The organism is Roseomonas sp. CECT 9278 (assembly GCF_918698155.1).
GTDB lineage: Bacteria > Pseudomonadota > Alphaproteobacteria > Acetobacterales > Acetobacteraceae > Neoroseomonas.
On the sequence record NZ_CAKKLX010000018.1, the window covers coordinates 1 to 56,865 of the forward strand.

The following is a 56,865-nucleotide window of genomic DNA, read 5'->3' on the forward strand; positions in this document are numbered from 1 at the left end:
CCCCCCCCGAGTCCTCCACACTGCTGATCGTCGGCAGCGTCAGAGGTGTATAAGGGACAGGGCCTGCACGGGCGGTGGCGTCGGGTCGGCGGGCGGCACCGGCCGCGGCGCCTCGGCGACCGGCGCGGGTGCCTCGCGGGGCGGCGGCATCGGGTCGGTCGGGGGTGCCGGCATGGGCTCGGCCACCTGCGCGGGGGCGGGCGCGGCCTCGGGCGGCGCGGGTGGTTCCGGCGCGGCGGGCGGCAGGATGCCGGCCTCGGTCGGCGGGCCCGCATCCGGCGCCGCGATCGCGGGCGGGGGTGGTGGTGGTGGCGGCGGCGGGGCGGCGGCCACCGGGGGCGGCGGGGGGGATGGCGGCTCCGGCGGTGCGGGCGGCTCGGCCACCGCGCCGCCGGGGTCCACCGCATCGGCGAAGACCATCGCAACCGCGCCTTCGGTGGGCGGCTCCGGCTGGGGCTCCAGGATCGGCCAGAGCAGCAGCGCCGCGACCACCGCGCCATGGAACGCCACCGAGGCCAGCATGCCGGCGGCGAGCCACCGCGCATCGGCAGGCGCGGTGCGCGGCGGGATGCGCGGCGGCGCCTTCACAGCACCGGCACGCCCGTGTGCTTCGCCTTGCCCTCGGGTTCGACATGGATGGTGATGATGGCGGTGTCGAGTTCCGCCTTCAGCGCGGCCTCGATGCGGTCGCAGATCTCATGCGACTGCGCGACGGTCATCGCACCCGGCACGACCAGGTGGAATTCCAGGAAGGTGAAGCGCCCGGCGTGGCGGGAGCGCAGGTCATGCGCCTCGATCGCGCCCTCGGCCTGTTCGGCGACGATGCGGCGGATGCGGTCGAGCGTCGCGGCGGGCACCGCCTCGTCCATCAGCCCGCCCACCGATTCGCGCAGCAGCCGGAAGCCCGAGAACAGGATATTGCCCGCCGTCAGCGCGGCCAGCAGCGGGTCGAACCACAGGATGCCCGTCGCGGCCACCAGCCCTACGCCCATGATGACGCCGGCCGAGGTCACCACATCCGACCACAAATGCCGCGCATCGGCGACCAGCGCCGGCGACCGCAGCGCGCGGCCGTGCTTCATCAGGTGCATCGCCCAGGCGGCATTGGCGCCCGATGCCAGGGCCGAGATCGCGAGGCCGAGCGCGGGCTGGTCGGGCGCCCGCGGCGCCGCCAGCGCCCGCCAGGATTCGTTCAGGATCAGCAGCGCCGCGACCACGATCAGCACGCCTTCCAGCACGGCCGAGAAGTATTCGGCCTTGGCATGGCCGTAGGGATGGTTGGCATCGGCGGGCAGCGCGGAGAACCGGACCGCCACCAGCGCGGCCGTCGCGGCGGCGACGTTCACCACGCTCTCCAGCGCATCGGCCAGCAGCGCGACCGACCCGGTGAGCCACCAGGCCGCCGCCTTCAGCGCCAGTACCGCGATGGCCACCACGACGCTGCCGATGGCGAGCGTCGCGGCGTGGCCGAGCCTGCCTTCCACCATGGCGGGGGTTTACCCGCCCCTGCCTAGACCGAGAAGTACTTCGCGCGTGGGTGGTGCAGCACGATCGCCGAGGTCGATTGTTCCGGATGAAGCTGCCATTCGTCGCTGATGGTCACGCCGATGCGTTCCGCATCCAGCAGGCGCAGCAGCGGTTCCTGGTCCTCCAGCTTCGGGCAGGCGGGGTAGCCGAAGGAATAGCGCCCGCCGCGGTAGCCCTGCGACAGCATCTTCTCGATGTCGCGTTCATCCTGCGACGCGAAGCCCCATTCGGCGCGGATGCGCTTGTGGGTGTATTCGGCCATCGCCTCGGCCATCTCGACCGACAGGCCGTGCAGGTACAGGTAGTCCTGGTAGCGGTTCTCCTCGAACCAGTCGCGCGCCAGGTCCGACGCCTTCTGGCCGACGGTGACCACCTGCAGGCCGATCACGTCGCGCTCGGCATCGTCGATGTCGCGCACGAAGTCGGCGATGCATTCGCCATCGGCCTTGGGCTGGCGCGGCATGTTGAAGCGCGCCACCTCGGTCGTGCCGTCCTGTTCGAACAGCACCAGGTCGTTGCCCTGGCCGGCGCACTTCCAGTAGCCGTAGATCGCCTGCGGCTTCAGGATCTTCTGCTCATCCGTCAGCGTCAGCATGCGCTTGAGCACCGGGCGCAGTTCCTGCTTGGCCCAGCCGAGGAAATCATCCAGCGACCGGCCGGCTTTCCGGAAGCCCCACTGGAACTGGTACAGGCTGCGCTCGTTGATGAAGGGCACCAGGGCGCGCGGGTCGGCTTCCATCACGCGTGCACCCCAGAAGGGCGGGTTGGGTGCTGCGCTCTCGGCCGCCACGCGGCGGCGGCGGTCCTGCGCATAGGACAGGTCCACCGGCGCGAAGCCGCGCGGGTCGGCCTGGCCCAGCACGCGCTTCTCGTTCTTCGACTTGCCGGCGCGCTTCGATTGCACGGCACCGAGGTAGCCGTCGAAGTCGTTGCCCATCACCTTGTCCATCAGGTGCAGCCCGTCGAAGGCGTCGCGCGCATAGACCACGCGCCCGCAGGCGTATGCCTTCACGCAATCCTCCTCGACATAGTTGCGCGTCAGCGCCGCGCCGCCCAGCAGCACCGGCACGTCGATCCCCTGGCGGGACATCTCCTCCAGGTTCTCGCGCATCACCACGGTGGATTTCACCAGCAGGCCGGACATGCCGATGGCATGCGCCTTGTGCGACACCGCGGCCTCGACGATCTGCGCCAGCGGCACCTTGATGCCGAGGTTGATGACCTTGTAGCCGTTGTTGGTCAGGATGATGTCGACCAGGTTCTTGCCGATGTCGTGCACATCGCCCTTCACCGTGCCGAGCACGATGATGCCCTTCTCCTGGCCCTCGACCTTTTCCATGTGCGGTTCGAGATACGCCACCGCCGCCTTCATGGTTTCCGCGGATTGCAGCACGAAGGGCAGCTGCATCTTGCCGGCGCCGAACAATTCGCCGACCACCTTCATGCCGTCCAGCAGCACGTCGTTGATGATCGCCAGCGGCGCGATGCCCTTGGCCAGCGCATCGGCGAGTTCATCATCCAGCCCCTTGCGGTCACCGTCGACGATGCGGTCCTTCAGGCGCCCCTCGACCGTCTCGGCCTTCACCTTCGCCACGTTGTCGGCGGCCTTCCGGCCGGCGAAGATCTCCAGCACCTTCTGCAGCGGGTCGTAGCCCTCGCTGCGGCGGTCGAAGATCAGGTCCTCGACGACCTTCACCTCCTCGGCCGGGATCTTGTGCAGCGGCTTGATCTTGGAGACATGCACGATCGCCCCGGTCATGCCGGCCTTCACGGCATGGTCCAGGAACACGCTGTTCAGCACATGCCGCGCCGCCGGGTTCAGGCCGAAGGAAATGTTCGACAGCCCCAGGATGATCTGGATGTCCGGGAATTCCTCCCGGATCATGCGGATGCCCTCCAGCGTCCACAGCCCCAGCTTGCGGTCATCCTCGTTGCCGGTGGCGATGGTGAAGGTCAGCGGGTCGATCATCAGGTCGGATTGCGGCAGGCCGTGCTTCACGCAGGCGAAATCCACCAGGCGGCGGGCGATCCGCAGCTTGTCCTCGGCGGTCTTGGCCATGCCCACTTCGTCGATGGTCAGCGCGATCACCGCGGCGCCGAACTTCTTCGCCAGGATCATGCGGTCGCGCGCGGCACCCTCGCCTTCCTCGAAGTTGATCGAGTTGATGATCGGCTTGCCGCCATGCAGCTTCAGCGCCTGCTCGATCACCGGCGTCTCGGTGGAATCGATCACCAGCGGGCTGTTCACGGACGCGGTGAAGCGGGTGATGACCTCGCTCATCTCGAACATCTCGTCGCGGCCGACGAAGGCGGTGCAGATATCGAGGCTGTTGGACCCTTCCCCCACCTGCTCGCGCCCGATGGCCAGGCAGCTGTCCCAGTCATTGGCTTCCTGCGCCACGCGCCAGGCCTTGGAACCATTGGCGTTGCAGCGTTCGCCGATGGAGAAATACGCGTTCTCCTGCCGCAGCGACGTGGCCGAATACAGCGACGCGACCGACGGCACCCAATGGTACTTCCGGCGCACCGGCAGCGGGCGCGCCGAAGCGCCACCCAGCCGGCGCAGCATCGCATCCAGCGCTTCGATATGCGGCGTGGACGTCCCGCAGCACCCGCCGATCAGGTTGAAGCCGTCCTCGGTGACGAAGCGCTCCATCCAGGTCGCCATCTCGGCCGCGCCCAGCGGGTAGTGGGTCTTGCCATCCACCAGCTCCGGCAGGCCGGCATTGGGCTGCACGCTCAGCAGGCCGGGCCAGTTCTGCGACAGCCAGCGGATATGCTCGGCCATCTCCTGCGGCCCCGTCGCGCAGTTCAGTCCGATCAGCGGCACGTCCAGCGCATGCACCACCGCGGCGGCGGCGGCGATGTCGGGGCCGACCAGCAGCGTGCCGGTGGTCTCGACCGTCACCTGCACGAAGATCGGGATGTCGGACTTCGCCTGCGCGCGCGCGATCTTCGCCGCATTCACCGCGGCCTTGATGTACAGCGTGTCCTGGTTGGTCTCGGTCAGCAGCGCATCGGCACCGCCGGCGATCAGCCCGCGGCATTGTTCCACCAGCGCGGCTTCCAGCTCATCGTATTTGATGTGACCCAGGCTCGGCAGCTTGGTGCCCGGGCCGATATCGCCGATCACCCAGCGGTGGCGGCCATCGGCGAAGCCCTCGCCGGCCTCGCGCGCCAGCTCCACCGCCAGCTTGTTGATCTCGAAGGCGCGCTCGCCCAGCTGGAATTCCTCCAGCGTGATCGGGCTGCCGCCGAAGGTATTGGTCAGCACCATGTCGGCGCCGGCCTCGAAGTAGCTGCGATGGATGTCGCGCACGATGTCGGGGCGCGAGAGGTTCAGCACCTCGGTGCAGTTCTCCTTGTCCCAGTAGTCCTTCATCACATCGAGCGTCATCGACTGCACGCGCGCACCGAACCCGCCATCGCACAGCAGGACCTGGTCGCGAAGGGCGTCGAGCAGATGGGGGCGGGTCATCGGGGCGGTCTCTCTACGAAGTCGCGACAACAACGGGGCGGGTCTTGCGCTCGGCGACCCAGACGCGCACGGGCAACGCGGCCTCGATGGTGGCGGAGCGCGCCGGCACGCAGCCGGTCGCGCCCAGCCACCCGGCGATGGCGGCATCGTCGAAGCCCGGCCAGCGATGCGCGAAGGCACCGCCAAGCAGTTCGGCGCGCGCATGCGGCGCCAGGTCGATCAGCACCAGCGCGCCGCCGGGCCTGAGCACGCGCGCCGCCTCGGCCAGCGCGGCGGCGGGGTCCTCGGCGTAGTGCAGCACCATCTGCAGCGTCACCGCATCGAAGGCGCCATCGGCGATCGGCAGGCGATACATGTCGGCCTGGCGCACCGCGATGTGCGACAGGCCGCGTTCGGCCAGCCGCGTGCGCGCCAGCGCCAGCATATCGCGCGAGGCATCGACGCCGACCCCTTCGTCGATGCGCGACGCCAGGCGCTCCAGCAGCCCGCCGGTGCCGCAGCCGATGTCCAGCAGGCGACCGATGCGCGCCGGCAGGGCGGCGTCGATCGCGGCCTCGATGGCGGCGGCGGGCAGGCCCAGCGCGCCGACCTCGTCCCAGTCGGCGCCGTGGCGGCGGAAGGAATCGGATGCGGCGCGGGCGCGCTCGGCCGCCAGCCGGGCGGCGGCGCGCCGGTCGGCGGCCAGCAGCGGGTCGTCCTCCGGCAGGCGGGCCAGGACCTGGCGCGCCAGGTCGGCATCCTGCGCCAGCTGGAACCAGGCATTGGCCCCTTCGGGCGTGCGCACCAGCAACCCGGCCTCGACCAGAAGCTTCAGGTGGCGCGACAGCCGCGGCTGGGACTGGCCCAGGATGGCGACCAGGTCGGAGACGCACCAGGCCCCCCGCGCGCACAGCGCCAGCAGGCGCAGGCGGGTCGGCTCGGCCACGGCGCGCAATTCGGTGAGCAGGGCATCCATCGCGCGCTGGACATAGTCATAAAGATATCCTTATGTCCAGCAAATGATCGCCTCGCCCCAGGATCCGCGCCTGCCCTTGACGATGCTGGCCGGTCCAGCAGCGCTGGACGGGTACCTGGCGCAGGGTGGGGCCGCCGCGCTGGTCACCGATGCCGCCGCCCCGCCACCCGGCTTCGTCGCCGCCCAGACCATCGCCCGGCGCCCCCTGCATCGCGCGCTGTGCGGTTGCTGCGGCGGCCGCAGCGAAGCGGCGATCGCGCTGGACCGCCTGTTCCAGGCCCGCGCGCGCGGCCATGCGCCGTGGTTCGGGCGCGTCGCGGTGCTGGTCGCCTCCCCTGCCCTGCGACGCGACCTGGAGGCAGCGATCAGCGCGGATGCGCTGACCATGGCGCGCTTCCGCGCGGCCTGATCGCGCCTGCCACGCGGACGGCGACGCCCGGCGGCCGGCTGCAGACCGGCATGGCGGGGCCGGCCGCCCTCGGCGCCGGTCGCGGCCCGTTCAGGGCGGCAGGCTGCGTTCGCCCTCGCCCAGCGCGCGCTGCATGGTCACCACATCCACCCAGCGCCCGAACTTCATGCCCGCCGCCTTCAGCACGCCCACCTGGCGGAAGCCGAGCGAGATATGCAGCCCGATCGACCCGACATTCTCGGAATCGCCGATCACCGCGATCATCTGGCGCAGGCCCTTGGCTTCGGCGCGCGCGATCAGCTCCGCCACCAGCGCCTTGCCGACGCCCTGGCCGCGGATGTCGTCGCGCACATAGACCGAATCCTCGGCGCTGTAGCGATAGGCGGAGCGATCGCGGAACGGCGCGAAATAGCCGTAGCCGAGCACCAGCCCCGTCGCGTCCTCGGCCACCAGCCACGCGCAGCCCGCGCCCTGCACCTTCGCCATGCGGGCGGCCATGTCGGGCTGGTCGGGCGGTTCTTCCTCGAAGGTGCCGGTGCCATGCAGCACGTGGTGGGCGTAGATGGCGGTGATGGCCGGCAGGTCCGCCGGCCCGGCGTCGCGCACGCGCAGGGTCATGCCGGCAGCCCCGCCGCGTCGGCCACACGCTCGGCCAGGGCCAGCAGCGCGCGGTCGCGACCGGGGCCGGCCACCAGGGACAGGCCGACCGGCGCGCCGCCGACCCGCCCGGCCGGGATCGTCACCTCCGGCAGCCCGCACAGGCCAGCGATCGCTGTCACCCCCATCGTCCTCTCCCGCACCCCGTTCTGCTCCGCCTGGGTCGCCGCCAGCAGCGGCGCCGGCCCGGGCGAGGTCGGATACGCCATCACCGCCCCGCCGCCCAGCAGCCCCCACAGGCGCGCCTGCGCGGCGCGGCGGAAGGCACGGCCGGCGGCCGCCTTGGCCGGGTCCATCGCCTTCGCTGCGGCGAAGCGTTCCTTCACGCCGGGACCGAAGGCCGGCTGCGTCGCCTCGATCCAGGGGCCCAGGCTGGCCCAGGCTTCCACCGCCTGCGCGCAGCGGAAGGATTCGTAGAAGGTGTCGAGCCCCTCGGGCGCCACCTGCACCGGCAGCGCCGCGCCCAGCACGGATTCGACCGCGCCGAAGGCATCCGCCAGTGCCGTGGCGGTGGCGGGATCGGCATTGACCCAGGGTTCCTGCACCTTCAGCAGCGGGCCGAGCTCATCCGGATGGCCCGGCGGCAGCAGTACCTCCCCGGCGCGGCGCAGCAGGCTGGCGCGCGCGGCGAACCAGCCCGCGGTGTCATAGGCCGGCCCCAGCGGGCAGGCGCCGGTCAGGCTGACCGCCCCCCAGGACGGCCGGATGCCATAGAGGCCGCAATAGGATGCCGGGATACGCACCGACCCGCCGGTATCCGATCCCATGGCGATGTCGCACAGCCCCGCCGCCACCGCCGCCGCCGACCCGCAGGACGACCCGCCGGGGAAGCGATCCGGCGCCGCCGGATTGACCGGCGTGCCGTGCCAGACATTCTCGCCGGTCAGCCCATAGGCCAGTTCGACGGTCTTGGTCTTGCCGACCAGCCGCGCCCCGGCATCGAGCAGCGCCATCACGACCGCGGCATCCTGCGTGGCCGGCGCATGGGTGCGCGCCCAATCCGGATTGCCATAGCCGGTGATGTCGCCGGCGGTGTCGTACAGGTCCTTCACCGCGAAGGTCAGTCCGGCGAGCGGGCCATCGGGCGCACCGGCGCGCGTGGTCCGCGGTCCCGGCACGAAGGCGCCCACCCGATCCTCGGTCATGCACGTCCCTCCGCTGGCCGGATGCGGCATCCGGACCGGACGCCCGCGCCGCGCATCATCGCGCCATGGGCAGCGAACAGGGGCTGCCCGGGGCGCTGCGCGAAACTGGCGCAGCCGCGGCGGCCTGACAACATGCCATGCCGCCGCGCCATGTCACAGCGTCGCCAGCGCCACCGCCAGGCGGCAGCCGCGCTCGTATTCCGGCAGGTCGACATATTCCTTGATCGTATGGATCTCGTACTGCCCGGCACCGATCGTGACCGACGGCACGCCGTGCTTGCCGGCGATCCAGTTGGCATCCAGCCCGCCATTCGAGAACACCAGCACCGGTTCCATGCCGAGCGATTCGACGGCGCGCTTGGCGTGCGACACGACCGGCCCGTCCTCCGCCAGGCGGAAGGGCGGGTAGGACGGCGTGTGCGTGAAGGTCACCTCGGCCATCGCGCCATCCGACGCCTTCACCGCCTGTTGCGCAGTCTCGAAGGCGGTGCGGAAGCCCTCGGTGATGGCGGCGGCGAAGGCGGCCTCGGGGCTGCGCGCCTCGCCCACCAACACGGCCAGGTCGGTCACCACGTTGGTGGCGTCGCCCGCCGGCTGGCCGGGCTTGCCGCCGAAGATGCCGACATTGCTGGTGCCATGGCCGTCATTCTTGACCACCTTGCCGAACCAGCCGGCCTTGTGCGCCTCGGCCATCGCGATGGACCCGACCAGCGTGGCGGAGATGCCCTTCTCCGGCGCCACGCCGGCATGGGAGGCGCGGCCCTTGATCTCGGCGCGCCAATTCTCCTGGCCGACCGCGCCGATGATGAGCTCGTTCGCCAGCCGCCCATCGACATTGAAGCCGAGTTCCGCGCCAAGCAGGTCGGCGGCGACCAGTTCGCGCGCGCCATGCAGGCCGCTTTCCTCGCGCACCGTGAACAGCAGCGTGATCGGCGGGTGCGGCAGGTCGTGGCGCAGCAGTGTCTCGGCCAGGGTGACCAGCAGCGCGCAGCCGGTGCGGTTGTCCCCGCCCAAAGCCGTGGTGCCGTCGGAGACGATGCGGTCGCCCTCGCGCCGCGGCTTGGCACCGGCGCACAGCGGCACGGTATCGAGGTGCGTCGAGAACAGCAGGCGCTTGCCGGGCCTGGTGCCGGGCAGGTCGACGATCAGGTTGCCGGTCTCGGTCGGCAGCGGGATGCGCTGGTTCGCGGTGTCGAAGCGGATGGCGGAGGCCGGCACGCCGATCGCCTTGAGGTCCTCCACGATGGCCTCGCCGATCGCCTTCTCGTGGCCGGTGACGCCCTCGATGGCGAGGTAGCGCATCAGGCGGTCGGTCGCCGCGGCAGCGTCGAGCAGGCTGGCCGGGGCATTCGGCTGGGACATGGTGGTTTCCTCCTGGGCGGTGGCGCGGCGGTGCGTCCGCGCCATCCTAGCGCGCCGCCGCGCACCCGTCCGCAGCAGGGCGTCCTGCGGGTTTGCCGCGCATCCTGCGCGGCGCCCCGGCTGCCTCGTGGGGGGCGCGGGTTCACGCGCCGCGGACCAGGCGATCCGCGGCGCGTGCCCCGGGCGTTCAGCGCGCGCGCAGCAGTTCCGGCACGCGCAGCAGGATCAGTTCGTTGTCGTCGGCGCGCGTCAAATGCCGCCCGGCGCTGAAGGGCAGGTTGTTGTCGTTGCCGACGATGATGTGGTCGGCATCGACCATCGCCACGTTCTCGATGGTGAAGAAGGGGAAGGTGAAGCGATCGCGCGGCGCATTCGCCGGCAGGTCGCCGCGCAGCCGCGCGACGCCGGCCGGATCGCGGATCGCCATCAGGTCGATATGCGCGATCTTGCGGACATAGCCTTCCGCATCCACCGCGCCGAGGTCGACCAGGTAGATCCGCTTGAAGCGCGCGGGCAGCGGGAAGCAGGGGCGCTCGGCGGTGCTCTGCGTGCCCTGGGCGCAGGCCAGGCCGGGGTCGCCCTCGCCATTGTCGCGCTCGATCACCAGGGCGCGGCGGTCGTCGATCATGTTGAAGTCGCCGATCGCGGTGGCACCGGCTTCCAGGCGGTAGCGCATGGTGCGACCAGTCCAGGCGGCGCGCGCGGTGTCGAGTTCCAGGATGCGCAGGAACGGACCCTCGGGCTGGTCGGACCCAGGCGCGAACAGCGGCTGTTCCAGCAGCGCATACAGGCGCGACCCGTCGGGCGACTGGGCCATGCCCTCATACCCGCCGGACCGCCGCACGCGATACGGCACGCCCTGGGTCGGGCTGGCCGGCACCGCCTGCGCCGGATGATCGGGCGAGCGCAGCGGCTGGCCGTCCAGCATCGTCTCGACCACCCGCAGCACGCGGCCCTGGGCATCGACATGGATCAGGTAGGGGCCGAATTCCTCGCCGATCCAGAAGGTGCCGTCGGCCATCGGCTGGATCGATTCCAGGTCGAAATCCTGGCCGGTCAGGAGGCGCGTCGGCGAGGGGTCGGTGGTGATGTGGAAGGGCACCACGCGGTTGGGGTCGGACAGGAAGATGGTCTGCAGCACCGCCACCTGGCCGGTCGCGAAGTCCGGCCGCACCTTGTGGAACATCAGCAGCGCATCGTGGCTGTTGCGGCGGTTGCCGAAGCCGTTGTCGGTCAGCACCCAATAGGCGCCGGCCTCCCCGCGCACCGGCGCGATGCCCGAGAAGCCCTGCACCGGCTGCCCGCGGAAGGGCAGCGACAGGCCGGTCGGGCGGCGGCCATGCATCGCACCCGTGTCGCCTGGCGTGCTGCCGACCTGGTCGTTGCGCGCATTGCCCGCGCCGGTGAAGCGGCCGGAGACGGCGAAGCCAGGCGGCGCGCCCTCGGGCGGGGCGATGAAGGTCGCCGCCGGCAGGATGGCGTGGCCGGCGAGCGTCGCCTCAAGCCGCTGGTCGGCCAGCGCCGGGCCGGCGGCGATCAGGGCGGTGGCAAGGAGAAGTCGGCGCATGGAACCCCCGTGGTTGGTCATCGGGGGGCGGACCTAGCGCGCGTGGATTGCAGCGGCGTGACGGGCCGGTTGCAGTCAGGGGAACTCGCGCCCGCGGCCTGCAGGCTGCCGACGACCGGGCGGCGGCGGATGGCCGGGCGAAGCTTCGCGCAGGAAGGGGCCAGGCATGGCCACGCCCTGGTTCATCGTCGCAGGCCGCCGGACGAAGCGTGTGCCGGACGGCGCCGGCCAGCCGGCCCGTCCGCCTTCTCCGCGGCCTGCTAACGCCGGAAGTCGGCCAGGCTGCGCTTCGGCCGTCCCGCCGCATCCCAGTTCGCGCCATCCAGCCAGGCCAGCATGGCATCGCGCCGCGCCGGCCATTCCTCCGCCAGGATCGAGAACCAGGCCGTGCTGCGCACCCGCCCCTTCATCACCAGAAGGTCGCGCAGCGTGCCTTCATAGGTGAAGCCCAGCCGGTCCGCCGCACGGCGCGATGGCATGTTCAGCGCATTGCACTTCCACGTCATGCGCCGGTAGCCGAGTTCGTCCATGGCATGGCGCAGCAGCAGGAACATCGATTCCGTCGCCGCGCGGGTGCGCTGCATGCGCGGCGAGAACCAGATGTTGCCGATCTCGATATGCGCGTGGGCGGGGTGGATCTCCATCAGCGTCAGCCAGCCATCCGCGGTGCCGGTGGCATGCGGGCGGATCGCCCAGGCCATCGGGTCGTGCATCGCGGCGAAGCCAGCGACATGGGCGCGCATGGCGGCCTCGGTCGCGAAGGGCCCGGCGCCCAGGTAGGCCCAGGAGGCCTCGGCCGCCTGGGACTGCGCGGCGCGGAACAACTCCGGCGCATGGCGCACATGCAGCGGTTCCAGGTCCACCGAGGCACCGCGATGGGGCACGCGCGCCGGCAGCGGCCGCGGGGTGGGATCCACGAGCGGGCCGACGGGCGGGTCGGTGGCGGGGTCGAAGGGCACGCCCTCGGGCAGGTCTGTCATGCCGGCAGGGAAGCGCGGGGCCGTGGCACGCGCAAGCCGCCCCGCGCTTTCGTGTTGCACCGCACCGGATGACGGACCAAAACCCTGCCGCCATGAACGACGCCATCCTGCCCGCCGCCCCTGCCATCCCCGCCGCCTATTTCGGGGAGCGCGTGACCTGGGTGCACCACTGGACCGAACGCCTGTTCTCCTTCCGCTGCACGCGCGACACCGGCTTCCGCTTCCGCGCCGGCGAATTCGCCATGATCGGGCTGATGGCGAACGGCAAGCCGCTGGTGCGGGCCTATTCCATGGCGTCCCCGACCTGGGACGAGGAGCTCGAATTCCTGTCGATCAAGGTGCAGGACGGGCCGCTCACGTCGCGGCTGCAGCATGTCGCGGTGGGCGATACGGTGCTGGTTGGGCGCAAGCCGACCGGCACGCTGGTGACCGACAACCTGCTGCCCGGCCGAACGCTGTGGCTGCTGGCGACCGGCACGGGCCTCGCACCCTTCCTGTCGCTGGCGCGCGAACCCGATGTCTATGACCGCTTCGACAAGGTCGTGGTCGCGCATACCGTGCGCGAGGAACGCGAACTCGCGCATCGCGCGCTGTTCGAACACGACCTGCCCGCGCATGAATTCCTGGGCGAGATCGTCGCGGGCAAGCTGGCCTACTACCCCTCCGTCACGCGCGAGCCCTTCCGCACCCAGGGCCGCATCACCACGCTGATCGAGACCGGGCGCATCTTCGCGGATCTGGGCGTGCCGGCGTTCGACCCCGCGCATGACCGCGTGATGCTCTGCGGGTCGGAGGCGATGAACCGCGACTGCAAGGCGCTGCTGGAATCGCGGGGCTTCGCGGAAGGCTCGAACAACGCCCCCGGCACCTATGTGGTCGAGAAGGCCTTCGTGACGAAGTAACCGCCCATCGGCGCGCTGCATACGGGCCATCGCGCGGCCGGCGCGCGATCGCCATTGCGCCGCCCAGCGCTGTCGGATATCCGCAATGGTGGTGCAACACGCCGGGTCCGCTGAAGAATGACGCCGGTACTTCGGGAGGCTCGCATGAGCGACGACAAGGCGCCGGTTCCGGCGCGCCGTGGATTCCTCAAGGCCGCCGCTGTGGGCGGCGTTGGCGCGGCGGTCCTCGCCACGCCCAATGTCAGCCGCGCGCAGACCGTGACCTGGCGCTTCCAGTCCACCTGGCCGCAGCGCGACATCTTCCATGAATTCGCCGGCGACTTCGTCACGCGCGTCAACGCCATGGCGGGTGGGCGGCTGCGGATGGAACTGCTGGCCGCGGGTGCGGTGGTCGGCGCGTTCCAGCTGATCGACGCGGTCTCCGCCGGCACGCTCGATGGCGGGCATGGCGTCTCGGCCTATTGGTTCGGCAAGAACAAGGCGTTCAGCCTGTTCGGCACGCCGCCGGCCTGGTTCTACGATGCCAATTCGTATCTCGCGTGGTTCTACTACGGCGGCGGCGAGGCGCTGTACAACGAACTCATCGGCCAGATCCTGCGCGTCAACGTGGTGGGCTTCCAGACCGGCCCGATGCCGACGCAGCCGCTGGGCTGGTTCAAGAACCCGATCACCAATGCGGACCAGATGCGCGGCCTGAAGTACCGCACCGTCGGCCTCGCGACCGACCTGTTCAGCGCCATGGGCGCCGCCGTCACGGCGCTGCCGGGCGGCGAGATCGTGCCCGCGCTGGAACGCGGCGTGATCGACGGCGCCGAGTTCAACAACCCGTCCTCGGACCGCGTGCTCGGCTTCCCGGACGTGGCCAAGAACTACATGATCCAGTCCTACCACCAGAACACCGAGACCTTCGAGGTGCTGTTCAACAAGGGCAAGTACGACGCCCTGCCGGCCGAGCTGAAGGCGATCATCCGCCATTCGGCGGAAGCCGCCTCGGCCGACATGTCGTGGAAGCAGCAGCTGCGCTACCCCAACGACCTGCAGGCGATGGCCGCGACCCAGGGCGTCAACGTGCAGGTCACGCCGCGCCCGGTGCTCGATGCCCAGCTGCGCGCCTGGGACGGCGTGATCCGCAACCTGGAATCGGACGCCTTCTTCAAGAAGGTGACCGACAGCCAGCGCGACTGGTGCCGCCGCGTCTCCGCCTTCTACCTGCGCTACCAGGCGTCCCCGGCGCTGGCCTACAACCACTTCTTCGCGCGCAGCTAGACCCGCGGCACCGGCGACGCGACGCCCGCCCCGCGACGAACGGGGCGGGCGTTCGCACGAAATTGGGGAGGCCCAGGCAATGGGCGTGCAGTCACTCCTGCTCGGGATCGACCGGCTCAGTGCCTTCGTGGGCAAGGCCTTCGCCTGGTGCATCATCCTGCTGACCGGCGTGGTCGTCTATGAAGTGACCATGCGCTACGTGTTCCGCGCGCCGACCTCCTGGGCCTACGACGTCTCCTACATGCTGTACGGCACGCTGTTCATGATGGCGGGCGCCTATGCGCTGTCGCGCAACGGGCATGTGCGCGGCGACTTCCTGTACCGCGGCTTCCGACCGGCGAACCAGGCGCGGCTCGACCTGCTGCTGTACGTGCTGTTCTTCTTCCCGGCGATCTTCGCCTTCATGATCTCGGGCTGGGATTTCGCCTACATCTCGTTCCGGCAGAACGAACACAGCGCCTTCAGCCCGGCGGGGCCGGTGATCTGGCCCTTCAAGTTCCTGATCCCGGTCACCGGCGTGCTGCTGCTGCTCCAGGGTGTGGCGGAGGTGATCCGCTGCATCCGCTGCATCCGCACCGGCGAATGGCCCGAGCGCCTGTCGGATGTCGAGGAGCTGGAGAACCAGATCCTCGCCGCCGCGGCCGAGCGCGACCCCGAGGAACTGGCGCGCGAGATGGCCACGACCGGCCACATCCCCGGCGAACGCGCCGGCGACGAGGCGAGCGGACGCTGATGATGCCGCATGCCAGCCAGGCCAGCCCGCAGCGCGCCTCCGCGGGCGGAAGGCGCGACCGCGCCCGCACCACCATCGGCACCCCGCGCGGCGGCGCAGGGCGCGAAAGCCAAGCGGCCGCAGGCCGCGCCCGGCGCATGAGGGCAGGAAACCGATGACCGACGGCGCGCTGGGGCTGCTGCAGCTCTTTCTGTTCCTGTTCTTCATCATGCTGGGCTTCCCCATCGCCTTCACGCTGATGGCGATGGGCCTGTTCTTCGGCTACCTCGGCATGCAGGAACGCATCTTCGACCTGCTGGTGCAGCGCACCTACTCGGTCATGGCGAACGACGTGCTGATCAGCGTGCCGCTGTTCGTGCTGATGGGCTACATCATCGAACGCGCCAATATCCTGGACCGGCTGTTCCGATCCCTGCAGATGGCGTCGGGCAATATCCCCGGCTCGCTGGCCGTCGCGACACTTGCCACCTGCGCGCTGTTCGCCACCGCCACCGGCATCGTCGGCGCCGTGGTCACGCTGATGGGCCTGCTGGCCTTTCCCGCCATGCTGCGCGCGGGCTACGACGTGAAGCTGGCATCGGGCGTGGTGGCGGCGGGCGGGTGCCTGGGCATCCTGATCCCGCCCTCCATCATGCTGATCCTGTTCGGCGCGACGGCGGGGGTGAGCGTGGTGCAGCTGTACGCCGCGGCGTTCATCCCGGGCGTGATGCTGGCGTCGCTGTACATCCTCTATGCGATCGGCATCGCCATCGTGAAGCCCTCGGTCGCACCGCGCCTGCCGCCGGAGGAAGTCAACGTCCCGTTCAGCCGCATCCTGCTGTCGCTGGCGACCTCCTTCATCCCGCTGGCGGCGCTGATCGGCATGGTGCTGGGGGCGATCATGATGGGCCTCGCGACACCTTCCGAGGCGGCGGCGATGGGCTCGCTCGGCTCCATCCTGCTCGCCATCATCTACCGGTCCTTCACCTGGGCGAAGCTGAAGGAGAGCGTGTATCTGACCGCCCGCACCTCGGCGATGGTGTGCTGGTTGTTCGTGGGCTCGGCGATCTTCTCCTCGGTGTTCGGCTACCTCGGCGGGCAGGACCTGGTCGAGCAGTTCTTCAAGTCGCTGCCGCTCAACACGCTGACGTTCATGCTGTTGGCGCAGGGGCTGATCTTCGTGCTCGGCTGGCCGCTGGAATGGACCGAGATCATCGTCATCTTCGTGCCGATCTTCCTGCCGCTGCTGGATGATTTCGGCGTGAACCCGCTGTTCTTCGGGGTGATGGTGGCGTTGAACCTGCAGACCAGCTTCCTGTCGCCGCCGGTGGCGATGGCAGCCTTCTACCTGAAGGGCGTGGCGCCCAAGCATGTCCGGCTGGAGGACATCTTCCGCGGCTGCATGCCCTTCATCTACATCGTCGTCTTCACCATGGCCTGCGTGTACGTCTTCCCCGGGATCGTCACCTGGCTGCCGTCCTACCTGTACGATGTGCCGCAGACCGGCGGATCGGGCGCGGATGTGCTGCAGGCCCCCTCCGGCGGCTTCCAGGTCGACGAGGAACCGCAACTGCCCTCGTTGAACTGAGCATGGACCAGCACGCGCGCGCGGCGCTCGCGGCCGCGATCGTCGAGGCCTTCGAGACCGGCCTGCCGATCACGCCGATCCCGCCCGGCCTCGGCCCCGCCGATGCCGACACCGGGGAGGCGATCGCCGAGCTGGCGCTGGACATGCTGGGCGCCGCCCCCTGCGGCCTGCGGCTGGTGCTCCAGCCCGATGGCGGCGCGCGCATCGGCCCGATGCTGGACTCCCGGCTGCTGCGCGACGATGCCAGCCTGCCCGTCGCGGCGCTGCGCCACGCGCGCATCAGCGCCGCCGCGGTCGGCGTGCTGGGCGAGGCGCTGGACCCCGCGGCCGCAACGCCGCCGGTGCTCGCCGGTGTGCACGCCGCCCTCGACATCGCGACCAGCCGCTTCCGCGACGGCGCGGGTGGTGTCGGGGAGGAGGCCGCCGATCTCGGCGGGCTTGGATACGTGGTCATCGGGCGCCGGGGCGCGCTGCCGGCGGGCGCCATCACGGCGTCCTGCGCGGTGGAACCGAAGCGGCCGCGCGGGGTGCCGGTGGACCTCGCGGCGGCCTTCGCGGCGGCCGCGGGCGCGGCGCGCGGCCTGGGCGGGCTGCCGGCCGGCGGGCTGCTGGTGGTGGCCGGTCTGACCCCGCCTGCCCTACCGTCGGGCGGGCAGGACTGGACGGCGCGCCTCAGGGGCTTCGGCCGCGCGCGCGTGCGGCTGGCAGAGGCACCGGCGCCTGCGCCTGCGTAGCGGTATTTCCGCGCGCCCAGGCTCGCGGCAAGGCGGTGTGGGCGCGCGCAGCGTCACGCGAACCGACGCCGCCCGCCGATCGTGCGCTGCCTCGCGCCGGCCCGGTCAGCCCTGCGCGTAGGCGCGCACGAAGGCGGCGATCCCCGCGCCGGCCCACAGCGCCAGCGCCGCGGCCCCGATCCGCTCGGCATGCCACATCAGCCGCCGCTGCCAGATGCGGCGTGCTGTCTCCTGCAGGCGCGCGGCATCGGCCTGCGCCACGATCTCCGGATTGCGGGCGGCGAAGATGCACCAGAATTCGGTGCGCCGCACGTCGCGCACCGAACTCCGCCACGCCAGCACGAGCAGCCCGCAGCACAGGAAGCCGGTCATCGCGGCGCCGCTGCGCAGCGCCAGCGCCATGTCGAAGGACAGCGCGATCATCACCGTCGCGATCGCCAGCGAGAAGAAGCCGCAGGCCCGGCGGATCGACAGGTCTATGCAGAGCGGGATCTCGTGCATCGCGCGCCCGGAGGTTGACCCCGCCATTCTGCGCCGGATGCGGCGGCGCCCGCCAAGGGTTTCGTCGGTCGCCGCCCAGCCTGCGTGTCGGAACCGGCCCTGTGGGCGCTGCTCGGGCCGCCTGCGCGCGCCTCATTGCCCGATCAGGTCAGTCCCATCGGATCGGGATCTGCTTCAACCTGCCGGCCCGCGCGTGGCCAGGCCGTGCAGCGCGGCGCTCAGCGCAGCCCGGCCAGCAGCAGCAGCGCCGCGGCGCCGGCCCAGACCGCCATGGCGGTGGGCAGCGACAGGCCGATCCGCTCGGCGATCGCGGCCGGCACCGCGGCGGCCAGCAGCGTCGCGGTCGAGACGATCAGCGAGGCGCCGTAGAACACGATCTCCCGCGTGGCGGGCAGCATTTCCGGCATCCAGACCGGGTGCAGGTGCCAGACCACCGGCAGCATCGGGCTGACCAGGCCGTTCAGCAGGCAGATCGCCACGGTCACGACGAACAGGTTCTGCGGCGTCACGGTGTCGGCCCCGGCGGGGTGATGCTGGGTGCCAGGCCCGCGCCCAGCATCGCCAGGCCGAAGACGGTGCGCGCGGCGAACAGCCAGAAGGCTGCGACCAGCGGCAGGAAGGGCGCGGTGACGTAGGACGGCACCATCCGTCGCGCCAGCCACACCGCCCATCCGGTCAGCAGCACGAAGCCGCGCCAGATGTAGTTGGTGCTGTCGGGCGCCATGAAGGCCTGCATCATGAAGCGCCCCAGGCAGCCCCAGGCGGTCAGCGCGAGGATGTAGGTCACCACCCAGAAGGCGAGGTGCCCGAAGACGAAATCCGGCTGCATGGCGTCCGTGCGAGATGATACCGGCGGCACGCGCGCCTGGCAGGTGCCGGGCGCCGCCGGCTGGCTGGCGATGGCCGGGCAAACCGGAATCTGCCGGACCGCCCCGCGGGAAACCTTGTCGTCCTGCGCGGGCGATCGAAGCTGTCATCCGCCCGCAGGCAGGGGCGGCCGCGTCTCCCGCGACCGCCCCGTCCGTGGTCCGCGCCCGACGGGGCGCGGCTGACTTATTCCACCGCCGCCTTCTGGTCGGCCAGGCGCACGCCGCCGCGCGGCACGCGGATGTCCTCGATGAAGTCCTGCATCGCCTTGGACGGCGCCGGCGTGACCATCGACAGCACCCAGATGGTGATGAAGGACAGCGGCACGCCGATGATGCCGCCGGAGATGTTGTTGATCGCCCACAACCGCCCGACCAGGCGGCCGCGCAGCGCCACCGTGTCGGTCGGCAGCCCGGTGCCGAAGATATTGCCGAACCAGGCGAGCGCCCCGTCCTGCACCGACGCCGCATTGGCCACCATGGCCGCCGCCTGCGCCTTGATCTCCGGCGACATGGGCAGGTTCGCCACCTGCCGCGCGGCGGCAAGGATGGCGTCCTTGTTGCCGAACAGCTGCACGAAGTCCCAGCCGTAGAACTCGGTGTGGATCAGGTAGCCGAAGGTGGCGGCATAGCCCACCGCCATGCCCGCGCAGGCCGCGATGTTCGTGGTGCGCTTGTACCACACGCCCATCACCAGCGCGGCGAACAGCCCCGCCGCGGCGATGGAGAAGGCCCAGGCCACCAGGAACAGGATGTCCGCGCCCATGTTGCCCGCCGTCCAGGCCGCGATGAGCGCCACGAAGATCAGCAGCACGCGGGAGATCACCAGCCGCCGCGCCGTGGGCGCCTTGGGGTCGATCATCTTGTAGTACACGTCGTGCGACAGCGCGTTGGCCAGCGCCAGCAGCAACCCGTCCGCGGTGGACAGCGCCGCCGCCAGGCCGCCCGCCGCGACCAGCCCCGCGATCACATAGGGCAGCCCCGCGATCTCGGGCGTGGCGAGCACCACCACGTCCGGATGGATGCGGAATTCGCCCCATTGCAGGATGCCGTCGCGGTTGACGTCGACGATGTTCACCCAGGGCGTGCCGTAGGGGCTGATGATCTGCCAGTTCTTCACCCAGTCGGGCAGGGCCGCGATCGGCTGGCCGATCAGCGTCTGGTAGATCTCGAGCTTGCCGAAGGCGGCATAGGCCGGTGCCGTGAAGTACAGCAGGAAGATGAAGAACAGCGACCAGGCCACCGACTGCCGTGCCTCACGCACCGACGGCGTGGTGAAGTAGCGCATCAGGATATGCGGCAGCGCGGCGGTGCCGACCATCAGGCAGAACACCAGGGCGAAGAAGTTCACCATGGCGGCCATCGAGAACTGGCCGTTCGCCCCCACGAAGGGTGCGGTGTAGAAGCCCGTGACCCCGGGTGGCGGTGTCTGCCCCGCCGCGCGGAACGCGGCCTCGAAGCCCTCGATGCGTTCGAGCGCGATGCCGTACATCAGCTGCGGCACCGGCACGCCGGTCACCTTCACCGACATCAGGATGGCCGGCAGCAGGTAAGCGATGATCAGGATGATGTACTGCGCCACCTGGGTCCAGGTGACCGCGCGCATCCCGCCCAGCATCGAGCACACCAGGATGCCCGCCAGGCCGAGGAACACCGCCATGGCGAAGGACACATCGAGGAAGCGCTGGGTGATGATGCCCACGCCCACGATCTGCGCCACCACGTACACGAAGGACGCGGTGATCAGCACCACGACGCCGAGCGAGCGCGCCAGGTTGCCGCCGTACCGCGCGCCCAGGAAGTCCGGCACCGTGTACTGGCCGAATTTTCGCAGGTACGGCGCCAGCAGGATCGCCACCAGCATGTAGCCGCCGGTCCAGCCCAGGATGAAGGCCAGCCCGCCATAGCCAAGCGCATAGAGCGACCCGGCCATGCCGATGAAGGACGCGGCCGACATCCAGTCCGACCCGGTCGCCATGCCGTTGTACAGCGCGGGCACGCGCCGCCCGGCCACGTAGTATTCGGCCACCACCGCCGTGCGGCTGATGATGCCGATATACGCGTAGACGCCGATGGTCAGGAAGACGAACAGGTAGCCGATGATCCGGTCCGGCACGCCCATCTGTTCAAGGATGGCGAGCAGCACGACGAAGACCGCGAAACCGCCCGTATACCCGGCATAGATCTTGCCGAGCTGGGCGATGAACGGATCCTTTTCCTTGGCGGAGGCGCTCATGGGATCAATCCTCCTGCACGCCGAATTCTTCGTCGATCTGGTTCTGCCGGCGGGCGAACCAGAACAGGCCGACCACGAAGATGATCAGGCTGCCCTGCGCCGCCATGTAGTAGGACAGCGGGAAGCCGAGGATGCGGACGCCAAACAGCTGCGTCGCGAAGAAATGGACCGCGAACCCGAAGATGAACCACACCGCCAGCAGCAGCAGCATCAGCCCTGATGTCTTGGACCAATAGGCCCGCGCCGTCGCCGGATCGATCGCGGCGGTCTGCGCACTCACCGGCTCATTGCCGGATTCGACCAAAGGCATCCGTCTCTCCCCCCATGGCCGTCGGACCTTCGTCCTCACGGCATCGCCGCGACTCGGCTGGACCGGCATTCTTGCCGACATCTCACGCCATCGTCACCTGCTAAGGCGCTACCATGCGCTTCCGACGCGGCGCAACATCCTTTCCCTTCACCGGCGGAGCGCGATCATTTTCCCCTTCAGCCTGCTGCGCCCGCGCAAGTCCGTGAATCCCGCCGATTTCGGCAGCTTCCTGCAGCGCCAGGCGGTCTTCGTCGCGCAGAAGACCGTGATCGACTATTGCCGCGTCAAGTCCGGCCGGCAGGAGAAGCGGCTGTTCGACGACCCCGACTTCCAGGCCGCCCTGCGCCATTGCCGCTGGCAGACCTACCTGGCGGCGCTGGCCGACGTGTTCCTGCTGGGCGAAGCCTGGCTGCGGCCCCATGCCCCGGGCGGCGCGGGCGACCTCGCGGCGCGGATCGTCGCGCTGCACGCGGCCGCGCTGGCCACCGAGGCGCCGCCGGCGGCCGAGGCCGCGGATGCCGCGCAGGCGCTGCGGGCCTTCCCCGGGCAGCTCGCCGCGCGCCAGCAGGCCGCGCCGGCCCCCATCAACACGGTGCCGCTGCTCGCCCAGGCGCCGCTTTTCGCGACGCTGCCGATCCACCCCGACCAGCGGGTCGGCGAGGCACCCTCGATCCGCGGCGCGCTGCGCTTCCACATGGTGGCGACCGAACAGGAGATGGAGCGCCGCTTCGATGCGCCGGGGCTCGCGGCGCAACTGCTTGCCGATCACTCTCCTTAACGACGCGAGAACCCATGGCGCACTACAACCCGCGCGGGTAGCCATCGCAGCAGGGGTCCAGCGTGTCGACACTCCGATCCACCACGACGCTGTCCGGCGACAGCGCGCCCGTGCCGCTGTACCTGACCGATGAGACGGCACGGCCCGCATCCGGGGAGACTCTGCTCGCCGCCGCCCCGGCCACGACCGCCGCCCCGGCCCCGGCCCCGCCCCCTGCCCCGGCGGCCGCGGCGGCCGATGTCGTGATCGACGCGGTGGTGTTCATCGACCCCACGGCGGCGCCTGGCGGCGACGGCTCGGCGGACCAGCCCTTCACCAGCTGGGCCGAGGTCACCTTCGAACCCGGCACCGTCTACCTCCAGCGCGGCGGCACCACGGCGCAGGGCTTCGCGGTCACCGTCGATGCCAGTGCGCAGGCGCCGATCCTCATCGGCAGCTACGGCGAGGGACAGGCGCGCATCGAGGGCGGCGTCGCGATCGACGGTGCGGCGCATGTCGCGATCGACAATGTCGACCTGCGCGGCGGTCAGGCCTTCGGCATCGCGGTGATGGGCGATGCGGAACACGTCACCATCAGCAACAGCACCATCCACCACGGCCTGGGCGGCATCTACGTCGAGGGCGATGCGATGGCGGCGCTGACCGTCATCGGCAATACCATCCACGACAACGACACCATGGGCGTGTGGATCAACGGCGCCCTGGCCGAGGCGGACCGGCCCGCGGTGATCGCCGGCAACACGGTCTATCGCCAGGGGGAATCCGGCATCCTGGTGCATGGCAGCCACGTGCTGGTGGACGCCAACCTGGTGGTCAACAACGGCATCGCCGGGCTGACCGGCACCTCGGGCATCCACGTCATCGCCATGTCGGCCGAGGACGGCACCGGCCGCGACATCGTCATCAGCAACAACACCGTGGCCTATCAGCGCGAAGCCGATGGCTTCGACGGCCACGGCATCCAGCTCGACACCTTCGCCACCGGCAACCAGGTCATCGGCAACCGGGTCTTCGGCAATGACGGCCCCGGGATCACGCTCTACAGCGCCAGCGGCAACGTCGTCGCCGGCAACCTGCTCGAGGGCAATGCCGTCGATCCCTCCGGCACGCGGCTCGGCTTCGCCGCCAAGGCCGAGATCTTCATCGGCAATTCCGGCGTCGCCCCAGGCTTCTCGACCGACAACCTGGTGACCGACAACGTGGTGACCGCGACCACGCGCGACACCATCGCGATCACGCTGACAGCCGGCGCCGAGGCCGGCGGCAATGCGGTCGGCGGCAATACCATCCATCTCAGCGAGGGCACCGCCGGCTTCGCCTGGAGCAGCCTGCGCACGCAGGACGCCGACCTGTGGAACGCGCTCGCCGAGGGCGGCGGCGAGGACCTGCTGACCGGCACGCCGGCGGGCATCGCCATCGCGCTCGACCCCGCCATGCTCCTGACCGGCCATGTCGCCAATTCCACCTGGTTCGAGACGGTGGCGGTCACCGGCCCGCGCCGCCTGCTCGCGACCGCCGATCGCCCCGACATCACCGGCGGCACCTTCGACGACCGGCTGGCCGGCGATGCCGCGGCCAACCGCATCACAGGCGCGGGCGGGCACGACCTGCTGTCCGGCGGCGCCGGCGCCGACACCATCTCCGGCGGCGCCGGCGGCGACATCCTGGGCGGCGGCCTGGGCAACGACGTGCTGCGCGCCGGCGCGGATGGCGACCTGGTCTCCGGCGGCGCGGGCGCCGACAACCTGCTGGGCGAGGGCGGCGACGACCAGCTCGCCGGCGGCGATGGCGCCGACCGGCTGACCGGCGGCACCGGCAACGACATCCTGTCGGGCGGCACGGGGGCGGATGTCTTCGTCTTCGGCCCCGGCAGCGGCGGCGACCTCGTGCTCGACTTCGCGGCGGGCGTGGATCGGCTGGACCTGCGCGGCTTCGGCTTCGCGGACAGCGGCGGCCTGGCCATCCTGCAGGGGGACGGGGCAACGCTGGTCGCGCTCGGCGGCGACGACCTGGTGGTGCTGCTGGGCGTCGACGCCGCGGCGCTGGCGCAGCGCGACATCCTGATCTGACCCGCCAGTGGCCGGCGACGTGCCGGCCGTCCATACTGCCCGCGAGGCAAACCCCGCGGGTGGCATGCGCCGAACACCTCCTGGACCGATGCCGTCGCCCGCGGCCGCGCTGACCGGCGGCATCGCGGCCGCCATGGCGCCCGCACCGCCCGCCTTCGCCCCCGATGCGCCGCTCGCGGCGGTGCTTGCCGCCATGGCCACGTCCGGCGCCTCCGCCGCGCTCGCCATCGACGGATCGGGCCGCCCGGTCGGCATCCTGACCGAGCAGGACGTCACCCGCCGCGTCGCCTTCCGCCTGCCGGCCGACGCGCCGCTCGCCGCCGCCATGACCGCGCCGGTCGCCACCTGCGCCCAGGATGACGGGTTGTGGCGGGCGGTCGCGCTGCTGCGGCCGGGCCGGCTGCGCCACCTGCCGGTGATCGGCGCGGACGGGCGATGCATCGGCATCCTCCACCGCGACGAGACCCTGGCCGCGGTGTCCGGCCGGCTGCTGCTTCACCTCGATGCGCTGGCCGGCGACCACGCCGCGGTGAAGCGCGCCCAGGCGGGGGTGGCCTCCGCGCTGCGCGACGAAGGCGTGCCGGCGCGCGACGTGGTGGGGCTGGTCAGCGGCATCAACATCGACCTGCATCGCCGGGTGCTCGGCCGCGTGCTGGCCGACCACGGCACGCCGCCGGTCCCGTTCACGCTGCTGGTCATGGGCAGCGCCGGGCGCGGCGAGAGCCTGCTGCGCCCCGACCAGGACAACGGCTTCATCCTCGACGACTACCCCGATGCCCGGCACGGGCAGGTCGACGCCTGGTTCCGCCCGGTCGCGGAAGCCTTCAATGCCGGGCTCGACGCCGCCGGCTTCCCGCTGTGTCCCGGCGGGATCATGGCGCGCAACCCGCTGTGGCGGAAAACCCTGCCGCAATGGCAGCGGCAATTCGACCACTGGGCGATGCGGCGCGCCGGCGCGGCGCTGCTGTTCTCCGACATCGCCTTCGACTTCCGCGCCATTGCCGGGGACGCCGCGCCGGCCGCCGCCCTGCGGGCGCACCTGTCGCGCCTGCTGGCGGGCAGCCCTGCCCTGCTGGCAGCCATGGCCGCGCAGAACCAGGGGCTGACGGTCGGGCTCACGCTGTGGGGCGGCTTCACCGACGACGAACCCGGCCCCGGCACGCGCACCGACTTCAAGCTGCATGGGCTGATGCCGCTGGTCGCGGCGGCGCGGCTGATGGCGCTGCGCGACGGCATCGCCGCGACCGGCACGGTGGATCGCCTGGCCGCGCTGGCGCAGCACGGCACGCTGGCCGCGCGCGAAGCCGCGGCGCTGACCGAGGCCTTCGCCCTGCTGCTCGACACCGTGCTGCGGCAGCAACTGGCCGACCACGCCGCCGGTGCCGAGCCCGGCAACCTGGTGGACACCGCCGCGCTGCCCAAGCCCGACCGCACGGCCTTGCGCGATGCGCTGAAGGCGGTGCGGTCCTTCGCGCGCGGGTCGTTCGGGTCGTTCACCGGCCAGCTCTGGTAGTCAGAAATTCTCCGCCGACTGCGCGATCTGCGGCAGCATCCGGGTGCGGCGCAGCAGGTCGGGCAGGTCCGCGACACCGCGCGCGCCGGCACGCGCGACCAGCTGCGCCCACAGCGCGGCGGTTGCCTCGGCATCGCCCAGCGCCTGGTGGCGGCCCTCGATGACGATCCCCGCGCGCCCGCACAGCCCATCGAGCGAATGGTCCGGCTCCTGCGGGTCGAGCCAGCGCGACACCACCATGCTGCACAGCATCGGGTTCGGCACCGCCGGCGCGCCGCGGTGTTCCTCCATGAACAGCAGCGTGCGGTCGAAGGCGGCGTTGTGCGCCACCAGCACGGCATCCCCGGCGAAATCCAGGAAGGCGGCGATCGCCGCGGCGGGGCCCGGTGCGCCGCGCACCGCCTGGTCCGTGATGCCGTGATAGGCGATGCCGGCCGGCGGGATCGGCCGCCCCGGATCGACCAGCGTGGTGAAGCGGCCGACCGGCTCGGCATTGCGCAGCCGCACCGCGCCGATCGACAGCAGGCCATCGCCGTTGGTCGGCTTCAATCCAGTCGATTCCAGGTCGATCACGACATAGGCCAACGAGGCCAGCGGCCCGCCCGGCAGCGCGGCATGGAAATGCGCCCGCGCGCGCACGAAGTCGCGGGCCGAGGGCTTCAACCCCTTCGCGACGGCGGCGGCGGCGCGGCGGAGGATCCCGCTCATGCCACGCAGCCTGCCATGCGGCGCGGCGCCACGTCACGCACCCAGCGGCGCGGCGGTCGCCTCGCGCCGCCCGTCGCGCTTCAGCCATTGCCCGCGCGCCGCCAGGTCGCGCAGCTTCACCCACATCATCGCCGCCATCAGCGCATCCGCGAAGGCGTCATGCTGGCCAAGGTCGGGAATGCCCAGTTCGCGCCGGATGGACGCGAAGCGCAGATCCACCGTCGTGCCCGGCGGCGCCTTGCCATACTTGCGGTCGTAGTAGAGCGAGGAGACCTCGATGCGCCGGTTCGGCAGCCGGGCGCCGATCTGGTGCAGCGCATAGCGGTCGATCATGCGCACGTCGAAGTCGATGTAGTAGCCGACCAGCGGGCGCGGGCCGATGAAGCGCAGCAATTCCGGCAGCACCTCGGCCATCGGGCGGCCGCGGGCCACGTCGCGCCGGCGCAGCCCATGCACCTTGATCGACCCGGCCTCGGGCATGCGTTCGGGCTTCACCACCGCTTCGAAGCGCCGGCTGGCAGCGATGCGGTTGCCGATGACCGGGACGGCGGCGATGGCGACAATCTCGTCCACCCAGGGGTCGAGGCCGGTTGTCTCGCAATCGAGCGACACCGCCTCGTCCTCGGGCGGATCGTCCAGCAGGAACAGGAAATCCGGATCGGCCAGCGCGGCGCGCCAGAGACGACGGCGGAGCCACGCGATCATCGCTAGAAGACGCTCGTCTTGTAGCGCGTGGCGATGACCTCGCGGAACACGCGCACCACGCGCAGGCTGTCGCGCAATATGTCGCGGTCGGCGGCGGTCAGGCGGGAGGGGCGGACCAGCGCCTCCTCCTCCACGCTGGCGCGGCGCACCGCCTCGATCTGCGTCGCGATGCGATAGGCCATGAACACGCGCAGCGCGCCCAGCAGGTCGCGGCCGAGTTCCTCCTGCAGCGCGCCGGCGCCGACCAGCGCGGCGATGCGCGCGGCGGTGGGCGTGGCGGCGATCCCGCGATCCAGCGCCATGGTGCGGATGCCGTGCACGATCGGGAAGATTCCGGCCTTCTTGATGTCGATCGCGTCCTCGCCCACCCCCACGCTGGTCATCAGCGTGCTGAGCACGCCCAGCGACGGTGTCGCGAAGCTGTCGATCAGATGCGCGAAATGCGCCATCCGCGCAGCCTCCCCGCGCATCATGCGCAGCAGCGCGGCCTTGGTGTCGTCCAGCAAGGCGGTGCGCCCGGTCAGCGCCACGGCATCGAGGAAGATGGCGATGTTCATCGCCGCCTCGGGCGTGCGGGCATCGACCCAGCGGCGCAGCTGGCGCTCCATGCCAGCGGCGGTCTGCGACCACAGCGGGTTGCGCACCATCACGTTGCCCGGGCAGGGCGGGAAGCCGAAGGCATCGAGCGCGCCGGAGAAGGCCTCGCGGAACGCCGCGATATCGGCGTCCGGCACCTCGGCGGCCAGCAGCAGGCCGTTGTCCTGGTCGGTGCGCACGGTCTGCTCGGCGCGGCCCTCGCTGCCCATCAGCATCAGGCAGCCCTCGGCGCGGATGCTGGCGGGCGCCACCAGGTCGAACAGCCGCACGAACAGGCGGCGATTGAGGTCGGAGGTGATCTCGGCGATCACCTCGACCTTCACGCCCTGGCGGTGCAGGCGTTCGACCTGGTCCTGGATGGCGCGCGCGGGCTCGGCCAGTTCCGCCACGTCGCGCGCGGCATCGATGCGGCGGGGGATCAGCTGCGAATTGCCGGCGAAGCGGCCGAGCAGGTCGATATCCTCGAGGAAGCCCACGAAGCCATCGCCATCGCGCACCGCAAGGCGCCGCTTGTTGTGGCGCGTCATGGCCAGCAGCGCATCCAGCAGCAGGTCGTCGGCGGCGACCGCGACGATCCCGAAATTGGCCAGCGCGCCGACCGGCGTGGACAGAGGCAGCGCCTTCAGCACAGCCGCCTTCGCCAGGTTCATGCCGGTGACGACGCCGATCCGGGCACCGTCGCGCACGAACAGCGCATTCACATCCGCCGCGGCCATCAGCGCGCCGGCCTGCTCGATGCTGGCGCCGGCGTCGATGAATTCGGCGCGGTGGCGCATGGCATCGCGCACGCGCGCGCGCAGCACGGATTCCATGCCGCCTTCGGGCCGCCGCGCCTCGGCGAAGGCCTCCAGCTTGCGCGAGACATCGGCGTAGAAGAACGCCGCGAAGGCCGCGTTGCGCGCGATCAGCCGGCGCACCAGCGCACCCGGCAGCAGGATGCACAGCGTCTCCTCGGCGGCGCGGAAATCCTCGCCCGCCGCGCCATGCACCAGGGCGCGGCTGTCGAAGCTGTCGCGCGGGCCGAGCACGCCTTGCAGCGCCTCCCCCTCGCGCGCCTCGACCGCGCCCTTGAGGACCACGTGCAGCACATCGGCAGCCGCGCCGCGGGCGATGATGGTCTCGCCCGGGGCGAAGTAGCCGATGTCGGCGGCGGCGCGCAGTTCCTCGGCCTCCGGCTGGGTCAGCCGGTCGAAGGGCGGGTTCTGCGTGTCGAAGCCGGTCGCCATGGCTGTGCCGGCGCGGCCCTTGCGGGGGCCGCGCCGCGCGCCTCAGTGCATATGCGCCGAGGACGCGCCGATGCCGGTCTCGGAGCGCACGTATTGCGCGTCGAACCCGGCCTTCTCGGCCTTCGACTGGGCGCTGTTGTCCAGCTTCGAGAACAGCCAGATCCCCACGAAGGCAATGGTCATCGAGAACAGCGCCGGGTTGTCGTAGGGGAAGACCGCCTCCGCATGGCCCAGCGTCTGCACCCAGACCGCCTTCGACAGCACCACCATCACCACCGCGCTGGCCAGGCCCAGGAAGCCGCCGATCAGCGACCCGCGCGTGGTGGTGCCGCGCCAGAACACCGACATCAGCAGCACCGGGAAGTTGCACGATGCCGCGACGGCGAAGGCCAGGCCCACCATGAAGGCGACGTTCTGGTTCTCGAACACATAGCCCAGCACGATCGCGACGATGCCGATCACCACCGCCGAGATCTTCGAGATCCGCACCTCCTTCTGTTCATCGGCGCGGCCGCGCGCGATCACCTCGGCATAGAGGTCGTGGCTGACCGCGGAGGCGCCCGCCAGCGTGAGCCCCGCCACCACCGCGAGGATGGTCGCAAACGCCACCGCCGAGATGAAGCCGAGGAACAGCGACCCGCCCACCGCGGCGGACAGGTGCACCGCCGCCATGTTGGTCCCGCCCAGCAGCCCGGTGATGCGGTTGATCACGCCCCCCGCGCCCGCCGTGTAGAAGCTGTCATCGGTCATCAGGAAGGTGATGGCGCCGAAGCCGATGATGAAGGTCAGGATGTAGAAATACGCGATGAAGCCGGTCGCGTAGAAGACCGACTTGCGCGCCGCCTGCGCGTCGCTGACGGTGAAGAACCGCATCAGGATATGCGGCAGACCCGCCGTGCCGAACATCAGCGCGAGGCCGAGCGAGATCGCCGAGACCGGGTCCGACACCAGCGCGCCCGGCGCCATGATGGCATCGTGGCGCGGATGCACGCGCACGGCATCCGCGAACATCGCCTCGGGGCTGAAGCCGTAGCGCCACAGCACCATGAAGGCCATGAAGGACGCGCCGGCCAGCAGCAGGCAGGCCTTGATGATCTGCACCCAGGTCGTCGCCTTCATGCCGCCGAAGGCGACATAGACGATCATCAGGATGCCCACGATCACCACGGCGTACAGGTATTCCAGCCCGAACAGCAGCTGGATCAGCTTCCCCGCGCCAACCATCTGCGCGATCAGGTAGAAGGCCACCACCACCAGCGTGCCGGTCGCCGACAGGATGCGGATGGATGTCGGCTCCAGCCGGAACGACGCGACATCGGCGAAGGTGAACTTGCCCAGGTTGCGCAGCCGCTCCGCGATCAGGAACAGGATCACCGGCCAGCCCACCAGGAAGCCGATCGAATAGATCAGCCCGTCGAAGCCCGACGCGAAGACGAGGCCCGAGATGCCCAGGAACGACGCTGCCGACATGTAGTCCCCGGCGATCGCCAACCCGTTCTGGAAGCCGGTGATGCCGCCGCCCGCGGCATAGAAATCCGCCGCCGAACGCGTCTGCATCGCCGCCCGCCAGGTGATGCCCAGCGTGCCAAGCACGAACAGGAAGAACATCACGATCGCCGCCCAGTTCAGCGCCTGGCGATCGACCTCGCCCTCCAGCGCGCCGGCGGCATGCGCGGCGGTTGCGGTCGCGGCCAGCGCCGCGGCGATCCACAGCAGGCGCCTCATGACTCCAACTCCGCCTTGAGGCGCGCGGTCATCGCGTCGAACTCGCCATTGGCGCGCCGCACATAGATGCCGGTCAGCAGGAAGGCCGAGACGATCACCACCAGCCCCAGCACGATGCCGAGCGAGGTCACGCCGCCGCCCACCTTCATCGCCAGCAGCGGCTTGGCGAAGGCGACCAGCGCGATGAAGCCGAAATAGATCACCAGCATGATGACCGAGAGGGTCCAGGCGAAGCCGGCGCGTCGCCGGACCAGCTCCTGGAATTGCGGGCTGTTCAGCACCCGCAGATGCGCGTCGTCACTCATGGCCTGGCCTTCCTGTTGCCTGGCGCCTGTCCCGGTCGCAGCCGCGTGGCACCCATAGACGCGCCGCGCATGGCGAAGCTTGATCTGGCGCAACAGGCGCGCGGGCCTTGCCTGCCGCCGCCGGGGCGGTCCAGGCTTGCGGCAACCGAGGGGGGAACCGCGCATGACGACGGGCTACGACGCGACCTATGCGCGCTGGCAGCAGGACCCGGCCGGCTGGTGGCTGGCCGCCGCGACGGGCATCGCCTGGGACACGCCGCCGTCGCGCGCCTTCGATCCCGCGCTCGGCGTCTATGGCCGCTGGTTCCCCGACGGGCGGCTGAACACCTGCTTCAACGCGGTGGACCGCCACGTCGCCGCCGGACGCGGCGACCAGGCCGCGATCATCTGGGACAGCCCGATGACCGGGCAGGTCGTCACCATCACCTATGCGCGACTGCTCGACCGCGTCGCGCGCCTGGCCGGGGCGCTCGCCGCGCGCGGCGTGGGCACCGGCGACCGCGTCGTCATCTACATGCCGATGGTGCCCGAAGCGGCGATCGCGATGCTCGCCTGCGCGCGGCTCGGCGCCGTGCATTCGGTGGTGTTCGGCGGCTTCGCGGCGGCCGAGCTCGCGGCGCGCATCGCCGATGCGAAGCCGCGCGCCATCGTCACGGCCTCCTGCGGGCTCGAACCCGGGCGCATCGTGAAATACAAGCCGCTGATCGATGCCGCGATCGCGCTGTCACCACACAAGCCGTCATCGGTGCTGATCCTGCAGCGCCCGCAATCGCCCTGCGACCTGATCCCCGGCCGCGACGAGGACCTGCTGGACGCCGAGGCCGCCGCCGCGCCGCATGCCTGCGTCAGCGTGGCGGCGACCGATCCGCTCTATATCCTCTATACCTCGGGCACGACGGGCGCGCCCAAGGGCATCCTGCGCGACAATGGCGGGCACGCGGTGGCGCTGCACACCTCCATGTCCATGGTCTATGGCGTCGGGCCGGGCGACGTGTACTGGGCCGCGTCGGATGTCGGCTGGGTGGTGGGCCATTCCTACATCGTCTACGCGCCGCTGCTGGCCGGCTGCACCACCGTGCTGTTCGAGGGCAAGCCGGTCGGCACGCCCGATGCCGGCACCTTCTGGCGGGTCTGCGCGCAGCACGGCGTGAAGGTGCTGTTCACCGCCCCCACCGCGATCCGCGCCATCAAGAAGGAAGACCCCGAGGGCGCGTTGCTGATGCGCCACGACCTGTCGAAGCTGGAGGCGCTGTACCTGGCGGGCGAGCGCTGCGACCCCGACACCATCACCTGGTCGCAACGCCTGCTCGGCAAGCCGGTGGTGGACCATTGGTGGCAGACCGAGACCGGCTGGACCATCACCGGCAATTTCCGTGGCCTCGGCCTGTTCCCGACCAGGCCCGGCTCCGGCGGCAAGCCCGCGCCGGGCTACGACGTGGTGGTGCTCGACGAAGCGAACCAGGAAGTGCCGCGCGGGCAGATCGGCAGCCTCGCGATCCGGCTGCCGCTGCCGCCCTCCGCGCTGCCCACGCTGTTCAACGCGGACGACCGGTTCCGCGAGGCCTATCTCGCGGCGCATCCCGGCTATTACAGCACCGCGGATGCCGGGATGATCGACGCCGAGGGCTATGTCTCGGTGATGAGCCGCACCGACGACATCATCAACGTCGCCGGCCACCGGCTGTCGACCGGCGCGATGGAGGAAGTGCTCGCCGCCCACCCCGACGTCGCGGAATGCGCCGTGGTCGGCGTGCGCGACACGCTGAAGGGCCAGGTGCCGCTCGGGCTTGTCGTGCTGAAATCCGGCGTCAGCCGCGCCGATGCCGACATCGCCACGGACCTGGTCGCCATGGTGCGCGACCGCATCGGCCCCGTCGCCGCCTTCAAGGAGGCGCGCGTGGTGGCGCGCCTGCCCAAGACGCGTTCCGGGAAAATCCTGCGCGCCACGCTGCGCAAGATCGCCGATGGCGACGACTACATCGTGCCGCCCACCATCGACGACCCGCTGATCCTGGAGGAAGTGACGGGCGTGCTGAAGGCCGCGATGCGCTGACGCGTCAGTCCAGCGCGGCATCCTCGACCAGCATCACCAGTTCGCGCCCGGTGCCGGGTTCGCGCACCGCGCCGCTGAAGTCGAGCCGGAGTTCGTTCAGCCCGGCCCGCAGCACGAGGTCGATCGCCAGCACGTGCGCCTCGCGCAGGCCCGATCCGGCCGCCGCCAGCGCCACCGGCGCATCGCCGTTCAGCGCGGCGCCGATCTCCTGGCTGGGCAGCAGGCTGCGATAGCGCAGCACGAGCCGGGCCGGGCCGTCCTGCGGGGATTCCACCACCAGCCGCGCGCTGCGCGCGACGATCCAGCGCACCCCGGCCGGAATGCCGAGTTCCTCGAAAGGGCCTTCCTCCGCCCCGATGCCCGCGCACAGGTCCCAGCGGATCCGACGTTCGCCGGGCGGCGCGGCGGCCGGCTCGGCTGCGGTCACGGGCTCCGGCGGAAGCGCCGCCGACAGCGCCACGCCCGCGGCGGTCCCGGCCATCGGCGCCGCACCGGCCGCCACCAGCACCGGCACCGGCCCATCCGCCGCGCCGCCGACCAGGTCCCAGGCCAAGGGCGTTCCCTGGCGCAGCAGCGCCGGCGGCAGCGTCGCGGTCGCGAGCCATCCCTTGCCCTCGGCGCTGACCACGAGCGGCACCGGCACGGCATTCACGTAGAAGGCAAGCCCGCGGATGGCGGGCACCTGCGCCGCGGCGAAGCGCAGCGCGACCACGCAAGGGGTCGCGGCATCGGCCACGACATCGCCGCTCACCGCCGGCGCCACGGGCCAGCCGCCGCCCGCCGCCGCCGCCGAGAGCACCCGCGCCACCGGCCCATCCTGCGGGCGCGCCAGCCGCGCCGCGGCATCCTGTGCCACCGGTCCGACCCGCAGGCCGGCCACCAGCACGCCCAGGTCGCGCGCCTCGTTGGCAGGGCGATAGGTGAAGGGCAGGCGCAGCTTCAGCGTCACGCGCGGTTGCGCGCGCCCCGGCCCCGGCCCCTGCACCACGAGCCGCGCCCCGCGGCCGATGCGCGTGCTGGACAACGTCGCGGGGCCCGTCCCGGCCACCGCCTCGCAGCGGTCGAGCTGATCGGCGCCGAAGAAGGACAGCAGCGTGACCTCGACCTCCCAGGGCTCGTCGAAGGGCCAGTCGAAGGCGATCACCGGCTCCTGCGCGGTCCAGCGCACCTGGCGGCCATCGACCGTCTCGGGGCGGTGCCAGCCGGCCTCCAGGCGCAGCAGGTCGATCGTCGCGTGCTGCGCGCGCCGCACCAGCGTGGCGGTCGCCTTGTGCCGCACCCACAGCGCGGCGACCTGGTCGACCAGCGCGGCGGCGCCGTTCGCGGCGCGGAAGCGTAGGCCCGCCGCGACCGATGCCGCCTCCAGCGCCGCGATGCGCGGCAGTGCCTCGGCGAAGGCGCCGGCGATCCCATCGACGCCGTGCGCGGCGTAGGTCACATGCCCCGCACCCCAGTGCCGCGCCTCGTGCTCCAGCCAGGTGCCCGCCGGCACCACCACCGGCAGGCCCAGGCTGATCGCCTCCCACAGCACCCCCGAGGATTTGCGCCGGTACAGCACAGGGTCGTAGGGGAACAGCGCGATGCGCGCGCCGCGCAGCAGGTCGAGATACGCCCCCGGCGCCAGGCGTCCCGTCGCCACTTCGATATTGGGCGCGCCGGGGGGCAGCGCCGCCAGCGCCTCGGTGGCCGCCCGCGCCTCGCCCCAGGCCGAGGCGCCGTTCACATGCGCCGCGAAGCGCCATTCGGGATGCGCCCCGGCCAGGCGCGGCAGCAGCGCGGGCAGCAGGGCCACGCCCTTGTCGATGCGCGCATCGCCGGCGAACAGCAGCGCGCGTTGCGCCGGCACGGCCGATCCGGGTTCGGGGCGGATCGGCAGCGGATGCGGCGCGACCTTGCGGCACAGCAGCGCGGAGAACTCCGCCGCATGCTGCCCGCCGCTGGCGAAGATGTGCACCGGCGGCCCGGCCTCCTGGGCGATGCGGTCGGCCAGGCGGTAGAACAGCGCGCGCAGCGGGTCCTCCACCGCCGATTCTCCCCCGGCATCCACCGCGACGCCCGAGGGAAACATCAGGTGCACCACGAACAGCGGCGCCTCGATCGGATCGAACCCCTTCATCCAGCCGAGGAAGCCGGCCAGGTGATTCTCGGTGGTGGTCGGCACCAGCACGCAGTCCGTCGGGCGGAAGTCCCCGCGCGGCAGGGCGGCCAGCTCGTCCTGCAGCAGGTCGTTGAACGCACGGTAGTCATCGAGCCGCCCGGTCACCGGGTCGGTGCTGCGCACGGCATAGGTCGTCTCGGTGAAATGCGGCAGGATCCGCACGCCCTCGATCGTGGTGGCGGCGAAGCGGCGATGCGCGATGATCGTCGCCGCCTCCCCGCGCGCGATCGCCTCCTTCGCGATCGCCAGGTCATACGCGAGGTGATGCCCCGCCTCCCCCTCCAGGTTGGGGTCGAGGATGATGAGAGTCATGCGGGCACCTCGGTGAGGGCGGCCACCAGCGCGCCGAGCCCGACGCCGCGCAGCATCGGGTGTCGCGCGAGGTGGCGCAGCAATGCGCCGCTGGCCTCCTGCGTCGCGCCATCGGCGCGCGCGAGCAGCAGCATGTCGGCCAGCGCGGCCAGCGCGGCATCGAGGTCGGCCTCGCGCAGCGCCGCATCCATCCGCGCGCGCGTGGCCGCCAGGTCGTCAGGGCCGCGCCGCACCGGGGCGGACACCGCCCGCGGCCAGGCGCCGGCAAGGCTGGGCGAGGCGCCGTGATGGGCGCGCAGCAGCACCAGGCAATGCAGCGGCGGCGCCGGCGCGCTGACGCGCAGCGCCTCCGGCGCCACGACATCGCAGCCGGCGAAGGCGCAGCCCTCCAGCACGGTGAAGTCCAGCACCTGGCCATCGGCCCGATGCAGGCGCGCCGCCGCATCCGCACCGGTGGCCCAGACCGCGAGGCGCCCGTGGCCGGGCGCGGTGAAGCGCGCCGCGACGCCATCGCCCTCGGCGATCCAGGCGGCCGGCGGCAGGACCACCACGCGGCTCATGCGCGCGCCCCCGCGATCGCCGCATAGAGCGCGGCATGGCGCGCCGCGATATGCGGCCAGTCCAGCGCCTCCGCCCGGGCCCGCGCCGCGCGGCCCAGTGCGGCGGCGGCCGCGCGGTTGCCCGCCAGCGACAGCACCGCATCGGCCAGCGCGCGCGCATCGCCGGGCGGGCCGACCAGCGCGGCGCCGGCGGTCATCTCGGCCACCCCGCCGACATCGGTGCTCACCACCGGCCGACCGCAGGCCATGGCTTCCAGGATCGCGTTGTTCGCGGTGGCGTCGGTCAGCGGCAGCAACAACGCATCGGCGTCGCGATAGGCCTCGCGCAGCGCCTCGTCCGGCAGCCCGGCCTCGACCTCGACACCCGCCGGCACGCCGCGCGGCGGATTGGGCGAGACGATCCGCAGCCGCGCATCGAGCCCGGCCCCGCGCAGCAGCGCCAGCGTGGCGAACAGCGTCTCGAAGTCGCGCAGCCAATGCCCCACGGCGAGCAGGCGGAAGCCATCGCCCGGCGCCTGCGGGGCCGGCGTGAAGAAGCCGGCATCGATGCCGTGCGGGATGACATGCAGGCGTTCGGGCGGCAGCAGCCCGGCCAGCGCACTGCGTTGCGCCTCGCACAGCACGACCACGGCATCCAGCGCCGCCAGCAGCGCCGGGTTCACCATGCCGGCCAGCAGCGCGGGCGGCTGGTGGAAGGTCGCGGCCATGGCCGGGCGCCGCCCGCCCTGGAACAGCGCGGGCGGGATGCGCGGCAGCAGCCACAGCGCCAGCTCGCCGTCGATCGCATGCACCAGGTCGAAGCGCGCATCGGCGCATTCCGCCAGGATCTCGGTTTCCGCCAACCAGGCATTGCCCTGCTGCCCGAAGGGCACGGTGCCGAGCAGCCGACCCCAGTCGCGCCAGGCGCCGGCCTCGATGCCGGCCAGCGTGGCGCCGAGCGGCGTCGCGCGGATGGCGGCGTCGATCCCCTCGGGCAGGTGGCGCAGGAACTGCCATGGCCCCGACCGCGCGCCGTGATGCGCGTGCTGCGCGCGCAGCGCCATGACGCGCAGCGCGCCCGGTGCGGGCGGCGCGGCCGGCGCCACCGCCACGCCCGCCACCGCCGGCCCAGCGGCATCGCGCAGCAGCAGGTTGGCCGGGAAGCGCAGGAAGGGCGCGCCGGGCACCGCCGCCACCTCGACCGGCGCCTGCGCGAAGGCGCGCAGCGCGCGGCCATGCGCGGCCGCGTCGGTGGCGCGGCCTCCGCCGGCCAGGTCGCGATACAGCGCCGCGAGCCGCGCGCCGACCACCGGGATGGCGTTCTCCGCCTCCACCTGCGCGCGCGCCGAGGCGCGCAGCCCGGCATCGCCATGGTGGCGTGCAACGAAGCGCAGAAGTGCCTCGGCCAATGCCTCCGCCGTCGCGGCCCCGGCCAGCACGCCGCTGCTGCCCTCGCGCACCAGTTCCGGCAAGCCGCCCACCGGGGTGGCCAGGCAGGGCGTGCCGCAGGCCAGCGCCTCCAGCGCCACGTTCGGGTAGTTGTCCTCGAGCGAGGGTATGCAGGCGAGATCCGACGCGCCGAGGATGTCGGCCAGCACCGCATCCTCTGCCACCTCGCCGAAATCGAGCCGGCGCAGGCCCGCGACCGGCGGCAGCGCGGACTTGCCGAAGCCCGCCACCGCCACCTGCGCGCCCGGCGGCAGCAGCGCCGCCAGGCGGCCATCCGCGGCCAGGGCGTGCAGCGCCTCCATCAGCAGCGCGCCGCCCTTGCGGGCCTCGCGGTTGTCATGCGCGCCGGCGACCAGCAGCAGGTCCTGCGGCGCCAGGCCCCAGGCCGCGCGCAGCCCGTCGCGGTCGGGCTGGGGCGCGAAGGCGTCGGTCTCGACGGCGTTCGGAATCGTCTCGATGCGGCAGCCGCGCAGGATGGCGCTCTCGGCCGCGCGCGCCGCCATCCAGGCCGACGGCGCGACCACCACCGGGCCTGGCGCGGACCACGCGGCGCGCTTTTCCGCGAAGGCATTGGGCACCAGCGACCAGGCATCGGCCAGCTGCGGGCATTGCAGGCAGGCCGTGCGGTACTGCTCGCAGCCGGCCGGGTAATGGCAGCCGCCGGTCATCGGCCACAGGTCGTGCAGCGTCCAGACCACCTGCCGCCCGGCCGCCAGCCAGTGGCGCAGCGTGGCGGGCGACACCGCCCAGGATGTCCAATGCAGGTGGATCACGTCGGCCGCGTCGAACAGCGCCTGGCCTTCCAGCGCCAGGGCCGGATGCGCGATCGAGAACAGCGTGTTGGTCGCCGCGCGCCGCGCCGACTGCACGACGCCCCATTGCACGCGCTCGTGCAGCGCCTTCGCCAGCGCCGCCTCGCCGGGCAGTTCGGGTGGGCGCGGGCGCAGCAGGATGTCGTCCGGCGCGCCGGCTTCGCCCGCGAGGAAGGCGAAGGCCGACAGCAGCCCGGCCGCGCGCGTCGCGAGATGCGCCCGCCGGCCCGCCCGCCCGGCGCCACCCGCAGCGCCGTGCGAGACATGCATGACCGTCACTGCCAAATCGCGCCCAGCCCCCGCCGCGTCCCTCGCATCGCGGTGCGGCGGCGGTATACCGCGCCCCGGGCAGGGTCAAGCGCGGCGCCGGGAAAACCGCACACGGACCCGTGCGCCTGTTGTAGGATGATGACAAAGGTGACATGCGCGGGCCGGCCCGCCAGTGCCGAAGCTACCGGGAGGCCACCCTGTCCGACGACTGCCCGCCGTTCCTTGTCACCATCGCCACGCAGCGCAGCGGCACCAAGTTCCTCGGCACGTCGCTATCGGCCGGAACGCTCGCGCGCTCGCTGGGCGAGGTCTTCCAGCCCGGCCCCGGCGGCGCCGATTTCCGCGGCTTCTTCGCCGAGTTCGTCGCCGCGCGCGGCGGCTTCGGCTTCGAGGCTGAGGAGATGGGCGCCTGCCTGGACGGCTTCATCGCGCGGCTGCGCGAACGCGTGGCGCCGGCGATGCTGCATTTCGACCTGATGTACAACAACCTCGGCAGCTTCGCGCCGATCTGGAGCATGCCCAGCGGCGCGCCGGGGTCGAACTTCCTGGCGAACTGGCTGAAGTCGCGCCGCGCCGGGGTGATCCACCTGATCCGCCCCGACCTGGCGGAATGCTTCGCGAGCCACGTCATCGCCGAGACCCGCGGCATCTACCACACCGGCAACGACGCCGACGCGGCGCAGGGCATGCAGGTGACGCTCGGCGCCGAGCAGGCGCTGGCCTACATGCTGCCCATCCTCAAGACGCGCCGCTTCGTGCAGCGCGCCTTCGGCGGCTATTCCCGCTTCCTGGAAGTGACCTACCCGGAGATCATCGGCGGGCAGGCGGTGGCCGGCCCGCAGGCGGAACGCATCGCGCGCCTGGCCGGCTTCGGGCCGGCGCAGGTGGGCAACCTGTTCGGCCCCTCCCCGCTGCGCCAGACCGCGAAGGACAAGCGCGCGCTGGTGACCAATTTCGACGACATCGACCGCATGGCGCAGAACCTGCAGCGCCACGTCAACGACGGCTGAGCCTCAGCGCGCGTTGGCGCTCGCATCCGATCGCGTGGCACCCACGCGCTGCGCCAGCGCGGCCGCCATGAATTCGTCCAGCTCGCCATCCAGCACGGCGGCGGGATTGCCTTTCTCGACGCTGGTGCGCAGGTCCTTCACCATCTGGTAGGGCTGCAGGACGTAGCTGCGGATCTGGTGGCCCCAGCCGATATCGGTCTTGCCGGCTTCCACCGCGTCCGACACCGCCTCGCGCTTGCGCAGTTCCAGCTCGTACAGGCGGGCCTTGAGCATCTCCATCGCGATGGCGCGGTTGCGGTGCTGGCTGCGGTCCTGCGTCGAGGCCGCGACGATCCCGGTCGGGATATGCGTGAAGCGCACGCCCGATTCCGTCTTGTTCACATGCTGCCCGCCGGCGCCGGACGCACGGAAGGTGTCGGTCTTGAGGTCGGCCGGATTGACCTCGATCTCGATCTTGTCGTCGATCACCGGATAGACATAGACGCTCGCGAAGGACGTCTGGCGCCGTGCGGCCGCATCGAAGGGGCTGATGCGCACCAGGCGGTGCACGCCGCTCTCGGTCTTCATCCAGCCATAGGCATTGGCGCCGGTCACCTGCAGCGTGGCCGACTTGATGCCGGCCTGCTCGCCTTCGGACTGTTCGGTCAGCGTCACCTTGAAGCCGCGCTTCTCGGCCCAGCGCATGTACATGCGCAGCAGCATCTGCGCCCAGTCCTGCGCCTCGGTCCCGCCGGCGCCGGCGTTGACTTCCACGTAGCAGTCATTGGCGTCGGCCTCGCCCGAGAGCAGGCTCTCGATCTCAAGGCGCTTGGCTTCGGCGGCGAAGGTTTCCAGGTCGGCCACGGCGGCATTGGCGGTGGCGTCGTCGCCCTCGGCCTCGGCCAGTTCGATCAGGTCGATCGCATCGGCGACGTCGCGTTCAAGCTTGCGCACGCCATCGACCTGCGATGACAACCGCCCGCGTTCGCGCATCACGCGCCCGGCTTCGGCGGCATCGTTCCACAACGCCGGATCCTCGGCGCGGGCGTTCAGTTCCTCGAGGCGGCGGACGGCGGCATCCCAGTCAAAGATGCCTCCTCAGCAGGGACACCGATGCGGTGATCTGCTCGTTCAGGGATTCGGCTTCGGCGCGCATGGCGCGGGGTTTAGGGCGCGCGGCGCGGGCTGTCGAGGGCGTGCAACATCAAAGGCGCCCCCCGGCCGCCAAAGGTGGCCGAGGCCGCGACTGCGGCCCGCGGCAAGTGCCGCGAAGCCAAGCCGGCGGAGCCGGCGCCCGGCGTCTGAGGAGACGAAGAACCACGCCAACGAGCCGCTGACAGCGGCCGTTGGTGTCAATAAAGCCCGCCCAGGTTGCTGTCGACGCGCCCGGCCGACCCGCCGCCTTCAGGATCGCCGTCGGCCCGCCAGCGCCGCGCGGAATTCTCCGTGCCGGGGCGGAAGGCTTCCAGGATCGACCCGCCGCCCAGGTTGACGCGCACCAGCGCGACACCCGGCGGCGCGCGGAAGGGCACCGGCGGGCTGTCGCGGAGCGCGGCGGCCACCACCTCGCGGAAGATCGGCGCGGCATTGCCGCCGCCGGTCTCGCCATTGCCCAGGCTGCGCGGGTCGTCGAAGCCGATCCACACCGCCACCACGATGTCCGGCGTGAAGCCGACGAACCAGTTGTCCTTGTAGTCGTCGGTCGTGCCGGTCTTGCCCGCGACAGGGCGGCCCAGGCGGTTGCCGATGGCATTCGCCCCGGTGCCGCGCTGCACCACGCCCTGCAGCAGGGAGACCATCTGGTAGGCCGCGATCGGGTCGGTCACCTGGCGGCGCGCGGGGTCCACGAGGTCGGGCGGCCCGGCCTCGGGGCTGGCGGCGTTGCAGGTCGCGCAGGCGCGGCGGTCGGCGCGCCAGATCACGCGCCCGCGGCGGTCCTGCACGGAATCGATCAGCGTCGGCACCACCTCGCGCCCGCCATTCACGAAGGCGCCGTAGCCGGCCGCCATCCGCATCACCGTGGTCTCGCCAGCACCCAGCGACAGTGCCAGGTACCGCGGCATGTTCGGAATGACACCGAAGCGCGCCGCGCTGTCCGCCACCGCATCCATGCCCATCTGCTGCGCCAGGCGCACGGTCACCAGGTTCAGGCTGCGCTCCATCGCGGAGCGCATGGTCACCCAGCCATTGGCGGTGCCGGCGGTGTAGTTCTGCGGCCGCCAGACCCGCCCGCCCGCCAGGATCTCGATCGGTTCGTCGAGCAGTTCCTGGTTCGGCGGGATGCCCTGCTCCAGCGCCGTGATGTAGACGAAGGGCTTGAAGGACGATCCGGGCTGGCGCTGCGCCTGCGTCGCGCGGTTGAACCAGGACCGTTCGAAGGACCAGCCGCCGGCCATCGCCAGCACGCGCCCGGTCTGCGGGTCGAGCGCCACCACCGCGCCCTCGGCCTGCGGCATCTGGCGCAGTTCCAGCCGCTCCGGCCGCGCCGGGCGCCCCTGCGCGGGCAATTGCGTGGCCATGGGTTCGACGAAGACCACGTCGCCGACATTGACCACCTGCTGCATGCGCCCTGGCGCGCCACCGATGCGCCCGTCACGCGCCGGCCGCGCCCAGGCCAGGTCCTGCAGGTACATCAGGCCGGTGCGCGCCTGCGGCGCCCCGCGCCCATCGCCGCGATCCACCCAGCCGAGCCGCGCATCCGCCTGGCGCACCTCCAGCACCACCGCGAGCCGCCATTCCGGCAGCCCACCCGGCGGGCGCTGGTAGGCTTCCAGCGCCGGCATCCATTCGGTCGGCGTCGCGGCGATCTGCCCGAAGGCGCCGCGCCAGCCGCCGCGCCGGCGGTCATAGGCCATCAGCCCGTCGCGCAGCGCGCGTTCCGTCGCCGCCTGCAATTCTGGGTCGAGGCTGGTGCGCACCACCAGCCCGCCCATCGTGGTCTGCTCGGCGCCGAAGCGCTGGATCAGTTCGCGGCGCACATCCTCGGTGAAGTGCTGGCCGACCGGGATCACCTCGGGCCGGCGCGTCGGGCGCGGCACGATCGGCTCGGCCTTGGCGTAGCGGGCTTCTTCGCGGGTGATGTGGCCGTCCTCGGCCATGCGGTCGAGCACCCAGTCGCGCCGCGCGCGCGCGGCCTCGGGGAAGCGCACCGGGTTGTAGTTGTTGGGGCCCTTCGGCAGCGCCGCCAGGAAGGCGGCCTCGGCCAGGGTCAGTTCATCGAGGCCCTTGTTGAAATACGCCTGCGCCGCCGCCGCCACGCCATAGGCCTGCTGGCCGAGGAAGATCTCGTTGAGGTACAGTTCGAGGATGCGTTCCTTGGACAGCGCCTGCTCGATGCGCACCGCCAGGATCGCCTCGCGCACCTTGCGCATCAGGGTGCGGTCGGCGCCGACCAGCATGTTCTTCGCGACCTGCTGGGTGATGGTGGAAGCGCCCCCCATCCGCCGGCCGCTGCCGTAGTTCTCGATCGCCGTCAGCATGGCGCGCCCGATGCCCAGCGGATCGACGCCCGCATGGTCCCAGAAGCGCTGGTCCTCGGCCGAGACGAAGGCCTGCTGCACGCGGCGCGGGATCGCCTCGATCGGCACGAACACGCGCCGTTCTGTCGCGAGTTCCGCCGAAAGCCGGCTGTCGGCCGCGTAGATGCGGCTCATTTGCGGCGGATCGTAGTCGGCCAGCCAGCGATAGTCGGGCAGGTCCTCGGCGATCTGGCGATACAGGCCGAAGCCCGCCACGCCCGCCACCAGCCCACCCCCCACCAGCAGGATGAACATCAGGCGGAACAGCCCGAGCCCCCGCCGCCGCCGCCGCGGCCTTGCGGTCTTGTCGCGCCGGCGCTCGGCGGGCTCCGCGGCGGCCTCGGCGGGCGGATCGGCGGGCGTCGGCGCGGACTCGGCGTTGCGCCGGCGCTTCATGCGGGCGGGATCGAGCGGGGCATCGGCGCGGAGAGGATTCGAAGACACCATCGGCACCTACACGATTTCCGTCACGCTCGCGACTGTCCCGCGCGCCGGCCGCCGCGCGCCGCGGCTTGTCACGGTGGCGTGATGCCCCCGCTGGAGCAGATCGCGGTCAGCTGGAATCATCCGAACGCGTGAAGATGCCCTGAAAACGAGAGGCTGGAGCCTGCGACGCGAGCGCGAGAGAACGCGGCATGTTCCAGGCGCGGCCGCGCCCGGCCCCTGCAACGCCGCGCCGTCGCGCGGGTTGCACGGGCCGGTCACCCGGCCGCGGCCTGCGCGCCGGTCGCGTCGAGCCACCCGCGCACCGCCCGCGCCAGCGCGCTCGCCAGCCGCGCGCGGTGCTCGGGCCGGCGCAGCGCCGCCTCGTCGCGCGGGTCGGACAGGAAGCCGAGCTCGACCAGGGCGGAGGGGATCTCCGGCGCCTTCAGCACGACGAAGGAGGCCTCGCGGTGGGTATTGGGCAGCAGCGGCACTTCCTCGCCGAGTTCCCGCACGGCCAGCCGGGCGATGCGCGCCGACCCGGCCCGCGTTTCCTGCCGCACCAGGCTGATCAGGATGCGCTGGACCTCGGGGCTGACCGAGGGCAGCCGCAGCCCGCCGGCGATGTCGGCGCGGTTCTCGCGCCGCGCCAGCGCCTCCGACATCGCATCGGAGGCCGTCTCGGCCAGGGTATAGACCGACGCGCCCCGCGCGCCCGGCGCGCTGTCGGCATGCAGGGAGACAAACAGCGCGGCATCGCGCCGCCGGGCGAAATCCACCCGGTCGGCCAGCGGGACAAAGATGTCGCGCGTGCGGGTCAGCGCGACGCGGCAGGTGCGCGCGGCCTCCAGTCGCGCCTTGAGGTCGATGGCGGCGGCCAGCACGATGCGCTTTTCCTGGGTGCCGGCGGTGCCGATCGCGCCGGGGTCGCGCCCGCCATGGCCGGGGTCGATCACCACCAGCGGCAGGGCCGCGGGCGAGCGCGCCTGCCCCGCCAGGATGTCGCGGCCGGAGCGCACGGCGGCGGCGAAATCGGCGGCCGAGGCCGGGCGGATCTCGATGACGACATGGCCCGCGCGCGCCGGCCCGGGCCGTGGCAGCGCCGGCGCCATGAGGTCGACCAGCAGCATGTCCTCGGCAGCGACGAAGCGCGCCGCGCGCACCGGCCCCGCGCCGCGCAGGCTGGGCGGGCCGCGCCACGCGGCATCGGGCAGGTGCAGCGCCAGGCGCCGCGGGTCGTCCAGCACGCGCACCGACCAGCGCTGGTCGCCCTGGACCGGCAGGGTCAGGCGCGCGCCGGGGCCGGCGGCCGCCAGCGCGGCGCCGGTGATGGTGCCGGCGCGGGCCGGCGCGGCGCCGATGGCAGCGAACAGACCAAGTCCCAGCAGGGGGCGTCGCCCCGGGCCGAACATCCAGACTTCCCCTCAAACGCCCCGGCCGCTCGCCGGGTCGGCAGCCATAATGCCAGTTTGACCAGCAGCTTGCCATGGGAAGCTTCAAGTGGCGCGTGAGGCGCGGCACGGTGCCGATCCCCGTGCGCCGTCGAGATTCCGGGCCAGTCAGCCAGGATGCATAATGAATATCTCGAAGTAACAATTCGGTGCCTGCCGCCCTGCCGCTATATCGCCGGCAAGGAAACCGAGGACGGCCCATGCAGCCATCCTCCCCACGCCGGAACGACCATGCCCACCATCATCGGTACCAGCAACAGCGACAACATCACGCCCGCCTACCTGTCGTCTGGCGTCACCGGCGGCAGGCCCGACGAGGCCGATGACAGCATCGCCGGCGGCGACGGCAGCGACCAGATCGATGGCGGCGGCGGCAACGACACCATCGATGGCGGGGACAAGGAAGACTACCTGAAGGGTGGCGCCGGCAATGACAGCCTGGTCGGCGGCAGCTCCGGCGATCGGCTGGTCGGCGGCGAGGGCCGCGACACCATGAGGGGCGGCGATCACGGCGATCGATACCTTGTCGATACGCTTGGCGACCTGGTGCTGGAGGCACCCGACGGAGGTCGCGACAAGGTGCAGACCACCCTCGCTGCCTACACGCTGACGGCGAATGTCGAGGACCTGGCCGGCCTTGCCGATACGGGGCAGAGGCTCGCCGGCAATGCGCTCGACAACCACATCATCGGCGGCGCCGGCGCGGACACGCTGATCGGCGGGGCTGGCTACGACATCCTTGATGGTGGCGCCGGCGCCGACCGGATGATCGGCGGCGCCGAGGGCAACTTCTACTATATCCAGGGGGCCGGGGATGTGGTGGTCGAAGGGCTGAATGGCGGCCACGACCGGGTCGTCTCCACGGTCGCCGCCTACACCCTTCCGCCGAACGTGGAAGACCTGTTGGCCTGGAACAGCGATCTCCATCCGTCGTCGCTGCCGTTCGATTTCAGCGTCCCGGCCATGCGGCTGGTCGGCAATGCGCTGAACAATCTCATCGTCGGCGGCTACAGCGCCGACACGCTGGTCGGCGGCAACGGCGCCGATACGTTGATGGGCGAGCTCCCCTACGCATCCGGTGTCGGTGGCCAGGCGCGCGGCGCCGCCATCGCGGATGGCGCATTCGTCGACGACCGCCTGCTGGGCGGCGGCGGTGACGACTACTACCTCGTCGGCGACGGCGACGTGGTGGTGGAAGGGCTGGACATGGGCCGTGACACGGTGGAAGCCGGCCTGGACCACACGCTGGCTGCGAATGTCGAGGTGCTGGTCCTCGAAGGCTCGTGGGCCTTGAAGGGGACCGGCAACAGGCTGCACAACCTCCTCATCGGAAGCGCGGCCGGCAATGAGTTGGCCGGGCTGCGTGGCGCCGATTCGCTCGCCGGGCGCGCCGGCGCGGATAGCCTGCTGGGCGGCGAGGGCGCCGATACGCTGAACGGCGGAGCCGGCATTGACGTGCTCACCGGCGGGTCCGGCGCCGACCGCTTCCGCTTCGATCTCGCGGCCGACAGCGGACCGATGGCGGCCGACCGCATCGCCGACCTCGTCTTCACCGAGGGCGACCGGATCGACCTGCGGCTGATCGACGCCAATACGCTGCTGTCGGGCGACCAGGCCTTCGCCTGGATCGGCGGCGCGGCCTTCGGTGGCCTGGGCGCCGCCAGCGCCGGTCAGTTGCGCGTGACGGTGAGCGCGCCGGGCGAATGGCGCGCCGAGGGCGACATCGACGGCAACGGCCTGGCCGACCTGCGGATCGACATCGCCAGCGCGGGCGGCCCGGGCGCGGGCGGCTGGTTCCTCCTTTAGCGGCTGCCTTTCCCGGCAGGGTTGTGACAACCCCCCTGCATGACTATGGTGACCTGCCCCGGCGGCTGCCGCTGCGGGCGGAGTCCCGGGCGGGTTCGCCCGGCCAGCGACCCCAGGGCCTGAGGCGGGGCGCGGCCGGATCGGATCATCGGGTGCCCGGCCTGGAACCGGGGTGGCCATGTTCGGCCCCCAGCGTTCCGTGGCCTGCCGGGCGCCCCTCCTGCCGTCTCCGCCGGCGCGGAACCCGGTGCGTGCATCGCCCGACCCGCCCCTTTTGCCGGCGCCGGGCAAGCCGCACCGACTGCCGGCCCGCCTGCGCCTGTGACCGTCGCATTTCCTGCGACCGTCCGAGGGCATCGGGGCACGAGACCAGGCGCGCCCACCCCGGGCCCGCACCGCGCCGCGCGCGGACGGGCCCGCCGAGCGAGGATGACGGCAGGCGCATGCCAAAGGACGCAGCGCCGCCCCATCATCCCCGCCCGGGCCCCGCCAATTCCTTGCGCCGCCGGCCTGGCCGCGGCGCGGAGACCCGCGACCCATGACCAAGCGCATGCTGATCGACGCATCCCACCCCGAGGAAACCCGGGTGGTGGTGCTGGACGGCAACCGCATCGAGGAATTCGACCTCGAGACCGCCACCCGCCGCGCCCTGAAGGGCAATATCTACCTGGCCAAGGTGGTGCGGGTGGAACCCTCCCTGCAGGCCGCCTTCGTGGAATACGGCGGCAACCGCCACGGCTTCCTGGCCTTCGGCGAGATCCACCCCGACTATTACCAGATCCCCGTCGCCGACCGGCAGCGCCTGATCGAGATGCAGGCCGAGGACGCCCGCGCCGAGGAGGAGGCCGACATGGCCCCCGAATCGGCGATGGACCGCGCCGCCTGGAATGGCGAGGGGGCCGAGGGCTGGACCCACGGCGACGGCAATGGCGACGGCAAGGTCCAGGGCGACGGCGATGCCCCCGACACCGAGGTCGCGGCCGTCGAAGTCGCTGGCGTCACCAGCAACGAGGGTGCCGCCGAAGGCTGGCAGGCACTGGCCGGCGAGGGCGTCGTCGACCAGGCTGCCGAGCCCGGCCCCGGCCCCGAGGCCATCGACGCCCCCGCCGATGCCGGGCCCGCCGAGGGCGCGGCGCAGGCCGCCCTGCCGCTCGACATGGCGCGCGAGCGCGTCGCCGGCTCGGCGGATGCCGAGCTGCCGGTCGAACCGGCCGACGCCCCCGAGCCCGCCGGCGCCGCGACCTCCGACGGCGAGGCCGCCGCGAGCGCCGATGCCGGCAATATCGAGAGCCTGGCCACCGACGAGCTGCCGCCCCCGCCCGAGACCATCGGCGGCGAGGACATGCCCGCCGAGAGCGAGGATGAGCGCCGCGAACGCCGCATCCCGCCCCGCTTCCTGCGCCACTACAAGATCCAGGAGGTGATCAAGCGCCGGCAGATCATGCTGGTGCAGGTCGTGAAGGAAGAACGCGGCGGGAAGGGTGCCGCGCTGACCACCTACATCTCGCTCGCTGGCCGCTTCTCCGTGCTGATGCCGAACTCGCCGCGCGGCGGCGGCGTCTCGCGCAAGATCACCTCGGCCGCCGACCGCAAGCGGCTGCGCGAGGCGGTCGAGGAAATGAACATGCCCGAGGGCATGTCGCTGATCGTGCGCACCGCCGGCGCCCAGCGCCCCAAGCCCGAGATCAAGCGCGACTGCGAATACCTGCTGCGCCTGTGGGACAATATCCGCGAGCGCACCCTGGCCAGCTCCGCGCCCGCGCTGATCTATGAGGAAGCCGACCTCATCAAGCGATCGATCCGCGACGTGTACGGCCGCGACATCGAGGAAGTGGTGGTCGAGGGCGAGGACGCCTATTCGGCCGCGCGCGAATTCATGCGGATGCTGATGCCCGCCAATGCCGGCAAGATCCGCGCCCACCGCGAGGCCGTGCCGCTCTTCGCCCGCCACAGCGTGGACCAGCAGCTGGACGCGATGCATTCGCCGGTCGTGCAGCTGAAGTCCGGCGGCTACATCGTCATCAACCAGACCGAGGCGCTGGTCGCCATCGACGTGAATTCGGGCCGCGCCACGCGCGACCGGCACATCGAGGACACCGCGCTGCGCACCAACCTGGAAGCCGCGGACGAGATCGCGCGGCAGCTGCGCCTGCGCGACCTCGCGGGCCTCATCGTCATCGACTTCATCGACATGGAATCGGCCAAGCACGACGGCATGGTCGAACGGCGCATGAAGGATGCGCTGAAGCAGGACCGCGCGCGCATCCAGGTGGGCCGCATCAGCCATTTCGGCCTGCTCGAGATGTCGCGCCAGCGGCTGCGGCCGTCCATCGCGGAACAGACCTTCGTGGCCTGCCCGCATTGCGCCGGCCGCGGCCTGGTGCGCAGCGTGGACAGCAGCGCCCTGCAGGTGCTGCGCGCGATCGAGGAAGAAGGTGCCAAGCGCCGCGCCGCCGAGATCTGCGTGCATGTGGCATCGCCGGTCGCGCTCTGGCTGCTGAACCGCAAGCGCGAGCGCCTGGCCGAGATCGAACAGCGCTTCGGCATGGCCGTGATGTTCGAACCCGACGACACGCTGATGGGCCCCGCGCTCAAGATCGAGCGCACCCGCGCCGCCGAGCCGGGCGCGATCCCGGCCGGGCCCTCCGCCCTGCGCATGGACTACGCCCCCGAACCCACCGCCACCGAGGCGGAGGAGGAGGACGCGCCCGCCCACGCCGAGGAGGCCGAGGAAGCGCCCCGCCGGGCGCGTGGCGACGCGCAGCGCCGCTCCGGCGATGACCGCCCGCGGCGCGCCAGCGATGACGGTTCGCGCCGCGGCGCCGACGACGGCTCGCGCCGCGCCGCCGACGACGGTGCGCGCCGCGCCGACGATGACGGTGCGCGCCGCGCCGACGATGACGGTGCGCGCCGTGCCGGCGACGACACCGAGCGCCGTGCCGGCGACGACACCCCGCGCCGTGCCGGCGACGACACCCCGCGCCGTCCCGGCGACGAGGAGCGCGCCGAGACCGCCGAGGAAGGCGAGCGCCGCCGCCGCCGCCGCCGCCGCCGCCGCGGTGGCCGCCGCGAGGATGGCCGCGAGGACGCCCCCGGCCTGGACGCCGATGCCGAGGCCGGCCCCGAGGGCGAGATCGACGCCGAAGCCGGCCCCGACGCCGATCCCGATGCCGAACCCACCACCGCCGAGGGTGAGGAAGCCCCCGAGGCCGGTGCCGGCGATGCCGGGCTCGACGCCGATGGCCGCCGCCGCCGCCGTGGCCGCCGCGGCGGTCGCCGCCGGCGCGAGGACGGCACCGCCCCCGAGGCCGGCGAAGCCGCCATCGAGACCGGCGAGCCCGCCCCCGCCCCTGCCCCGGCACCCCGCGCCGCGCGCTACACCGGCCCGACCCCGGCGGACCCCTTCGCCGGGCAGATCGACGACATCTTCGAAGCGATGGAAGCCGCCGAGGCCGCGGCCGAGCGCGCCGCGACCGCCCGCCCGGTGCGCGTCGCCGCCCCCCCCGCCGACGCCACGGCCGAGACCGCCATCGCGGCCGAGATCGTGTCCTCGGTGACCGTGGTCGAGCCCGCGGCCCCGGTGACGGCGGCCGAGCCCGTCGCGGTGGCGGAGCCGGAAGCGCCGGTCGCCGACGCCCCGCTGCCGCGGACCCCGGCGGTCGTCGACACCGCGCCGGAGGCCCGGCCGGAACCGGCGCCCGCACCGGCGGCGCCGGCCGAGCCGGTGATCGGCGCGCCGGTGCAGCCCGTGGTTCTCGGCACCGGGGCCGAGGCCGCGCTGCCGAAGCGCCAGGGGTGGTGGAAGCGCTGACACGGTCGGGGCGGCGCATCTCGCCGCCCCGCGGACGGGCGGCGGCGCTCGGATCGAGATGCTGGTGAACGCACCGCGCCAGCGCCCTTGGCGCGGGCCGCGGATGGCGGAGATCGCTCCGGCCGCCCGGATGGCGCGACCCGGCGGCCTGGGTCGTTGCCGGCGCTGCGGCCCGTCGCGATCGCGTGGCGAAGGCACGGTCATCGCGGCCGTGCGCGGCCAGGCGTCGTGGCGCTACGGCCCCTCGACCGAGGCCGCGGCGATCGCCAGCACGATCTCGTCGCGCAGGCGCTTCAACTCCAGCGCCCGCAGCGCGGTCTGCTCCAGCCTGCAGGACAGCCGGTTCGCTTCCGCCTCGGCCTCCGGCGACAGCGCCGCTTCCGCCGCGCAGACCACGTCGCGATAGCCCGGGAAGGCGCGCTGGGCCCGGCGCAGCGCCTCCAGCGCCGCGCCGGTCGCCAGCAGGCCGAGCTCGCGCTGCCAGCGGTCGAGCTGCTGCTGCCAGATGGCGGTCTCGACCAGCGCGCAGACCTGCAGGGGCTGCGGGCGACCGGGCAGCGCGGGCAGTCGCGCGACCAGCAGGCCTTCGCCGGGTTCGCCCTGGCAGGTCGCGGCGATGCGCCAGGCGCAGCGCCCGAAGGCGGCGCGCGGCGGATGCGCCAGTGCCGCCAGGGTGCAGGCCTCGATCCAGGCGCGCTCGGCGGCATGGGGGCGGGTGGCGTCGGGGGTGCGCTGCGCGGCGGCGGGCAGCGCCAAGGCCACCGCGAGGGGCAGCACCGCGACGCCCGCGCCACCATGGCGCCGCGCGGCGCCAGCCGGGGGCCGCGATGGCGTGGCCCCGCCGTGCCGGGTGCCGCCCCGGACCCGCCCTTCGCCACGACACGCCATGCGGCCCGTGATCCCTTCCCGACGGGTCAACGTCTCGTTCACCCGGCCGGCGTCATCATGGCGCATCCATGCGTTCCCTGCCTGCCCTGATCGCCGCCCTGATGATCGTCGCGCCGGTGGCGCGCGCCAACGACATCGCGCCGATGGCGCGCTCGAACGGTATCGCGCCGGTGGCGCGCGCCAACGACATCGCGCCGGTGGGGCGCGCCAACGACATCGCGCCGGTGGGGCGCGCGAACGACATCGCGCCGGTGGCGCGCGCGAACGCCCCCGCGCCGGTGGCGCACGCGAACGACATCGCGCCGGCGGCGCGCGCCAACGACATCGTGCCGGTGGCGCGCGCGAACGCCCCCGCGCCAGCGTCGCACGCCACCGCACCGACGCCGGTGACGCGTTCCAGCGACCCCGCGCAGGTCGCCCATGCGGCGGAGGCGTCGGCCATCGCGCATGCCGACGATGCGGCGCCGCGCCTGTGCATCGCGCGCTTCGTCCCGAACGATCCGTTGCCGCTCGAACGCCGCTTCATCGGCCTGCTCACCGGCGATGGCTGCGCTGCCGGCGACCTGCTGCACTTCACCTTCGTGGGCGAGAGCCTGGCCGCCGCCGTCGCCGCGCGCCATTGCCGCTTCGACCGCCCGGTGCTGCTCGACCGCGGGGAGGAGACGCATCTGGTCTGCGTCTGGCAGGGCACGATGCGCAACGCGCGCCCCTAGAGCAGATCGCGTTCAGATGGGGTCATCTGAACGCGTGAAGATGCTCTCAAGACAAGAGGCTAGAGCCTGCGAAGTGAGCGCGAGCGAACGCAGCATGCTCCAGAGCCGATCCCGATCAGATGGAATCGGTCGATCGGCTGAAGGTGCTTCCAAAGCCAAGGCCCTGAGGCCGATGCGGCGCGCCGAATCCGCCCTGGCGCCCGGCATGCAGCATCGCCACCGCGCCCCATCCGCCGCGCTACCCGTCCGCGTGCCGGGCCGCCCGCCGCAGCACCGCGCACAGCCGCGAAAACCCCAGCCAGAACCCGCCATGCTCCGGCGCCTGCTCCGGCCGCCCGCCGAAGGACGGCTCGCCCCGCCGCAGCAGCGCGAGCCGCGCCTCGAAGCGCCCCCGCATGTTCTCCAGGAAGCCGCCGCTCGCGCCCAGGTACTGTTCCAGCAGCTCGGTCGCGAGTGCGATCTCGACCGCCGCCTGCCCCTCCGTCGTGAACCGCTTGAGCGCGCGGCTTTCCTCGGCCAGCGCCAGGTGCAGCCGGTGCAGTTCCTGAATGTGGCGGGCGATGCGCCCGCGCGCCTCGCGCTCCGCCTCGGTGATGGCGTGGGTCTGGTCCATGGACGGCCTCCAGCCCGCAGCTTGGCGGATCGCCCATGAAGCGGCGGTGAAGACGCGACCGGAGGCGTGGCGCGGTCCTCCATCTTCCCCGCCCGATGCGCCCCGTCGTAGGACGGCGTGAACGCGCAGCGCGACCGGCCGGCCCGCCGCGGAGCGGCAACCGTGATGGGGCCTACCGCGGCGCGGCAACCGCGAAAGCATCCACCGCGGCGCGGCAACCACCACACGCCACGCCCCAGCGCGGCACCACGGCACGGCGGAGCACCACCCATGCGGATCGACACCATCGCGCAGCTCGAGGCGCTGTACGGCACCCCCAACCTCGCCTCCACCGCCAAGGTCGCGGACCGCATCACGCCGGACTACGGCCGCCTGATCGCCGCCTCGCCCTTCCTGATGCTCGCCACCGCCGGGCCCGAGGGGCTCGACTGCTCGCCCCGCGGCGACGCCCACGGCCTGGTGCGCATCGACGGCGACCGCACCCTGCTGCTGCCCGACCGCCGCGGCAACAACCGCGCCGACAGCCTGCGCAACATCATCCGCGACCCGCGCGTGGCCCTGCTGTTCCTGATCCCGGGCGCGGGCACCACGCTGCGCGTGAACGGGCGCGCGCACCTCACGACAGCACCCGACCTGCTCGCCTCCTTCGCGGTGGACGGCGCGGCGCCACGCTGCGTCGTGGTGATCGACGTCGAGGAAGCCTATTTCCAATGCGCCCGCGCGGTGCTGCGCGCAGGGCTGTGGGACAGCGCGCGCCATGTCGATCCGGCGTCGCTGCCGACGCCGGGGGCGATCCTGGCGACCATGAGCGGCGGGACGACCGGGGGCGAGAGCTACGACAGGGAGTGGCCGGGCAGGGCCGCCAGGACGATGTGGTGAGGGCGACGGAGGGGCGCCGCCCCTCCGGACCACCCCGCCAGGGGGCGACGGCCCCCTGGACCGCGATCCAAGGGGGCCTAGCCGAGGCGGGCGGCGACGCGGGCGACCAGCGCCTCGCGCTCGGCGCGCATGCCGGCGCCACGCGCCTTGGCGGCGGCCAGCACACCGGCCGGCGCGGTCTCCGGCGACCCGGCATCGAAGGGCGGCGCCGGCGCGTATTCGATCTGCAGCTGGATCGCCTGCGCCACCTCGGGTGAGGCGAGCTCCGCCGCCAGGGACAGCGCGAAATCGATGCCCGCGGTCACCCCGCCGCCGGTGACGAACCGGCCATCGCGCACCACCCGCGCGTGCTCCGGCACGGCGCCGAGCGCGGCCAGGAAATCATGGCTCGCCCAATGCGTCGTCGCCCGCCTGCCCTTCAGCAGCCCGGCCGCACCCAGCACCAGCGCGCCGGTGCACACCGACGTCACGAAGCGCGCGCCCTCGGCCTGCCGGCGCAGGAAGGCCAGCACCTCCTCGTCCTCCATGAGCGCCGCCACGCCCGGGCCGCCGGGCACGCAGACCACATCCAGCTGCGGGCAGTCCGCGAAGCTCATGTCGGGCAGCATCGCGAGGCCGGTGTCGGAGGTCACCGGATCGCGCGTCTTCCACACCAGGTGGACGACGCCGCCGGGAATCCGGGACAGCACCTCGAACGGCCCGGTCATGTCGAGCTGCGTCAGCCGCGGGAACAGCAGCAGGCCGAAGCGGAGCGGCGTGGTCATGGCGGGGGGTCCTCCTGGGCGCGGCAGGCTGGCATGCGCGGGCGCGGGCGCCAATGGCGGGACAGGCACGCCCTGGCGTAGCCTTGGCGGCACGGTCAGGGAAGGACGCCATGCGCCTCGCGGTGATCTCCGACATCCACGGCAACCTGCCGGCGCTGGACGCCGTGCTGGCCGACATCGACAGCCGCGCGGTGGACGCCGTCGTCAACCTCGGCGACTGCGTGACCGGGCCGCTCTGGCCGAAGGAGACCTTCGCGCGGCTGGTCGCGATCGACCTGCCCACGGTGCGCGGCAACCACGACCGCTGGATCGTGGACATGCCGCAGGACAAGCTCTCCGCCGCCGGGCGCCACGCGCGCGATGCCCTGTCATCCAGCGAACGCGCCTGGCTGCACGCGCTGCCGGCGACGCTGGAGGTGGCGCCGGAAATCCTCGCGGTGCACGGCACGCCCACCGACGACAGCACCTACCTGCTCGAGGACCAGGTCGATGGCCGGCTGGTGCCGGCGGCGCGCGCCACGGTGGCGGCGCGGCTTGGCGATGCGGCGCGGCCTGGCGTGGTGCTGTGCGGGCACAGCCATCGCCAGGCGCTGGTGCAGGGGCCGGGCGGCGCGGTGGTCCTGAACCCCGGCAGCGTCGGCTGCCCCGCCTTCGCCGACAGCCCGGCGGCGCCGACCCTGGAATTCCGCTCCCCCCATGCGCGCTACGCCATCCTGACGCTGCGCCATGGCCAGTGGGGCGCCGAGATGTTCGCGATCGACTACGACTGGGGCGCGGCCGCGCGCCGCGCCGCGGAGAACGGGCGCGCGGACTGGGCGGCCATGCTGGCGACCGGCGCGGTCGGCTGATGCCCTGGGCTGTGCGACGCCCGCCGGGCGGCGGTGGCGCGTGCCGGGGCGATGGTGCGCCTCGGGCGCGGCCGCGGCATCGGGCCGCGAGGCCGCTTGAGAATGCGCCGAGCGGCGTGTTCCGCGGTCCGGCACCGACCCTCTCAAACGGTCTCCGAGCCGCGCGCCTGCGGTCTGACGCCGCGGGATCGACCCCGTGGCATCGTGCAGTCAGGCCCGGTGGCCCGGGCGCGCCGCGCGCGATGCGCAATGCCAGCAGCGCGCGCTGCGCGATGCCAGCAGCGCGCGCTGCGCGACGTCAGGGGCCGCGTCGCAGCGCCGCCAGGTCCTCGGCCGTGTCCACGTCCCGCAATTCGCGCAGCAGCGCCACGCGCCGGCCGCGGAAGTTCCGCAGCGTGTCGGCCAGCGCATGCGGGCCGGACCAACGGACGCCCGCGAAGGGCCGCGCAGGCCGCCGCGGGCCCATGCCGACCAGCCAGTAGCCGCCATCCTCGGCCGGGCCGAACACCGCATCGGCGCGCCCCAAGGCCCGAAACGCCGCGGCGATGTCGGCCGGGCGGAGGTCCGGGATGTCGCTGCCCGCCAGCACCACGACCCGGTGCGGCCGCATCGCCCGCTCCATGCGCGCGCCCAGGTCGCCGCGGGCCTGGCCGATGCGCGGCGTGCCGCGTGGCACGAAGCGGGACCATACGGCGCGCGCGCCCGGCGGCGTGGTCGCCACCAGCGTGCGCCAGCGCCGGTCGCGCGCGATGGGCCGCGCCACGGCCGCCAGCGTGCCCGCGTAGAAGCGCAAGGCCGCGCGGTCGCCCAGCCCCGCCGCCAACCGGCGCTTCACGGTGCCCAGGCGCGGGGCGCGGGCGAACAGGATCACGACGGGGCGGGGCATCGGGGCACAGGACAGCGCATCGCCGCGCGGCACGCCAGGGCGGACAAGGGCTTACCGCCGTCGTGCATAGAACCGCGCGATGCGCTCCGGCGCCACGCCGGCGAACCACAGCGCCAGGCAGGACAGGTTGCGGGCCGAGCGCGCCCACCACCCCTCCGCCCGCCAGCGCGCCGCCGAGGTCACGAAGGCGGCGTCCAGCGCGACCAGCCGCCGCCGCCCGATCCGCCGCACCAGGTCGACATCCTCCATGATCGGGATCGGGCGCACGCCGCCCATCGCCGCCAGCGTGTCGCCACGCACCAGCAGCCCCTGGTCGCCATAGGGCAGGCCCAGCACCCGGCAGCGCCAGGTGACGGCGCGTTCCAGCCGGCGGGCCTGGGGCGAAGGGTCATCCAGCGCGAAGCGGAAATGCGCGGCGCGGCCGGCATTGGCCGGGTCGGCCATGAAGGTCGCGGCGACGTCCCGCCATCCCGGGCCGGGGCGCGTATCGGCGTGGATCACCAGCAGCCAGGGGGTCGTGGCGGCCTGCGTGCCGACGGCAAGCTGGCTGCCGCGGCCGCGCGGCGCCTCGATGACCTGCGCGCCGGCGGCGGCGGCGATGGCGCGCGTGGCGTCGGTGGAACCGCCATCGGCGACGATGACCGCGTCCACCTGCCCGTGCAGCGCGCCAAGCGTCGAGGCCAGGGGCCCGGCCGCGTTCAGGGTGGGGATGATGGCGGTGAGTTCGCCCTGCGTTCTCATCACGACCCGATCACGGTTAAGAGAGCATTAACCAGTCGTTCGCAGTATGTTCTTGACGCAGCCGGGCCGTTTGCCGAGGATGCCTGAGAACAAATTGGGAACTTCAGGAGCAGCGCCATGC

Annotated in this window: 47 protein-coding genes (1 of these 47 only partly in view); 17 read left to right on the forward strand and 30 right to left on the reverse strand. The window is 72.3% G+C overall.

Annotation, left to right across the window (positions count from 1 at the left end):
• Positions 1-39: 39 nt before the first annotated feature.
• From LQ222_RS13280 to LQ222_RS13295, 4 genes are read right to left on the reverse strand one after another with little or no spacing between them, the layout of a single operon-like run.
• Positions 40-588, reverse strand: coding sequence for a hypothetical protein (locus LQ222_RS13280; protein WP_230167023.1), 549 nt, complete (start codon positions 586-588; stop codon positions 40-42).
• On the reverse strand, positions 585-1,487 hold the full coding sequence (locus LQ222_RS13285; protein ID WP_230167025.1) for a cation diffusion facilitator family transporter: 903 nt from the start codon (positions 1,485-1,487) through the stop codon (positions 585-587). The genes LQ222_RS13280 and LQ222_RS13285 overlap by 4 nt, the downstream gene beginning before the upstream one ends.
• 23 nt (positions 1,488-1,510) lie before the next feature.
• Positions 1,511-5,005, reverse strand: a complete 3,495-nt coding sequence (metH, locus tag LQ222_RS13290; RefSeq protein WP_230167026.1) for a methionine synthase — start codon at positions 5,003-5,005, stop codon at positions 1,511-1,513.
• Between the two features lie 13 nt (positions 5,006-5,018).
• Entirely contained in the window at positions 5,019-5,960 is a 942-nt protein-coding gene (locus LQ222_RS13295) for a metalloregulator ArsR/SmtB family transcription factor (RefSeq protein WP_230167028.1), read from the reverse strand.
• A 76-nt stretch (positions 5,961-6,036) separates the two neighbouring features.
• Here LQ222_RS13295 and LQ222_RS13300 point away from each other — a divergent pair, with 76 nt between their 5' ends.
• Positions 6,037-6,369, forward strand: coding sequence for a hypothetical protein (locus LQ222_RS13300; RefSeq protein ID WP_230167030.1), 333 nt, complete (start codon positions 6,037-6,039; stop codon positions 6,367-6,369).
• Between the two features lie 90 nt (positions 6,370-6,459).
• Here the strand turns inward: LQ222_RS13300 and LQ222_RS13305 are convergent, their stop codons facing one another.
• The 5 genes from LQ222_RS13305 to LQ222_RS13325 all read right to left on the reverse strand — a co-directional run bounded on the left by LQ222_RS13305 (position 6,460) and on the right by LQ222_RS13325 (position 12,080).
• A complete protein-coding gene (locus LQ222_RS13305; RefSeq protein WP_374202167.1) occupies positions 6,460-6,987 on the reverse strand; it encodes a GNAT family N-acetyltransferase in 528 nt (175 codons plus the stop codon).
• Positions 6,984-8,171: an amidase gene (locus LQ222_RS13310; RefSeq protein ID WP_230167031.1), complete on the reverse strand. Its 1,188-nt coding sequence runs from the start codon at positions 8,169-8,171 to the stop codon at positions 6,984-6,986. The genes LQ222_RS13305 and LQ222_RS13310 overlap by 4 nt, the downstream gene beginning before the upstream one ends.
• Before the next feature lie 153 nt (positions 8,172-8,324).
• A complete protein-coding gene (locus tag LQ222_RS13315; protein ID WP_230167033.1) occupies positions 8,325-9,533 on the reverse strand; it encodes a M20/M25/M40 family metallo-hydrolase in 1,209 nt (402 codons plus the stop codon).
• Positions 9,534-9,720: 187 nt separating this feature from the next.
• A complete protein-coding gene (locus LQ222_RS13320) occupies positions 9,721-11,100 on the reverse strand; it encodes an esterase-like activity of phytase family protein (protein ID WP_230167035.1) in 1,380 nt (459 codons plus the stop codon).
• Between the two features lie 260 nt (positions 11,101-11,360).
• Positions 11,361-12,080, reverse strand: a complete 720-nt coding sequence (locus tag LQ222_RS13325; protein ID WP_230167037.1) for a GNAT family N-acetyltransferase — start codon at positions 12,078-12,080, stop codon at positions 11,361-11,363.
• A 92-nt stretch (positions 12,081-12,172) separates the two neighbouring features.
• Here LQ222_RS13325 and LQ222_RS13330 point away from each other — a divergent pair, with 92 nt between their 5' ends.
• The 5 genes from LQ222_RS13330 (at position 12,173) to LQ222_RS13350 (ending at position 17,282) form a co-directional block, all read left to right on the forward strand.
• The gene (locus LQ222_RS13330) at positions 12,173-12,982 is read left to right on the forward strand and encodes a ferredoxin--NADP reductase (RefSeq protein WP_230167038.1); all 810 of its coding nucleotides are present in this window, start codon (positions 12,173-12,175) and stop codon (positions 12,980-12,982) included.
• Positions 12,983-13,126: 144 nt separating this feature from the next.
• Positions 13,127-14,248, forward strand: a complete 1,122-nt coding sequence (locus LQ222_RS13335) for a TRAP transporter substrate-binding protein (RefSeq protein WP_230167040.1) — start codon at positions 13,127-13,129, stop codon at positions 14,246-14,248.
• 85 nt (positions 14,249-14,333) lie between these two features.
• Positions 14,334-14,981 carry a TRAP transporter small permease subunit gene (locus LQ222_RS13340; RefSeq protein WP_230167042.1) on the forward strand — a complete coding sequence of 216 codons (648 nt, stop codon included), beginning with the start codon at positions 14,334-14,336 and terminating at the stop codon, positions 14,979-14,981.
• Between the two features lie 154 nt (positions 14,982-15,135).
• Positions 15,136-16,548, forward strand: coding sequence for a TRAP transporter large permease subunit (locus LQ222_RS13345; RefSeq protein WP_230167044.1), 1,413 nt, complete (start codon positions 15,136-15,138; stop codon positions 16,546-16,548).
• A gap of 2 nt (positions 16,549-16,550) precedes the next feature.
• Positions 16,551-17,282 (forward strand): hypothetical protein, encoded by a 732-nt coding sequence (locus LQ222_RS13350; RefSeq protein ID WP_230167046.1) that lies wholly within the window; start codon positions 16,551-16,553, stop codon positions 17,280-17,282.
• A gap of 105 nt (positions 17,283-17,387) precedes the next feature.
• On the opposite strand, the gene LQ222_RS13355 is transcribed toward LQ222_RS13350, so the two are convergent.
• The 5 genes from LQ222_RS13355 to LQ222_RS13375 form a co-directional block, all read right to left on the reverse strand.
• On the reverse strand, positions 17,388-17,810 hold the full coding sequence (locus LQ222_RS13355; RefSeq protein WP_230167048.1) for a hypothetical protein: 423 nt from the start codon (positions 17,808-17,810) through the stop codon (positions 17,388-17,390).
• A gap of 191 nt (positions 17,811-18,001) precedes the next feature.
• A complete protein-coding gene (locus tag LQ222_RS13360; protein WP_230167050.1) occupies positions 18,002-18,292 on the reverse strand; it encodes a hypothetical protein in 291 nt (96 codons plus the stop codon).
• Entirely contained in the window at positions 18,289-18,612 is a 324-nt protein-coding gene (locus tag LQ222_RS13365) for a YggT family protein (RefSeq protein ID WP_230167052.1), read from the reverse strand. The genes LQ222_RS13360 and LQ222_RS13365 overlap by 4 nt, the downstream gene beginning before the upstream one ends.
• A 224-nt stretch (positions 18,613-18,836) precedes the next feature.
• Positions 18,837-20,885, reverse strand: coding sequence for a sodium:solute symporter family protein (locus LQ222_RS13370; RefSeq protein WP_230167053.1), 2,049 nt, complete (start codon positions 20,883-20,885; stop codon positions 18,837-18,839).
• A 4-nt stretch (positions 20,886-20,889) separates the two neighbouring features.
• Positions 20,890-21,195: a DUF4212 domain-containing protein gene (locus LQ222_RS13375; protein WP_230167055.1), complete on the reverse strand. Its 306-nt coding sequence runs from the start codon at positions 21,193-21,195 to the stop codon at positions 20,890-20,892.
• A gap of 202 nt (positions 21,196-21,397) precedes the next feature.
• On the opposite strand from LQ222_RS13375, the gene LQ222_RS13380 reads away from it, so the two are divergent.
• The 3 genes from LQ222_RS13380 to LQ222_RS13390 all read left to right on the forward strand — a co-directional run bounded on the left by LQ222_RS13380 (position 21,398) and on the right by LQ222_RS13390 (position 25,555).
• Complete coding sequence (locus LQ222_RS13380) at positions 21,398-21,973, forward strand: hypothetical protein (RefSeq protein ID WP_230167057.1); 576 nt, start codon at positions 21,398-21,400, stop codon at positions 21,971-21,973.
• A 62-nt stretch (positions 21,974-22,035) separates the two neighbouring features.
• Entirely contained in the window at positions 22,036-24,042 is a 2,007-nt protein-coding gene (locus LQ222_RS13385; protein WP_230167059.1) for a right-handed parallel beta-helix repeat-containing protein, read from the forward strand.
• A gap of 88 nt (positions 24,043-24,130) precedes the next feature.
• Positions 24,131-25,555 carry a DUF294 nucleotidyltransferase-like domain-containing protein gene (locus LQ222_RS13390; protein WP_230167061.1) on the forward strand — a complete coding sequence of 475 codons (1,425 nt, stop codon included), beginning with the start codon at positions 24,131-24,133 and terminating at the stop codon, positions 25,553-25,555.
• Here LQ222_RS13390 and LQ222_RS13395 read toward each other — a convergent pair whose 3' ends face one another.
• The 5 genes from LQ222_RS13395 to LQ222_RS13415 are packed head-to-tail and all read right to left on the reverse strand — an operon-like array spanning position 25,556 to position 30,821.
• A complete protein-coding gene (locus LQ222_RS13395; protein ID WP_230167063.1) occupies positions 25,556-26,263 on the reverse strand; it encodes a PolC-type DNA polymerase III in 708 nt (235 codons plus the stop codon). It lies immediately after the preceding gene.
• Positions 26,264-26,296: 33 nt separating this feature from the next.
• Positions 26,297-26,968: a 3'-5' exonuclease gene (locus tag LQ222_RS13400; protein ID WP_230167064.1), complete on the reverse strand. Its 672-nt coding sequence runs from the start codon at positions 26,966-26,968 to the stop codon at positions 26,297-26,299.
• A 2-nt stretch (positions 26,969-26,970) separates the two neighbouring features.
• Complete coding sequence (locus LQ222_RS13405) at positions 26,971-28,791, reverse strand: DUF294 nucleotidyltransferase-like domain-containing protein (RefSeq protein WP_230167066.1); 1,821 nt, start codon at positions 28,789-28,791, stop codon at positions 26,971-26,973.
• A gap of 42 nt (positions 28,792-28,833) precedes the next feature.
• Entirely contained in the window at positions 28,834-30,516 is a 1,683-nt protein-coding gene (locus tag LQ222_RS13410) for a cation acetate symporter (protein WP_230167068.1), read from the reverse strand.
• Positions 30,513-30,821, reverse strand: coding sequence for a DUF485 domain-containing protein (locus tag LQ222_RS13415; RefSeq protein ID WP_230167070.1), 309 nt, complete (start codon positions 30,819-30,821; stop codon positions 30,513-30,515). The genes LQ222_RS13410 and LQ222_RS13415 overlap by 4 nt, the downstream gene beginning before the upstream one ends.
• A 163-nt stretch (positions 30,822-30,984) precedes the next feature.
• On the opposite strand from LQ222_RS13415, the gene LQ222_RS13420 reads away from it, so the two are divergent.
• Positions 30,985-32,874, forward strand: coding sequence for an AMP-binding protein (locus LQ222_RS13420; RefSeq protein WP_230167072.1), 1,890 nt, complete (start codon positions 30,985-30,987; stop codon positions 32,872-32,874).
• Between the two features lie 4 nt (positions 32,875-32,878).
• Here LQ222_RS13420 and LQ222_RS13425 read toward each other — a convergent pair whose 3' ends face one another.
• Genes LQ222_RS13425 through LQ222_RS13435 form a run of 3 tightly spaced genes read right to left on the reverse strand, consistent with a single transcriptional unit; the run spans position 32,879 to position 38,414 of the window.
• On the reverse strand, positions 32,879-35,344 hold the full coding sequence (locus tag LQ222_RS13425; protein ID WP_230167074.1) for a hypothetical protein: 2,466 nt from the start codon (positions 35,342-35,344) through the stop codon (positions 32,879-32,881).
• Positions 35,341-35,904 carry a hypothetical protein gene (locus LQ222_RS13430; RefSeq protein ID WP_230167076.1) on the reverse strand — a complete coding sequence of 188 codons (564 nt, stop codon included), beginning with the start codon at positions 35,902-35,904 and terminating at the stop codon, positions 35,341-35,343. The genes LQ222_RS13425 and LQ222_RS13430 overlap by 4 nt, the downstream gene beginning before the upstream one ends.
• Positions 35,901-38,414 carry a glycosyltransferase gene (locus LQ222_RS13435; protein ID WP_230167077.1) on the reverse strand — a complete coding sequence of 838 codons (2,514 nt, stop codon included), beginning with the start codon at positions 38,412-38,414 and terminating at the stop codon, positions 35,901-35,903. The genes LQ222_RS13430 and LQ222_RS13435 overlap by 4 nt, the downstream gene beginning before the upstream one ends.
• 152 nt (positions 38,415-38,566) lie before the next feature.
• Here LQ222_RS13435 and LQ222_RS13440 point away from each other — a divergent pair, with 152 nt between their 5' ends.
• Positions 38,567-39,424 carry a hypothetical protein gene (locus LQ222_RS13440; RefSeq protein WP_230167079.1) on the forward strand — a complete coding sequence of 286 codons (858 nt, stop codon included), beginning with the start codon at positions 38,567-38,569 and terminating at the stop codon, positions 39,422-39,424.
• Between the two features lie 3 nt (positions 39,425-39,427).
• Here the strand turns inward: LQ222_RS13440 and prfB are convergent.
• The 3 genes from prfB to LQ222_RS13455 form a co-directional block, all read right to left on the reverse strand.
• Positions 39,428-40,559, reverse strand: a protein-coding gene (gene prfB, locus LQ222_RS13445; RefSeq protein ID WP_230167081.1) for a peptide chain release factor 2 whose coding sequence is annotated in 2 segments (ribosomal slippage) — positions 39,428-40,489 and positions 40,491-40,559 — 1,131 coding nt in all. Because the reading frame shifts where the segments join, the coding sequence is not laid out codon by codon here.
• 196 nt (positions 40,560-40,755) lie between these two features.
• The gene (locus LQ222_RS13450; RefSeq protein WP_230167083.1) at positions 40,756-43,317 is read right to left on the reverse strand and encodes a penicillin-binding protein 1A; all 2,562 of its coding nucleotides are present in this window, start codon (positions 43,315-43,317) and stop codon (positions 40,756-40,758) included.
• A gap of 305 nt (positions 43,318-43,622) precedes the next feature.
• Positions 43,623-44,756: an N-acetylmuramoyl-L-alanine amidase gene (locus LQ222_RS13455; protein WP_230167085.1), complete on the reverse strand. Its 1,134-nt coding sequence runs from the start codon at positions 44,754-44,756 to the stop codon at positions 43,623-43,625.
• A gap of 270 nt (positions 44,757-45,026) precedes the next feature.
• Here LQ222_RS13455 and LQ222_RS13460 point away from each other — a divergent pair, with 270 nt between their 5' ends.
• Both LQ222_RS13460 and LQ222_RS13465 read left to right on the forward strand, forming a co-directional pair.
• Positions 45,027-46,601: a calcium-binding protein gene (locus tag LQ222_RS13460; RefSeq protein WP_230167087.1), complete on the forward strand. Its 1,575-nt coding sequence runs from the start codon at positions 45,027-45,029 to the stop codon at positions 46,599-46,601.
• A gap of 538 nt (positions 46,602-47,139) precedes the next feature.
• On the forward strand, positions 47,140-50,412 hold the full coding sequence (locus tag LQ222_RS13465) for a ribonuclease E/G (RefSeq protein WP_230167089.1): 3,273 nt from the start codon (positions 47,140-47,142) through the stop codon (positions 50,410-50,412).
• 234 nt (positions 50,413-50,646) lie between these two features.
• Here the strand turns inward: LQ222_RS13465 and LQ222_RS13470 are convergent, their stop codons facing one another.
• Positions 50,647-51,189, reverse strand: a complete 543-nt coding sequence (locus tag LQ222_RS13470; protein ID WP_230167091.1) for a lysozyme inhibitor LprI family protein — start codon at positions 51,187-51,189, stop codon at positions 50,647-50,649.
• A 179-nt stretch (positions 51,190-51,368) separates the two neighbouring features.
• Here LQ222_RS13470 and LQ222_RS13475 point away from each other — a divergent pair, with 179 nt between their 5' ends.
• Positions 51,369-52,013 (forward strand): hypothetical protein, encoded by a 645-nt coding sequence (locus LQ222_RS13475; RefSeq protein WP_230167093.1) that lies wholly within the window; start codon positions 51,369-51,371, stop codon positions 52,011-52,013.
• Between the two features lie 238 nt (positions 52,014-52,251).
• Here the strand turns inward: LQ222_RS13475 and LQ222_RS13480 are convergent, their stop codons facing one another.
• Entirely contained in the window at positions 52,252-52,626 is a 375-nt protein-coding gene (locus LQ222_RS13480) for a hypothetical protein (protein WP_230167095.1), read from the reverse strand.
• Positions 52,627-52,896: 270 nt separating this feature from the next.
• On the opposite strand from LQ222_RS13480, the gene LQ222_RS13485 reads away from it, so the two are divergent.
• Positions 52,897-53,505 carry a pyridoxamine 5'-phosphate oxidase family protein gene (locus LQ222_RS13485; RefSeq protein ID WP_230167096.1) on the forward strand — a complete coding sequence of 203 codons (609 nt, stop codon included), beginning with the start codon at positions 52,897-52,899 and terminating at the stop codon, positions 53,503-53,505.
• A gap of 77 nt (positions 53,506-53,582) precedes the next feature.
• Here LQ222_RS13485 and LQ222_RS13490 read toward each other — a convergent pair whose 3' ends face one another.
• Entirely contained in the window at positions 53,583-54,269 is a 687-nt protein-coding gene (locus tag LQ222_RS13490; protein ID WP_230167098.1) for a DJ-1/PfpI family protein, read from the reverse strand.
• A gap of 110 nt (positions 54,270-54,379) precedes the next feature.
• Between LQ222_RS13490 and LQ222_RS13495 the strand changes: the two genes are divergently transcribed.
• Positions 54,380-55,117: a metallophosphoesterase gene (locus LQ222_RS13495; protein WP_230167100.1), complete on the forward strand. Its 738-nt coding sequence runs from the start codon at positions 54,380-54,382 to the stop codon at positions 55,115-55,117.
• A 298-nt stretch (positions 55,118-55,415) separates the two neighbouring features.
• Here LQ222_RS13495 and LQ222_RS13500 read toward each other — a convergent pair whose 3' ends face one another.
• On the reverse strand, positions 55,416-56,003 hold the full coding sequence (locus tag LQ222_RS13500) for a TIGR04282 family arsenosugar biosynthesis glycosyltransferase (protein ID WP_230167102.1): 588 nt from the start codon (positions 56,001-56,003) through the stop codon (positions 55,416-55,418).
• 51 nt (positions 56,004-56,054) lie between these two features.
• The gene (locus LQ222_RS13505; RefSeq protein ID WP_230167103.1) at positions 56,055-56,744 is read right to left on the reverse strand and encodes a TIGR04283 family arsenosugar biosynthesis glycosyltransferase; all 690 of its coding nucleotides are present in this window, start codon (positions 56,742-56,744) and stop codon (positions 56,055-56,057) included.
• Positions 56,745-56,861: 117 nt separating this feature from the next.
• Here LQ222_RS13505 and LQ222_RS13510 point away from each other — a divergent pair, with 117 nt between their 5' ends.
• Positions 56,862-56,865: the 5' portion of a PA0069 family radical SAM protein gene (locus LQ222_RS13510; RefSeq protein WP_230167105.1), read on the forward strand. 1,148 nt of this gene lie beyond the right edge of the window; the window shows 4 of its 1,152 coding nt (coding positions 1-4); the start codon lies at positions 56,862-56,864; the stop codon falls past the right edge of the window.

What these genes read in the sequence shown, in the direction of transcription:
- LQ222_RS13285 (WP_230167025.1), bottom strand. Translation starts at nt 1,487, where the DNA reads ATGGTGGAAGGCAGGCTCGGCCACGCCGCGACGCTCGCCATCGGCAGC.
- metH (WP_230167026.1), bottom strand. Translation starts at nt 5,005, where the DNA reads ATGACCCGCCCCCATCTGCTCGACGCCCTTCGCGACCAGGTCCTGCTG.
- LQ222_RS13295 (WP_230167028.1), bottom strand. Translation starts at nt 5,960, where the DNA reads ATGGATGCCCTGCTCACCGAATTGCGCGCCGTGGCCGAGCCGACCCGC.
- LQ222_RS13305 (WP_374202167.1), bottom strand. Translation starts at nt 6,987, where the DNA reads ATGACCCTGCGCGTGCGCGACGCCGGGCCGGCGGACCTGCCGGCCATC.
- LQ222_RS13310 (WP_230167031.1), bottom strand. Translation starts at nt 8,171, where the DNA reads ATGACCGAGGATCGGGTGGGCGCCTTCGTGCCGGGACCGCGGACCACG.
- LQ222_RS13315 (WP_230167033.1), bottom strand. Translation starts at nt 9,533, where the DNA reads ATGTCCCAGCCGAATGCCCCGGCCAGCCTGCTCGACGCTGCCGCGGCG.
- LQ222_RS13320 (WP_230167035.1), bottom strand. Translation starts at nt 11,100, where the DNA reads ATGCGCCGACTTCTCCTTGCCACCGCCCTGATCGCCGCCGGCCCGGCG.
- LQ222_RS13325 (WP_230167037.1), bottom strand. Translation starts at nt 12,080, where the DNA reads ATGACAGACCTGCCCGAGGGCGTGCCCTTCGACCCCGCCACCGACCCG.
- LQ222_RS13330 (WP_230167038.1), top strand. Translation starts at nt 12,173, where the DNA reads ATGAACGACGCCATCCTGCCCGCCGCCCCTGCCATCCCCGCCGCCTAT.
- LQ222_RS13335 (WP_230167040.1), top strand. Translation starts at nt 13,127, where the DNA reads ATGAGCGACGACAAGGCGCCGGTTCCGGCGCGCCGTGGATTCCTCAAG.
- LQ222_RS13345 (WP_230167044.1), top strand. Translation starts at nt 15,136, where the DNA reads ATGACCGACGGCGCGCTGGGGCTGCTGCAGCTCTTTCTGTTCCTGTTC.
- LQ222_RS13350 (WP_230167046.1), top strand. Translation starts at nt 16,551, where the DNA reads ATGGACCAGCACGCGCGCGCGGCGCTCGCGGCCGCGATCGTCGAGGCC.
- LQ222_RS13355 (WP_230167048.1), bottom strand. Translation starts at nt 17,810, where the DNA reads ATGGCGGGGTCAACCTCCGGGCGCGCGATGCACGAGATCCCGCTCTGC.
- LQ222_RS13365 (WP_230167052.1), bottom strand. Translation starts at nt 18,612, where the DNA reads ATGCAGCCGGATTTCGTCTTCGGGCACCTCGCCTTCTGGGTGGTGACC.
- LQ222_RS13370 (WP_230167053.1), bottom strand. Translation starts at nt 20,885, where the DNA reads ATGAGCGCCTCCGCCAAGGAAAAGGATCCGTTCATCGCCCAGCTCGGC.
- LQ222_RS13375 (WP_230167055.1), bottom strand. Translation starts at nt 21,195, where the DNA reads ATGCCTTTGGTCGAATCCGGCAATGAGCCGGTGAGTGCGCAGACCGCC.
- LQ222_RS13390 (WP_230167061.1), top strand. Translation starts at nt 24,131, where the DNA reads ATGCCGTCGCCCGCGGCCGCGCTGACCGGCGGCATCGCGGCCGCCATG.
- LQ222_RS13395 (WP_230167063.1), bottom strand. Translation starts at nt 26,263, where the DNA reads ATGAGCGGGATCCTCCGCCGCGCCGCCGCCGCCGTCGCGAAGGGGTTG.
- LQ222_RS13400 (WP_230167064.1), bottom strand. Translation starts at nt 26,968, where the DNA reads ATGATCGCGTGGCTCCGCCGTCGTCTCTGGCGCGCCGCGCTGGCCGAT.
- LQ222_RS13405 (WP_230167066.1), bottom strand. Translation starts at nt 28,791, where the DNA reads ATGGCGACCGGCTTCGACACGCAGAACCCGCCCTTCGACCGGCTGACC.
- LQ222_RS13410 (WP_230167068.1), bottom strand. Translation starts at nt 30,516, where the DNA reads ATGAGGCGCCTGCTGTGGATCGCCGCGGCGCTGGCCGCGACCGCAACC.
- LQ222_RS13415 (WP_230167070.1), bottom strand. Translation starts at nt 30,821, where the DNA reads ATGAGTGACGACGCGCATCTGCGGGTGCTGAACAGCCCGCAATTCCAG.
- LQ222_RS13420 (WP_230167072.1), top strand. Translation starts at nt 30,985, where the DNA reads ATGACGACGGGCTACGACGCGACCTATGCGCGCTGGCAGCAGGACCCG.
- LQ222_RS13425 (WP_230167074.1), bottom strand. Translation starts at nt 35,344, where the DNA reads ATGACTCTCATCATCCTCGACCCCAACCTGGAGGGGGAGGCGGGGCAT.
- LQ222_RS13430 (WP_230167076.1), bottom strand. Translation starts at nt 35,904, where the DNA reads ATGAGCCGCGTGGTGGTCCTGCCGCCGGCCGCCTGGATCGCCGAGGGC.
- LQ222_RS13435 (WP_230167077.1), bottom strand. Translation starts at nt 38,414, where the DNA reads ATGCATGTCTCGCACGGCGCTGCGGGTGGCGCCGGGCGGGCGGGCCGG.
- LQ222_RS13440 (WP_230167079.1), top strand. Translation starts at nt 38,567, where the DNA reads ATGCGCGGGCCGGCCCGCCAGTGCCGAAGCTACCGGGAGGCCACCCTG.
- LQ222_RS13450 (WP_230167083.1), bottom strand. Translation starts at nt 43,317, where the DNA reads ATGAAGCGCCGGCGCAACGCCGAGTCCGCGCCGACGCCCGCCGATCCG.
- LQ222_RS13455 (WP_230167085.1), bottom strand. Translation starts at nt 44,756, where the DNA reads ATGTTCGGCCCGGGGCGACGCCCCCTGCTGGGACTTGGTCTGTTCGCT.
- LQ222_RS13460 (WP_230167087.1), top strand. Translation starts at nt 45,027, where the DNA reads ATGCCCACCATCATCGGTACCAGCAACAGCGACAACATCACGCCCGCC.
- LQ222_RS13465 (WP_230167089.1), top strand. Translation starts at nt 47,140, where the DNA reads ATGACCAAGCGCATGCTGATCGACGCATCCCACCCCGAGGAAACCCGG.
- LQ222_RS13475 (WP_230167093.1), top strand. Translation starts at nt 51,369, where the DNA reads ATGCGTTCCCTGCCTGCCCTGATCGCCGCCCTGATGATCGTCGCGCCG.
- LQ222_RS13480 (WP_230167095.1), bottom strand. Translation starts at nt 52,626, where the DNA reads ATGGACCAGACCCACGCCATCACCGAGGCGGAGCGCGAGGCGCGCGGG.
- LQ222_RS13485 (WP_230167096.1), top strand. Translation starts at nt 52,897, where the DNA reads ATGCGGATCGACACCATCGCGCAGCTCGAGGCGCTGTACGGCACCCCC.
- LQ222_RS13490 (WP_230167098.1), bottom strand. Translation starts at nt 54,269, where the DNA reads ATGACCACGCCGCTCCGCTTCGGCCTGCTGCTGTTCCCGCGGCTGACG.
- LQ222_RS13495 (WP_230167100.1), top strand. Translation starts at nt 54,380, where the DNA reads ATGCGCCTCGCGGTGATCTCCGACATCCACGGCAACCTGCCGGCGCTG.
- LQ222_RS13500 (WP_230167102.1), bottom strand. Translation starts at nt 56,003, where the DNA reads ATGCCCCGCCCCGTCGTGATCCTGTTCGCCCGCGCCCCGCGCCTGGGC.
- LQ222_RS13505 (WP_230167103.1), bottom strand. Translation starts at nt 56,744, where the DNA reads ATGAGAACGCAGGGCGAACTCACCGCCATCATCCCCACCCTGAACGCG.